This window comes from Pseudomonas sp. 2822-17, assembly GCF_002742485.1.
In the GTDB taxonomy this organism is placed as follows: domain Bacteria; phylum Pseudomonadota; class Gammaproteobacteria; order Pseudomonadales; family Pseudomonadaceae; genus Aquipseudomonas; species Aquipseudomonas cyclaminis.
Window position 1 is genome coordinate 57672 of sequence record NZ_LJRZ01000250.1, and the last position, 57671, is coordinate 115342.

Annotated in this window: 40 protein-coding genes (2 of these 40 cut by a window edge); 26 read left to right on the forward strand and 14 right to left on the reverse strand. The window is 60.7% G+C overall.

The window, feature by feature from the left end:
- The 9 genes in view from AOA60_RS03460 to AOA60_RS03500 are tightly spaced (at most 59 nt apart) and all read left to right on the forward strand, a layout consistent with a single transcriptional unit that may run on beyond the window.
- Positions 1 to 77 carry the 3' end of a sigma-54-dependent Fis family transcriptional regulator gene (locus tag AOA60_RS03460; RefSeq protein WP_099583215.1) on the forward strand. 1450 nt of this gene lie to the left of the window's left edge, so the window shows 77 of its 1527 coding nt (coding positions 1451-1527); its start codon lies beyond the left edge, outside the window; the stop codon is at positions 75 to 77.
- Positions 78 to 136: 59 nt separating this feature from the next.
- A complete protein-coding gene (locus tag AOA60_RS03465; RefSeq protein WP_099583216.1) occupies positions 137 to 268 on the forward strand; it encodes a type VI secretion protein in 132 nt (43 codons plus the stop codon).
- Between the two features lie 16 nt (positions 269 to 284).
- Positions 285 to 1469, forward strand: a complete 1185-nt coding sequence (tagH, locus tag AOA60_RS03470; RefSeq protein ID WP_099583251.1) for a type VI secretion system-associated FHA domain protein TagH — start codon at positions 285 to 287, stop codon at positions 1467 to 1469.
- A gap of 5 nt (positions 1470 to 1474) precedes the next feature.
- A complete protein-coding gene (gene tssJ, locus AOA60_RS03475) occupies positions 1475 to 1945 on the forward strand; it encodes a type VI secretion system lipoprotein TssJ (RefSeq protein ID WP_099583217.1) in 471 nt (156 codons plus the stop codon).
- Position 1946: 1 nt separating this feature from the next.
- Positions 1947 to 3275, forward strand: coding sequence for a type VI secretion system baseplate subunit TssK (tssK, locus tag AOA60_RS03480; protein ID WP_099583218.1), 1329 nt, complete (start codon positions 1947 to 1949; stop codon positions 3273 to 3275).
- 5 nt (positions 3276 to 3280) lie between these two features.
- Entirely contained in the window at positions 3281 to 4144 is an 864-nt protein-coding gene (gene icmH, locus AOA60_RS03485; RefSeq protein WP_256592797.1) for a type IVB secretion system protein IcmH/DotU, read from the forward strand.
- Between the two features lie 15 nt (positions 4145 to 4159).
- Positions 4160 to 7525 (forward strand): type VI secretion system membrane subunit TssM, encoded by a 3366-nt coding sequence (tssM, locus tag AOA60_RS03490; RefSeq protein WP_099583219.1) that lies wholly within the window; start codon positions 4160 to 4162, stop codon positions 7523 to 7525.
- Between the two features lie 5 nt (positions 7526 to 7530).
- Positions 7531 to 8244 carry a PP2C family serine/threonine-protein phosphatase gene (locus AOA60_RS03495; protein WP_099583253.1) on the forward strand — a complete coding sequence of 238 codons (714 nt, stop codon included), beginning with the start codon at positions 7531 to 7533 and terminating at the stop codon, positions 8242 to 8244.
- Complete coding sequence (locus AOA60_RS03500) at positions 8241 to 9083, forward strand: serine/threonine-protein kinase (protein ID WP_099583220.1); 843 nt, start codon at positions 8241 to 8243, stop codon at positions 9081 to 9083. The genes AOA60_RS03495 and AOA60_RS03500 overlap by 4 nt, the downstream gene beginning before the upstream one ends.
- 8 nt (positions 9084 to 9091) lie before the next feature.
- Here AOA60_RS03500 and AOA60_RS03505 read toward each other — a convergent pair whose 3' ends face one another.
- Positions 9092 to 9421, reverse strand: a complete 330-nt coding sequence (locus AOA60_RS03505; protein ID WP_099583254.1) for a DUF6388 family protein — start codon at positions 9419 to 9421, stop codon at positions 9092 to 9094.
- Between the two features lie 267 nt (positions 9422 to 9688).
- Between AOA60_RS03505 and AOA60_RS03510 the strand changes: the two genes are divergently transcribed.
- Positions 9689 to 11764: a PTS sugar transporter subunit IIC/EAL domain-containing protein gene (locus tag AOA60_RS03510; protein WP_099583221.1), complete on the forward strand. Its 2076-nt coding sequence runs from the start codon at positions 9689 to 9691 to the stop codon at positions 11762 to 11764.
- Here AOA60_RS03510 and AOA60_RS03515 read toward each other — a convergent pair.
- From AOA60_RS03515 to AOA60_RS03525, 3 genes are read right to left on the reverse strand one after another with little or no spacing between them, the layout of a single operon-like run.
- Positions 11761 to 12594: a metal-dependent hydrolase gene (locus tag AOA60_RS03515; RefSeq protein WP_099583222.1), complete on the reverse strand. Its 834-nt coding sequence runs from the start codon at positions 12592 to 12594 to the stop codon at positions 11761 to 11763. The genes AOA60_RS03510 and AOA60_RS03515 overlap by 4 nt on opposite strands.
- 15 nt (positions 12595 to 12609) lie before the next feature.
- A complete protein-coding gene (locus AOA60_RS03520) occupies positions 12610 to 13500 on the reverse strand; it encodes an SDR family oxidoreductase (RefSeq protein ID WP_099583223.1) in 891 nt (296 codons plus the stop codon).
- Complete coding sequence (locus AOA60_RS03525) at positions 13497 to 15035, reverse strand: NAD(P)/FAD-dependent oxidoreductase (RefSeq protein ID WP_099583224.1); 1539 nt, start codon at positions 15033 to 15035, stop codon at positions 13497 to 13499. Before AOA60_RS03525 ends, AOA60_RS03520 begins: the two co-directional genes overlap by 4 nt.
- Before the next feature lie 276 nt (positions 15036 to 15311).
- Here AOA60_RS03525 and AOA60_RS03530 point away from each other — a divergent pair, with 276 nt between their 5' ends.
- The 10 genes from AOA60_RS03530 (at position 15312) to AOA60_RS03575 (ending at position 28803) form a co-directional block, all read left to right on the forward strand.
- On the forward strand, positions 15312 to 16301 hold the full coding sequence (locus tag AOA60_RS03530; protein ID WP_177411548.1) for an alpha/beta fold hydrolase: 990 nt from the start codon (positions 15312 to 15314) through the stop codon (positions 16299 to 16301).
- Between the two features lie 294 nt (positions 16302 to 16595).
- Positions 16596 to 17876: an alkane 1-monooxygenase gene (locus AOA60_RS03535; protein ID WP_099583226.1), complete on the forward strand. Its 1281-nt coding sequence runs from the start codon at positions 16596 to 16598 to the stop codon at positions 17874 to 17876.
- A 113-nt stretch (positions 17877 to 17989) separates the two neighbouring features.
- Positions 17990 to 18484 carry an alkane oxidation protein activator PraA gene (praA, locus tag AOA60_RS03540; RefSeq protein ID WP_099583227.1) on the forward strand — a complete coding sequence of 165 codons (495 nt, stop codon included), beginning with the start codon at positions 17990 to 17992 and terminating at the stop codon, positions 18482 to 18484.
- Between the two features lie 122 nt (positions 18485 to 18606).
- Positions 18607 to 19101: an alkane oxidation protein activator PraB gene (praB, locus tag AOA60_RS03545; protein WP_099583228.1), complete on the forward strand. Its 495-nt coding sequence runs from the start codon at positions 18607 to 18609 to the stop codon at positions 19099 to 19101.
- Positions 19102 to 19234: 133 nt separating this feature from the next.
- A complete protein-coding gene (locus tag AOA60_RS03550) occupies positions 19235 to 20692 on the forward strand; it encodes an outer membrane protein transport protein (protein WP_099583229.1) in 1458 nt (485 codons plus the stop codon).
- A gap of 247 nt (positions 20693 to 20939) precedes the next feature.
- A complete protein-coding gene (locus tag AOA60_RS03555; RefSeq protein ID WP_099583230.1) occupies positions 20940 to 23465 on the forward strand; it encodes an acyl-CoA dehydrogenase in 2526 nt (841 codons plus the stop codon).
- 70 nt (positions 23466 to 23535) lie between these two features.
- Positions 23536 to 24879, forward strand: a complete 1344-nt coding sequence (locus AOA60_RS03560) for a 3-oxoacyl-ACP reductase (protein ID WP_099583231.1) — start codon at positions 23536 to 23538, stop codon at positions 24877 to 24879.
- 3 nt (positions 24880 to 24882) lie between these two features.
- Positions 24883 to 25773 carry a MaoC/PaaZ C-terminal domain-containing protein gene (locus AOA60_RS03565; protein WP_099583232.1) on the forward strand — a complete coding sequence of 297 codons (891 nt, stop codon included), beginning with the start codon at positions 24883 to 24885 and terminating at the stop codon, positions 25771 to 25773.
- Positions 25770 to 27068, forward strand: a complete 1299-nt coding sequence (locus AOA60_RS03570) for an acetyl-CoA C-acetyltransferase (protein WP_099583233.1) — start codon at positions 25770 to 25772, stop codon at positions 27066 to 27068. Before AOA60_RS03565 ends, AOA60_RS03570 begins: the two co-directional genes overlap by 4 nt.
- Before the next feature lie 31 nt (positions 27069 to 27099).
- Complete coding sequence (locus AOA60_RS03575; RefSeq protein ID WP_099583234.1) at positions 27100 to 28803, forward strand: AMP-binding protein; 1704 nt, start codon at positions 27100 to 27102, stop codon at positions 28801 to 28803.
- 111 nt (positions 28804 to 28914) lie between these two features.
- On the opposite strand, the gene AOA60_RS03580 is transcribed toward AOA60_RS03575, so the two are convergent.
- The 4 genes from AOA60_RS03580 to AOA60_RS03595 all read right to left on the reverse strand — a co-directional run bounded on the left by AOA60_RS03580 (position 28915) and on the right by AOA60_RS03595 (position 32670).
- Entirely contained in the window at positions 28915 to 30030 is a 1116-nt protein-coding gene (locus AOA60_RS03580) for a Gfo/Idh/MocA family protein (RefSeq protein WP_099583235.1), read from the reverse strand.
- Between the two features lie 323 nt (positions 30031 to 30353).
- On the reverse strand, positions 30354 to 30833 hold the full coding sequence (locus tag AOA60_RS03585; RefSeq protein ID WP_099583236.1) for a DUF6392 family protein: 480 nt from the start codon (positions 30831 to 30833) through the stop codon (positions 30354 to 30356).
- Positions 30833 to 32296 (reverse strand): S-type pyocin domain-containing protein, encoded by a 1464-nt coding sequence (locus AOA60_RS03590; RefSeq protein ID WP_099583237.1) that lies wholly within the window; start codon positions 32294 to 32296, stop codon positions 30833 to 30835. The genes AOA60_RS03585 and AOA60_RS03590 overlap by 1 nt, the downstream gene beginning before the upstream one ends.
- Positions 32293 to 32670 carry a PAAR domain-containing protein gene (locus AOA60_RS03595; RefSeq protein ID WP_099583238.1) on the reverse strand — a complete coding sequence of 126 codons (378 nt, stop codon included), beginning with the start codon at positions 32668 to 32670 and terminating at the stop codon, positions 32293 to 32295. Before AOA60_RS03595 ends, AOA60_RS03590 begins: the two co-directional genes overlap by 4 nt.
- Before the next feature lie 449 nt (positions 32671 to 33119).
- Here AOA60_RS03595 and AOA60_RS03600 point away from each other — a divergent pair, with 449 nt between their 5' ends.
- From AOA60_RS03600 to AOA60_RS03610, 3 genes are all read left to right on the forward strand, one after another.
- Positions 33120 to 33362 carry a DUF6124 family protein gene (locus AOA60_RS03600; protein WP_099583239.1) on the forward strand — a complete coding sequence of 81 codons (243 nt, stop codon included), beginning with the start codon at positions 33120 to 33122 and terminating at the stop codon, positions 33360 to 33362.
- A 273-nt stretch (positions 33363 to 33635) separates the two neighbouring features.
- Positions 33636 to 34676 carry a YCF48-related protein gene (locus AOA60_RS03605; protein WP_099583240.1) on the forward strand — a complete coding sequence of 347 codons (1041 nt, stop codon included), beginning with the start codon at positions 33636 to 33638 and terminating at the stop codon, positions 34674 to 34676.
- Positions 34677 to 34691: 15 nt separating this feature from the next.
- Positions 34692 to 37067, forward strand: a complete 2376-nt coding sequence (locus AOA60_RS03610; protein ID WP_099583241.1) for an RND family transporter — start codon at positions 34692 to 34694, stop codon at positions 37065 to 37067.
- 52 nt (positions 37068 to 37119) lie between these two features.
- Here AOA60_RS03610 and AOA60_RS03615 read toward each other — a convergent pair whose 3' ends face one another.
- Both AOA60_RS03615 and AOA60_RS03620 read right to left on the reverse strand, forming a co-directional pair.
- Complete coding sequence (locus tag AOA60_RS03615) at positions 37120 to 42033, reverse strand: hypothetical protein (RefSeq protein ID WP_099583242.1); 4914 nt, start codon at positions 42031 to 42033, stop codon at positions 37120 to 37122.
- 190 nt (positions 42034 to 42223) lie between these two features.
- Entirely contained in the window at positions 42224 to 46897 is a 4674-nt protein-coding gene (locus AOA60_RS03620; RefSeq protein ID WP_099583243.1) for a hypothetical protein, read from the reverse strand.
- 178 nt (positions 46898 to 47075) lie between these two features.
- Here AOA60_RS03620 and AOA60_RS03625 point away from each other — a divergent pair, with 178 nt between their 5' ends.
- The 3 genes from AOA60_RS03625 to AOA60_RS03635 all read left to right on the forward strand — a co-directional run bounded on the left by AOA60_RS03625 (position 47076) and on the right by AOA60_RS03635 (position 48864).
- Entirely contained in the window at positions 47076 to 47366 is a 291-nt protein-coding gene (locus AOA60_RS03625) for a DUF5629 family protein (RefSeq protein WP_099583256.1), read from the forward strand.
- Positions 47353 to 48528 carry a lactonase family protein gene (locus AOA60_RS03630; RefSeq protein WP_099583255.1) on the forward strand — a complete coding sequence of 392 codons (1176 nt, stop codon included), beginning with the start codon at positions 47353 to 47355 and terminating at the stop codon, positions 48526 to 48528. The genes AOA60_RS03625 and AOA60_RS03630 overlap by 14 nt, the downstream gene beginning before the upstream one ends.
- A 156-nt stretch (positions 48529 to 48684) precedes the next feature.
- Positions 48685 to 48864 carry a hypothetical protein gene (locus AOA60_RS03635; RefSeq protein WP_099583244.1) on the forward strand — a complete coding sequence of 60 codons (180 nt, stop codon included), beginning with the start codon at positions 48685 to 48687 and terminating at the stop codon, positions 48862 to 48864.
- 19 nt (positions 48865 to 48883) lie between these two features.
- Here the strand turns inward: AOA60_RS03635 and AOA60_RS03640 are convergent, their stop codons facing one another.
- From AOA60_RS03640 to AOA60_RS03655, 4 genes are all read right to left on the reverse strand, one after another.
- The gene (locus tag AOA60_RS03640) at positions 48884 to 49477 is read right to left on the reverse strand and encodes a glutathione S-transferase (protein WP_099583245.1); all 594 of its coding nucleotides are present in this window, start codon (positions 49475 to 49477) and stop codon (positions 48884 to 48886) included.
- Entirely contained in the window at positions 49474 to 53112 is a 3639-nt protein-coding gene (locus tag AOA60_RS03645) for an AAA family ATPase (RefSeq protein ID WP_099583246.1), read from the reverse strand. The genes AOA60_RS03640 and AOA60_RS03645 overlap by 4 nt, the downstream gene beginning before the upstream one ends.
- Positions 53109 to 54350, reverse strand: coding sequence for an exonuclease SbcCD subunit D C-terminal domain-containing protein (locus tag AOA60_RS03650; RefSeq protein ID WP_099583247.1), 1242 nt, complete (start codon positions 54348 to 54350; stop codon positions 53109 to 53111). The genes AOA60_RS03645 and AOA60_RS03650 overlap by 4 nt, the downstream gene beginning before the upstream one ends.
- Positions 54351 to 54585: 235 nt before the next feature.
- A protein-coding gene (locus tag AOA60_RS03655; protein WP_099583248.1) for an Ig-like domain-containing protein crosses the window boundary here: on the reverse strand, positions 54586 to 57671 show its 3' portion. The gene runs 805 nt beyond the window's last position; 3086 of the gene's 3891 nt are visible here — the last part of the coding sequence; its start codon lies off the right edge, out of view — the gene reads right to left on this strand; the stop codon is at positions 54586 to 54588.

Sequence of the window (57671 nt, forward strand, 5' to 3'; positions counted from 1 at the left end):
GGGTTGCACGTCGCACGCTGCTCTATCGCCTTGCACGCCTGAACATCCCCTGTGGCGCCGCCCAGGGAGAGTGCTGAATGCAGAATATGTGGGTTTTTTGCGCCGTCGCCGGCCTTACTTTTCGTGGAGATACCTGATGCCTGTTCGTCCATGGCAAGCCCTGGCGCTTGCACTGTGTTTACTGGGCGGCTGTAACGCCAATTACGTTTTTGATGATGCCGACTACCGTCCGCTGGGTGATCCCCATGCGCTCCGTCGCGGCCATTGAACTGGGGAACCCTGCCATGCAGTTAGTGTTAGAGGTGTGCAATACCACGGACGGTGAACCGCCTGCCGGCAAGGTTTTTGACGGCGTCGGTGGCGTGATCGGCCGTGGCTCGGGTTGTGACTGGGTCATCCCCGACCCCAGCCGTTTGCTCTCCAGTCAACATGGTTTGGTCAGTTACCGAGGCGGCCAGTACTTTCTCACCGATATCAGTAGCAACGGGATTGGTGTGTCGGGAAGTACCGAGCGTTTGCTGAAGGGCCAGGCTCGCCTGATCAGCGAAGGTGATGTCTATCAAGTCGGCTCGATGGATATTCGCGCAGGCTTGACGGGGCAGCTCTCGAAGCGGGACCGGCGAGCGTTTGCCAGCACTGACCCGATTCCTGACGATGCCTTCCTCGGGCTGGACCCGTTGCAGGTGTTGGAGCACGACCCCTCGAACAGCACGTCGTGCGAAGAACCAGACACCTGGCGATCTGCGGCGCAGGCGCCGGGCGGCACGTTTTCTCACGGCGCGGTAGAGCGCGATCATATGATCGTGCCGAGATGGGCCGAGCCCGGCACACGCGAGGCCTGTACTCAACCCGCTGCGGTGGCTGCGCCAGCAACGGAAGTCTTCTGGGCGCAATTCGGTGAAGCGCTGGGCATGGATATGGATGCGCTCGACACGGCGGGTCGCGAAGCCATGGCCATCAAGGTGGCGGGGCTGTGCAGGCAATCTATCGAAGGCTTGCAGCAGAGCCTGCGAACCCGCGATGAACTCAACAGTGAATTGAATCTGGATTGGGCCACGTCGCCGCTCAAAGGCCCCAATCCCCTGAAGGATTGCCCCGATATACAGGCCACCTTGGCGTCGCTTTTGAGCAGCGCCGAGGTAGGCCAGCGTTCGGCCGAATTGGCGGTTGCCGAGGTATGCCGGGAGATCCAAATCCATCAACTCGCCTTGGTTGTGGCCTGCCGCGCCGCCATGCGGGGTGCGCTGGCGGCGTTTGCACCCGACCATCTGCTGCTGTGCTTCGAACGCCAAGGTAAGCCGCGCAGGTTCTCTACCGACGGTGCTCATTGGCGGGCTTACCAACTTCATCATCGGCGGCTGAACGATGAGGCCGCCTCGGGCGAACATCTGTTGCGCAACGATTTTTCCAACGCCTACAAAGAGCAGGTGCGCCTTGTCTCCACGTTGCTTACGACTTGCTCAGGATGATGGTCATGTATCGAATCCCTTTTGTATCAATGCTTGTCGTTCTGGGGCTGTTGGCCGGTTGCGCCGGCGTCTCACCCATTTCCACCTTGACCAAGCTGGATCTGACGTTGGCAGCCAGCGAATCCGTCAACCCGGATCTGCACGGTCGTCCGTCGCCAGTGGTTGTGCACCTGATTGAGCTACGGCATCCGGTGGCGTTCGAAAATGCTGATTTCTTCAGTCTCTATAGTCGCGCCGAGCAGTCATTACCCAAGGACTGGGTCAATGGCGAAGAGCTGGAGCTGCGCCCTGGTGAACAGCTGGCGCTCAAGCTCAGTGTCGAACCACACAGTCGTTATATCGGCGTTTTGGCTGCCTATCGAAATCTGCCCCACGTGCAGTGGCGGTTTGTGCTTCCCGTGACCCGGCAACGGCTGACACGGGCGGACCTGATTCTTGACGAGTCGGGTATCCGAACCAGCAGGAGGGAAGATTGAAATGGAAATTCATAAAGTCATCTGGCAGGAAGGCATGCTGCTGCGTCCCCAGCATTTGCAGCACAACGACCGCTATTACCATCAGCAGCTCAACCGTACCCGCTTGCTCGGCAGTGATGGCTGGGGATTCCTGAGTCTGGAGGTCGACGTGCAGTACCTCAACATGGGCAAAGTGGTCGTGAATCAAGCCAGTGGTGTCTTCCCTGATGGCAGCCTGTTCGAGCTGAACGCAGCGATGGCGCCGCTGGTATTGCAGGTGCCCGCCAACACAGGCGGGCAACCGGTGTTCCTCGCGTTGCCGTTGGTCATCGGTAATCAGATAGAAGTGCGCAGGCAAGAGCAAAGCGAAGTGCTGGCACGTTACGTCAGTTGTGAGTCGGAGATCGGTGACTCCAACGCCGGAGTCGAGTCCCGTTGTCGGATCAACTGCGCACGGCCGGACCTGCGATTGCTCCTGGGAGAGCAATCCAGTGACCCGCTCCATGTGAAGCTTCAGGTTGCCCAGGTGCTGGACTCGACCCCTGAGGGCGGCGTGCGGCTGGACACGGATTTTGTACCGACATTCATCTATCTGCAGCAGTCAGGTTACGTATCGTCATGCATCAAGGAAGTACTCAGCCTGCTCGCGACCCGAGGGGATGCGATTGCCGAACGCATCCAGGGCAATGGTGGAGCATCGGGCGCTCAAGTCGGCGATTTTCTGATGCTGCAATTGATCAATCGCACGGAGCTGGTATTGCGGCACTACCTGGGTCAGACGCAGGTGCGTCCGGAAGCCTTGTATCGAGAGTTGCTGTCGGTTCTCGGCGAGTTGTCCACGTTTGCCACCGACAGCAAACGTGCGCAGTTGGAAGGGTATTACCGGCATTGTGACCAGGCCGCGAGCTTTCGCGGCCTGATGGCGGGCGTGCGCGGGGTGCTGTCGTCGGTGCTGGAGCAACATGCCATTGAGCTGGTGTTGCAACAGCGTCAGTACGGTGTGCTGGTGTGCCCGGTGAGTGACCTCAAATTGCTGGGCACGGCCACGTTCATTCTGGCGGCGACCGCTCAGTGTGATTCGGATGAATTGCGCCACCGCCTGCCTGCGCACCTCAAGATCGGACCGGTGGAGCGGATCCGCGAGCTGGTCAACCTGCACTTGGCCGGTATCAAGGTCAAGCCATTGCCGGTAGCGCCGCGACAGATCCCATTTCACGCCGGCAAGACCTATTTCATGCTCGAACTCGGCGCCCGTGACATCACGCAGTTGGAGCAATCCGGTGGTTTTGCCTTTCATGCCAGCGGCGAGTTTGCCGAACTTGAACTCAACTTCTGGGCCATTAGGAACTGAACGCCATGACTATGGACAGTGAATACCCGCAGGACGAAAAAACCGTGCTGCTTGACCGCGATGGCCGCGCCCCGGCGCACGTGGCGTTGACGGATTTCCCCACGCCCCCGCGCTTCGAACACCTGGAAGACCGGATGATCTATACCGCCGGCCAGCAAGGGGTACAAAGCTTCAATATAGGGCCCAACACTCTGGTGGCCGCCGCCTGGGAACTGCTGTCACAGGTGGTTCAGCTCAAAAGCGACGCCGGACGGGAAAGCCTGCAGAGCCTCAACGACCGGTTGTCCTCGGGAATTACCGCGTTTGAAACACGTGCCTTGTACCAGGGCGCAGAAAACAGTCAGGTCATGTCGGCGCGTTATGTGCTCTGCAGCGTGATTGACGAAGCCGTGGTGACGACCGCGTGGGGCAATCGCAGTGACTGGTCGAAGACCAGCCTGCTGAGCCGCTTTCACAATGAAACGTTCGGCGGGGAGAAATTCTTCCAACTGCTGGAGCGCCTGTCCCGTGATCCGGTCAAGCACCTGGCCATGCTGGAGCTGATGTACCTGTGCCTGTCATTGGGTTTTGAAGGTAAATACCGGGTCCTGGATCGTGGAGGGTCGCAGCTGGAAACCGTGCGCGATGGTTTATACCGACAGATCAGGCACGTGCGTGGTGATCGCCCATCGATGACGGCGCCAACGGCGACTGTCCCAGCGGCAGGTGCACGCTTGCGCATTATTTCCGTTACCCGGGTCGTGATCTTCACATGGGTCTGTTTGCTGGCGATGTACTCAGGTTTTGCCTGGGTCCTGGGCACTGAACGCATGACGGTGCTGCAATCCTTTCAACCTTTGGCGCCGGATCAGACACGGTCGTCCTTGTAACGCTGGGAGCAATGAATGAACGCATTCTTCAAGGGCGTGGGCACAGTGCTGCGCAAGAGTTGGGTCTGGAGCCTCCTTATCGTGTTGGCCAGTGCGCTGCTGGTGTGGTTTTTCGGGCCGTTGCTGGCGGTGGACGACCACCGGTTCTGGCAAGGTGCTACGTCTCGCCTGCTGAGCATCTGTGGCCTGTTGCTGCTGTGGGGATTGGCGATGGTCGTGGTGGGCGCACGTCGTACCGCACGGATCAACCAACCTGAACAGCAGGCACGCGATCAACGCCAGGGGTTGATTGACGATGAGCGCCGGCATGTACGCGGCCGTTTCAAGGAGGCGTTGCACGCGCTGAAAATCTCCCACCGTTATGGTGAGCGCAGTGAACGTTGGCGCAACGATTTACCCTGGTACCTGTTGATCGGCCAACAGGGCAGTGGCAAGTCCCAATTGCTGGCGGCCTGCGGCTCACCGTTCCCGCTGGATCGGGACGGGGCGATGGCGCCGGGCGCAACTCAGTATTTTGACTGGTATCTGGCTGACGCAGCCGTACTCGTCGAAAGTGCCGGGCGCTACCTGGCCCAGCCTGATAGCGCAGTCGATGGGGCCGGCTGGTCGACGTTCCTGGGCTTGCTCAAAGGGCGGTGCCGGGCGCGCCCGCTCAACGGCGTGGTGGTGACGCTGGCGGTAGAGACACTGCTAGGCAGCCACGAGCGCGACCTGGACCTGCATGCGCGCCACGTACACAGCCGCTTGCAGGATATCCAGCAGACGCTGCATGTGGACGTGCCGGTTTATCTGGTGCTGACCCAGGCAGACCGGTTGCCGGGTTTCGCCGAGTTCTTCGATGCATCCCACGGCGACAGCGTCGACACCTTGCTGGGGGAGCGGCTGACTACCAGCGCCGCCGGTACCGAAATGACCCAGGTGCGCGAAGCGTTCGAGGCGCTGTTGCAACGCCTTGCAGCGGAGCTGATCCCGCGTTTGCACCAGGAACGCGATGCCGGGCGTCGTGGCCAGATGCTTGATTTTCCTCGGCAGGCTGCGCAGATCGGTGAGCGTTTGTGTCTGTTTGTGGAGTCTGCGTTCTCCGCGCACCGCTTTCAGCGTATCAACGGATTGCGCGGGTTTTACCTGACGTGCGCGCAGACTGACGACAGGCGCTCCCACTTCGTCCAGGGCCTGTTCAACCGAGTGATTTTTGCCGAGGCCAATCTCGCGGGATTGCAGACACCGGAGCGCCGACGCATCCGTCAACGCCAAGGGTTGCTGGCGTTGACCGCCGTACTGGTCATCACCGGGGCAGGAGGCCTGTGGGCACACAGTTATGGGGTCAACCACCAGCGTTTGATGCAGCTGGCGGAACTGGTCAACTCGCCGCCACCGGGTCCGTCCGCCGCAGACCAAACCCTGACGTTGCTGCCCTTGCTGGACGGTCTGTTGGCCGCGACCCGTGTATTTCCGTCGGTGGGAGAGGCTCGCTGGACGGAGAGGGCCGGCTTGTATCAAGGCGAGGTGAGCCGTGCACCGTTGATCAGTGCCTATGAAGAGGCGCTGCACCAGCAGTTTCTACCGCAGGTGACCTCGTTGCTCGAAGAACAGGTGCGCACCAGTCTTGATGATCGCGAGAGGCTGCTGGACATGCTGCGGGCCTACCTGATGCTTAACCTGCGGGAGCGGCGCGATACCACTTGGTTGGCACAGCACATGGCCGGTCACTGGTCCACCCGGTATGCCGGGGAGGCTTCGACGCAGAGCCGCTTGAACGAACATCTCTCGCGGATGCTTGAACAACCCTTCCAGGCGCCCCTGAACACCGAGCTGGTGGCTCAGGCCCGGCAGGCGTTACGAGGTGAGTCGCTGGCGGATGTGGTCTATCGGGTGCTGCGAGACCAGGCCAGGAGCCTGGAGCCCCATCGTCTGCCAGAAGGGCTGGGCCTCACCGCTGTCGACCAGCCGATACCGGGCTTCTACACCAAACGGTACGTGCACTATTTTGAAAAACACGGTCCCCGTCTGGTCAACGCAATCGCCCAGGATAACTGGGTGCTTGGGGAGGCCGGCGATCTGAGCGCCATGGATTTGCGCCAGTTGATGCTGGAGTTGGAACAACGCTATTTCAGCGAGTACGCGGATGCCTGGAGCCAGGCCCTGGGGCGGATCAGCCTGCAGCGCAGCGACAGCCTCCGGCAGCATGCCGATGGGCTTGCCGGATTGGCGTCAGTGCAATCACCGCTGGTGCAACTGTTGCAGCAGGTGCGAGAGAACACCCGCTTGTCGGCGGCCAGCGATCGTCTTCAGGCAATGGGGGAGGCGGTTCAAGAGGCGGCGTCCAGTGTGCTGACCAGCCAGCTGTCGGTACCGGCGGCTTCTGATTCTGCGCGACGTGCTTTGCAGCGGCGATTCGAACCTTTGCATCAGTTGCTGGATGCCGAGCAGAACCCAGGCGCTGAACTAATGCAGGCGTTGCGACTGCTGGATGAATGGCAGCTGCAATTGGCGGCACTGAACCGCGAGGGCGCGCCGGAGCAGGCAGCGTTCAAGCTGGTCAAGCAACGCATGGAAGGGCAGCAGCCGCTGCTGGGCCGTGTGCGTGATGCTGCAGTGCGCCTGCCGCAACCTTTCAAGGGCTGGTTTGGCGACATTGCCGATGAGAGCTGGCGACTGCTGCTTGATGACGCCTATGTGCATGTCAATCAACGCTATCAAACTGAGGTGTATGGGTTTTACGCCAAGGCGATTCAGCGCCGCTACCCGTTCAGTGCCCACGCCGGCAGCGACGTTGCCTTGGGCGATTTCCAGGAGTTTTTCAAACCTCGTGGAGGCATGGCGCGCTTTTACGACAGCTACCTGCGGCCCTTTGTCGGTGCCGAGGGTGGCCGCTATCGCCTGCGTAACCTGGATGGCCGGAGCCTGCCGTTGTCGCGCTCGCTGTTGGAGCAACTGACAAAGGCCCAGATGATTCGACATGGTTTTTTTACTGAAGAACAGGGGGACTGGGCGGTCCGCTTCACGCTGGCGCCCTACAGTCTGGATCAGGCCGTCAGCCGCGCGATTCTGAGCATTGGTGGGCAACACCTTGAATACCGTCATGGCCCGATCGTGCCGATGGCGTTTCATTGGCCAAATGACGCAGACAATGGCCGCAGCAGCCTGGTGCTGGAGCGGGGCGCGGAGCGGCCGCTGGGCATTGAAAAAAATACCGGCCCCTGGTCGTTATTCCGGTTTTTCGACCTGATGCAAAGCGAGCCTGCAAGCGGCCGGGATGCACACCTGCTCAAGGCCGATCTGGCTGGCCTGCGCGCCAACTTCCTGCTCACCAGCCAACGCCACCCAGGCCCGTTTCAGTTGGCGACGTGGCGCACGTTCCGTCTGCCGGAGCAATTGTGAGGCAGCTGCATATCCAGAGGGACAGCGCCGGACGAACGCTGCGGGGTAACGCGCGTTCGCGCAATGAGGATGCGTTCCTCGACTGCCCCCAGCACGGTTTCTGGGCGGTAGCCGACGGGATGGGTGGCCATCGGGCCGGGGATAGGGCGAGCCAGTGGGTCATCAACAGCCTGGCTTCATTACCCGGCCAGGGCTGTCTTGATGAACGTGTCGAGGCCGTGCGGCGTTGCCTGCGATGGCTCGATACTCAGATGGGACGGGCGTTGCAACAAACCGCCGAGGGCATCATGGGCAGCACCGTGGTTGCGCTGTTGCTCGATGGGAATCGCGCCGCCTGTATTTGGGTGGGGGATAGCCGTTGCTACCTGTGGCGCGGTCAACGCTTGTACCAGTTGTCGCGGGACCATTCCCGGTTGCAGCAGTTGATGGACACGCAGCAACTGAGCCTGGAACAGGCTCAGGCTCATCCGCACGCCCGGGCCTTGACCCGTGCCATTGGCGGCCGGCAGCCCTTGAGCCTGGAAGTGCTGGAACTCGGCACCCAGCCGGGGGACGTATTTTTGTTGTGCAGCGATGGTTTGTATCAGGGGCTCAGTCATGGCGAATTGGGCAACGCCCTGAGTCTGGGGACGCCCCGACAGGCGGTGGATCGGTTGTTTGCCCAAGTGTTGCGCGGCGCGGCGCGGGATGACCTGACCGCTGTGGTGGTCCAGCCATGAGCGCGACCTTCGGCCCGCCGAACCTGCTTGCCGGGCGTTATCACCTTGAACGGGTATTGGGCTCCGGCGGTATGGGGGTTGTCTACCGTGCCCGCGACCTGCTGCACGAGGCGTTTGGCGAACCCAGCGCCTGGGTGGCATTGAAGCTGTTGAGCGATACGCTTGCCGGATCTTGCGATGGTCATGTCTTGCTGTACAGCGAGTTCGCCCTGACTCGAAGCCTGCGCCACGATCACGTGGTCAGGACCTTTGCCTTCGAGGTCGACAGCCTGCGTCAGGTTGCGTTCTTCACCATGGAATTGCTGCACGGTATGACGTTGGATCGACGGCTCCAGGCGTATCCGGATGGATTGCCGTGGCCTGAGTTGCAACCCATCGCGATGCAACTACTGGAAGCACTGGCATATACCCACCAGCAGGGCGTGCTGCATGGCGATGTGAAACCCGCCAATATCATGGTGGGCGAGCAGGGCGTGCGCTTGTTCGATTTTGGTTTGGGTCATGCGCAGGTGCAGCAGGCTGCGGGGCTGCCGGCCTTGAGCCGCAGCCGTTTGAACGCCTGGACACCCGCCTATGCGGCGCCGGAATTGGTGGCGGGTGGAAACCTCTCCGCCAGGGCCGACCTGTATGGCGCTGCCTGCGTGATCTATGAGTTGGCCCAGGGAAGCCGTCCCGATGGGGGGCAGTTGAAAAAGCCTGTGCCCAGGCCCCGACACTTGCCCAGGCATTGCTGGCCGGCGTTGCGTTCTGCGCTGGCGGCGGACCCTGAGCAGCGAACGATTTCGGTCGACGAACTGTGCGAAGCCATCAATGGGCGGCGGCGCTCGTGGTTTCTTTAGTGGGCGTATCAGCCAGCCAAGTCATGCAGTTGGCAGTATTCCACCCAGCTCAGTCCGGCCATCTGCGCCACTTCCTTGTGCACTTCCAGGCGCTGGGCCTCAAAGGCTTGCGGGGTGTCTGCGGTGAGTTTGAGTGTCAACTCCCAGGCAAACAAACCCTGGCGCTCCGCTTCCGCTTCGAAGGCTTCATGCAGCCGTTCGGCGCGGTACTGGGCTTGGGTTTCACCTTTGGCCTGGGCTGCCAGCGGGTTCAACGTGTTCAGTTCTGCGGCTATGTCGGGGTGCTCGTTCAAGAAACGGTCCAGCGCGAGCTGGTGATTATCGCCAGGTGTTGACAAGGGCATGCTCCAAATCAGTTGGGATCAGGCTTCGTTGTTCTGGCCCGATGCGAGTTTTGTGCGAATTGAGCACAGAGATAACGGGTATTGAAGCAGATTCCGGGCGTGGCCCAGGCCAGAAAATCCAACAATTGAAAACAGTGCTGAAATTTCACGCCGAGACATGGCAAAAGGCTTTCGCTCCCGGTGCCAGGACGTGTAGCGTTAGCCCCGGTATTTCGGGTCCTGCCCTCCAGGGGCAGACGGCGATGGGCTGAGGGACGGGTCATGGCGCAAACGCTGTTCAAACTTTTCTTTACCCAGCGCCTGGCCGCTTTGGCCAGCACCGAGTCGTTGCGCGCAATCCGCGAAGGGCTGCTGTGGATCCTGCCGTGCCTGCTGGTGTCGGCGAGTTTTCTGATCCTGTCCGAATGTGCGCGGGTGCTGGGGTTCGATCCGCAGGTGGTGGCCTTCTTCGCAGGGCTGCACAATCAGATCAGTTCCGTGATTCCGCTGCTGGTAGCGGCCTCCATCGGTTACATGCTCGCGATCCAATACCGCCTGCCACAGCTACCGGTGGCGTTCCTGTGCCTGGCCCAAGTGGTGATTGCGACTTTTATCCTGCGTGAATACCCCCGCGCTTGCGCCACGTTCGTTCTGTTTATCGCCATTGCCTCCCCGCTGCTGAATGTGCCGGCCATGGCCTGGCTGTGCCGCTATCGCTGGACCCGTCTGATCAATGAAGACCTGGTAGGGCACAACCTGCGGGGTACGATCAATATGGTCGTGCCGGGAGCGATCACCGCGCTGGCGCTGGTCGCGCTGCTCTCCCTATTGCTGCAGATTCCCTATGTGGCGCAGTTGCAGGGGCCGCAGGTGATTGAAGCCTTGGCGTCGCCCTACGGCAGCGGTTTGTTTGTCACCCTGATGAACTCGCTGTTGTGGTTTTTCGGGATTCACGGTGTGTACGCCATGCAGCCGCTGTTCGACGTCCTGGACCAGGCCGTGGTGCTCAACGGCACCGCGCTGGCCGCCGGTGAACCGATTAAATATGTGCTCAACAGCGGCCTGTTGGGCAGTTTTGCGTTTATCGGCGGCTCGGGCGGCGCGTTGTGTTTGCTGGTGGCCATCCTGCTGTTTTCCAAGAGCCAGTCCATGCGCCTGCTGGCTGTGGCGAGTCTGCCGCTCTCACTGTTCAACGTCAGTGAAGTCCTGCTGTTTGGGCTGCCGATCATCCTCAATCCACGTTTGTTCATTCCATTTCTGGTGGTGCCCGCGTTGAACGCAATGGTAGCGCTGACCGTGGTGGGGTGGGGGTGGGTATCCCCGGCGGTAGCCAGCGTGCCGTTCACCTCTCCGATATTGCTCAACGCCTACCTGAGTACCCACGGTGATCTGGCGGCAGTGGTGCTGCAAGTCGCGCTACTGGCCCTGGGCACCCTGGTGTACGCGCCTTACGTACGTGCAATCCATCGTCAGGCCGCCGAAGGGGGCACGGTTTACCTGAAATCCCTGGACATGACCTTCCGTGGCCTTGAAGAAAAAGGCCGGCTACGTGAATTGGACCCGGTGCTGGTGTCCCACAAGACCTTTGCGCGCCAGGCCAATGAGCTGAGCCATATCCAGCAGATCAGCGACTACGAGTTCTACCTCGAATTCCAGCCACAGGTCTCGACCCGCACCGGCCTGTGTACCGGCTGCGAAGCGCTGATGCGCGCCCGCGATGCCCAGGGCACGGTGCATTCGCCGTGGGAGTTCCTGCAATGGTTGGCCCAGGCGCGCTTGATGCCGGACGTGGATGTGTGGGTGGCGTCCCAGGCGGTTCGTCAGTACCAGAAGTGGCAAAAAGTCGGCTTTGCCCTGCCGATGACCATCAATATCTCCAGCGCCACCCTGACCGATGCCGCCTATGGCGAGCGCCTGGTGGAAATCCTCGCCCAGGCTCACGGGCAGGTATCGGTGGAGATCACCGAAGATGCGCTGATCAGCGATATCCCGGCCACGCGCCAGAACATCCGTAAATTGCAGGCCATCGGCGCCAAGGTTTATATCGACGACTTTGGCACCGGGTTTTCAGCCTTGAGTTACCTGCACCAGTTTCCGGTGGACTTCATCAAGATCGACCGCAGCTTTGTGGTGGCCCAGCACGACCCCAAAGGCGCCCAGGTACTGACCGGCATGCTGCGTTTCTGTGAAGCGCTGAACCTGGGCGTGGTAGTGGAGGGCGTGGAGACCGCCGAGCAGTTAGCCTTCCTGAACACCGGCCCCGAGTTGATTATCCAGGGCTGGTATTTCAGCAAGGCGCTGCCGGGCGATCAGTTGGAAGGCTTTGTGCGCGAGCGTGAAACCTTGGCGCAGGTCTAGTAACCCCGCTGGGTCTGTTCGATGTCCTCGATCAAATCGTCGATACCCGCCAGGCGCGCGCGGTTATCGTGGTCCCAAGGGTGAAAACCGGGTTTGAAGTAGTGCAACCACGGCCGCAGCATGCGTGGGAAAACGCCTTTGGGGCCATACAGAAATTTCAGCATGCGCCAGAAGCCTTTGAGGTGCCCACCGGCCTTGCGGTCGGCGATCAACAGGCGCACGTGGAAATCCAGCACCACCAGCCAGAAGAACACCGTGGTGGTCAGCATGGCGCCGGTGCGCAGCAGATAGCGCTTGGGCCCTGGCTTGATCACGGTGTTCCACACGTCAAACGCCACGGCCTTGTGTTCGGTTTCTTCCAGGGCGTGCCAGTACCACATCTGCTGGTATCCCTTGAGTGAATCGCCGAAGCGTGACGGGTCGCTGAGCAGGATTTCCGCCAGCATCGCTGTGTAGTGCTCAAGGGCTATGGTAATCGCCAGATTGAACGCCGGCGGGAAGTGTTTTTTCTGCAGGTCGAGGATGAATTTGAGGCGACCGTCCAGGGTGTGGGCCGGCAGCCCTGCCGCTTGCATCAGGTCGTTGTAGGCCACGTGTTCGCGGCTGTGCATGGCCTCCTGGCCGATAAACCCCTGGATCTCTTTTTTCAGCGCCGGGTCCTCTACGCGCTGGCGGTAGTGGCGCACGCTGTCCATGAAAAACAGCTCGCCCTGGGGAAACAGCAGCGACAGGGCATTGAAAAAATGCGTGATGAACGGGCCCTGTTCGTGCCAGTTGGTGATGCGCTCGGCGGGCAGGGCAAAACGGACGTCGCGGCGGATAGGCAACATAGTGCGTGCTCCTGTTCAGAGACGGGGTTCGTCGTTGGTTTCAAAGACCGGTCTGGGTTGCTTGGGCGCCATGCGCTTGCTGGCGAACACCACCAACGCTTGATAGGCCGCGGGCAGGCAACGGGCGAGCAGGTCGAGGAAGTACGCGTCGCGGCCGATCAGCACGCGGCGTTTGTTTTTGCGCACGCCTTGCAGGATGACTTTGGCGGCCTGGTCGGCATCGGTGATGAAGAGTTTTTCGAAATCGGCGCGGGCTTGCTGCTCGCTGTGGATCAGGAAGCCGGTCATGTTCGCGTCGATGCGGCTGCTGCGGCAGATGTCGGTGCGAATACCGCCGGGGTGCACGCAGGTGGCGGACACGCCGCAGCGTTGCAGGTCCAGCTCCTGGCGCAGCGCTTCGGTGAAACCACGCACGGCGAATTTAGTGGCGTTGTAGCCGCTCATCCCCGGTTGGGCGAACAGGCCGAACACGCTGGAGGTGTTGATCACATGGCCATCGCCGCTGGCCTTCAGGTAAGGCAGAAATGCCTTGGTGCCGTGGACCACACCCCAGAAGTTGATGCCGACAATCCACTCCAGGTCGGCATAGTCCACACCTTCCACTGTGCTGGAGAGCGCCACTCCGGCATTGTTGAACACCAGGTTGACCCGGCCGTGCTCCGCCACGCAGCGAGCCGCCCATTGTTCCATGGCCTGGCGATCAGACACGTCCAGCACCTGGGTCGTGATCGTGATCGGGGACAGGGTGGAGGTCTTGATCAGCGTCAGAGTTTGCTCCAGGCCCGAGGCGTTTTTGTCCGCCAGTGCCAGGTGGCAACCTTCCCGTGCCAGCGCCAGGGCCAATGAACGGCCCATGCCGGATGCCGCGCCGGTGATGGCCGCCACGCGACCGTTGAATGACTTCATGACAGGCTGCCTTCTGCGGTGGAATGGGGCGCCGTTGCCGGATGGGCGGGCGTATGGAGCGGTAACCGATCGACTACATAGTCCTTGAGCGCAAACTGTCGCGTGACTTGCTTGAAGCGCCATGTCGAGCCGGGCCACAGGGTGGTGTTCTTGCCGGTACGCGGGTCGATGTACCAGCTCTGGCAACCGCCGGTATTCCAGATGGTGCGCTTGAGCTGGTCTTGCAGTTGACGGTTGTAGGCCTGTTCCACCGCCGGCTTGACGTCCACCGTGGCGATGCGCTCGCGCTGCATCTGCCTGAGGGCGTCGAGGATGTAGGTCACCTGCGCCTCGATCATCAGGATCATCGAGTTGTGCCCCAGGCCGGTGTTGGGCCCGACGATCAAAAACAGGTTGGGATAACCCGGCACCGTAGTGCCCTTGTAGGCGTGGGCGCCGTCGTGCCAGGCGTCCATCAGGTCCAGCCCGTCGCGCCCGATGATGCAGTCCCGAGGCAGGGGATCGGTGGCCTGGAAGCCGGTGCCGAAGATCAGGCAATCGGCCGGGTGCTTGATGCCATCAGCGGTGATCACGCCGTCGGCTTCGACGCGCAGCACGGGCTCGGTGACCACCTCGACATTGCTGCGCGACAGCGCCGGGTAATAATCGTTGGAGATCAGCACGCGCTTGCAGCCGATGGTGTAGTCCGGCGTCAGGGTCTTGCGCAGGGAAGGGCGGGCGACTTGTTTGTGCAGATGGCGCAGGGCGATTTTCTGCACCATTTTCATCAGCCGTGGGTGCAGGGCAAAGCCCACCACGCGACCTTCCAGCGCCCAGTAAAAGGCGCTGCGCACCAGGCGCTGGGTGAAAGGAAGGTGCCTGAACAACCAGCGCTCGAAGGGCGATATCGTCCGGTCAGGCTTGGGCATGATCCACGGCGGCGTGCGTTGGAACAGGTCCAGGTGGGCCACCTGCGGCGCGATCTGCGGCACGAACTGGATGGCACTGGCGCCGGTGCCGATCACTGCCACGCGCTTGCCCTTCAAGGAATAGTCGTGGTCCCACTGCTGCGAGTGAAAGCTCTTGCCCTTGAAGCTGTCCAGGCCTGGAATCTGCGGCAACGCCGGGCGCGACAGGCCGCCCATGCCCGATACCAGCACCCGTGCACTCACGTGCCGGCCATTGCTGAAGCTCAATTGCCAGCGTTGCTGCTGTTCATCGAACACTGCGCGCTCAAGGCCGTTGTTGAAACGCAGGTAAGGCGCCAATTCGAAGCGCTTGGCGCATTGCTCCAGGTAGGCGCGGATTTCCGCCTGCGGCGCGAACTGCCGCGTCCAGTCCGGGTTGGGCGCAAAGGAAAACGAGTACACATGGGACTGCACGTCACAGGCGCAGCCTGGGTAGTGGTTGTCCCGCCAAGTGCCGCCGAGGGTGTCGGCCTGCTCGGCGATAAAGAAGTCGGTGAACCCGGCTTCCTTGAGTTTGATCGCCATGCACAGGCCGGCGAAGCCCGAGCCGATGATGGCGATGTCGATGGATTCACTGTGGGCATTCATAGGCTGTCCTTGATGGGCATCGGATGTGCTCCTGTTTTTGTTTTGTCTTTTAGATAAAACACCATTGCAAAGGAAAATTGAATTAATTATTTTAAAAAAGATTTTAAATAATCTACCTGAAAATATCGCCTACGCTAGGACCATGTTTGGTATGCACCCCTTGTCCGACGGACGAGCACGGCATGCATGAGGTTCAGGTCCAGGGTCTGGACGGTGGCTGAGGCCTTGACCAATTCCGGTCGGGTCGCCAGCAGCAGGGATGCAGAGGACCGAGCTATGGCTGTGGAGTGGGTTGCCGCTGCGGCGGGCGCAAGTGCGGTGTTATGGGGCTTCAGCGCCTGGATGACACGGCGCATCGAAGCCGCTGTCCCCATCAACGGGCGCTTTGTGGAGGTCGATGGCGAGCGCTTTCATTATGTAGAAGAGGGCAAGGGCCCACCGCTGGTGATGATTCACGGCTTGATGGGCAGCAGTCGCAACCTGACCTATGCCTTGTCCGGCCAGTTGCGTGAGCATTTTCGGGTGATCACCCTGGACCGTCCGGGGTCGGGTTATTCCACCCGTCATAAAGGCACGGCAGCAGACCTGCCGGCCCAGGCGCGGCAAATCGCGGCGTTTATCAATGTGCTGGGCCTGGATAAACCTTTGGTACTGGGGCATTCCTTGGGCGGGGCGATCTCCCTGGCCCTGGCCCTGGATCATCCCTCTGCAGTCTCGGGCCTGGTGCTGGTGGCGCCGCTGACCCATCCCCAACCCACTTTGCCGCTGGTGTTCTGGTCGCTGGCGGTGCGGCCGGCGTGGCTGCGACGCTGGGTCGCTCACACACTTACCGTGCCCATGGGCCTGTTGACCCGACGTTCGGTAGTCAAGGGTGTGTTCGCGCCGGACACCGCCCCCGAAGATTTCGCCACCCAGGGCGGCGGGCTGCTGGGCATGCGTCCGGACAACTTCTACGCCGCCTCCAGCGAGATTGCGCTGGTCAACGACTGCCTGCCGGACATGCTCAAGCGCTACCCGCAACTGACCCTGCCCATCGGCCTGATCTACGGTGCGCGGGACAAGGTGCTGGACTTCCGCAAGCACGGCCAGGCCCTTGCCGACAAAGTGCCAGGCCTCAAGCTGCAACTGGTGGAAGGATGCGGCCATATGCTGCCGATCACCGCCACGGCGCGGGTGGTTGAGGCGGTGTTGCAGGTGGCCAAGCGGGCGCGTCCGGCGCAAACGGCCACGGTCCTGCATCCGCCCTTTGCCCTGGCGAACAAATAATCGTGGCCCTGATTGCGGGTCTGGATGTCGCAAATGCCTGCCCTAGAGACCTGACCAAACAGCGAAAAAAGAGACTGTCCGGTCACGTCAAAAAGGCTTCGAAAAAGTAGTTGACGACCTAACGATTCCGCGTTATTTATTTAAAAAAATATTTCAATGTTTGTTTTGAAATGATTTTTGAAATGCCTAAGAGCGAATAAAAATGAAAAAAACGTCTTTTATCGCATGGTTGATTTCCCGGAGCCTTCAGCGCTCCCTGAACCTGTTTTCCACCTCCCTGCCAAGGAGGCTGCCATGAACCAGACTCTGGCAGCGCCAAGTGTGTGGACCGATGGCAAGCGCCACCTCTGGTGGTTGGGCATCATGCCGTTGGCCACGCCGCTGTTGTCCGGCTCTCTCGCCATTCTTACCGGTGTCCAGCAATTGTGGTGGGTCGGTGTTCTGGTGATCTTCGGCCTCATCCCGCTGATCGACGGCCTGCTCGGCGAAGACGTGAGCAACCCGCCCGAGTCTGCCGTCAGTCATCTGGAAACCCAACGCTACTACCGCTGGATCGTCTACACCGGCGTGCTGTTCGTCATCTCGTCGGTGATCATTACCGGCTGGCTGGCCGCTGGCGGTATCGAGTGGATCATCCAGGGTGGCCTGCTGCACGCCACCGCCAACCTCGACCCCGCCAACTGGCTGGTCCACGCCGCCAGTTACCTCACCGACCGCACGCAACTGCACGGCGCACCGAGTGGGTTTACCTACCTGGGCATGGCCATGTCGACCGGCGCCGCTACTGGCATCGCCATCAATACCGCCCATGAACTGGGGCACAAGCCCAACGCCCTGGAAGTGTTCCTGGCCAAGGTCACGTTGGCGCCGACCTTCTACGGGCACTTCTACACCGAACACAACCGTGGCCATCACGTGCGCGTCGCCACGCCGGAGGATCCGGCCAGCTCGCGCCTGGGCGAGAGCTTCTGGGCCTTCCTGCCGCGCTCGGTGTGGTTCAGCGCGCAGTCGGCGTGGAACCTGGAGCGCGAGCGCCTGCGCAAACTCGGCCTGCCGGCCTGGCACTGGAAGAACGGCGTACTCAGCGCCTGGATGTACAGCGTGGTGTTGTGGGGCGCGATGATTGCCTGGCTGGGAGTGGCGGTGATTCCGTTCCTGATTGTTCAGGGCATCTACGGGTTCTCGCTGCTGGAAGTGGTGAACTATGTCGAACACTACGGCCTTAAGCGCCAGAAGTTGCCCAATGGTCGATATGAACGCTGTTCGCCGCGTCACTCCTGGAACAGCAATCGGATTGTCACCAATATCTTTTTGTTCCAGTTGCAACGGCATTCCGATCACCATGCCAACCCCACGCGCAGTTATCAGTCATTGCGTCATTTTGATGAGTCGCCGCAACTGCCTTATGGTTACGCGAGCATGATTGTCTGGGCGTACGTGCCTTACTTGTGGCGCCGGCGCATGGATCATCGGGTGCTCAATCATTATGCCGGGGATATCACGCTGACCAATCTTCAGCCTTCACAACGCTTGAAGTATTTGGAGAAGTACAGCAACAGCGCCACGCCGTTCTGACATGCAGTAACCGTAAGTTGTGTACTCGGGGCCTTACATGCCGCGCAGGACGTTATCGCCCCGAGGAAGTGGTTTGACCCGAACAACAATAATTAAAGGGAAGGACGTACACCATGCAAACACCTGCCAAGTTCACCACCTATATTCTATTGGCTGCGCTGGGCCTGATCGCCTACCACCAGGCCCAGGCCGCCCGTATCGAACCGGCTGGCAGTGCCTTCACGGCCCAAGGCCCGATCAGCTTCTCCAAAGGTGCGCTGATCAGCGCCGATTGCACCATCAAGGTGGCCGGCAAGGTGGCGGCGGATGGTACTTCGGTGAATGTCGATAAAGTTGAATTCGACGGTGGCCTCAAGTGCAGCCGTGTCGAAGCCATCAACTTGCCGTGGGTATTGATCGCCAAGGACACCCGCAGCGGTTCCATGTCGAATATCAGCGTTGATGTTCACGCCTTCGGCCTGGGTGGCAAGTGCGGGCCTTCTACGGCGGATGGCACCTGGGATAACGCCACCGGCAAGTTGGAAGCCGCCAATGTACCGATTGGCGAAGACTGCAAGATCAAGACGGTGTCGATCAAGATGCCGCCGAACTTCAAAGTTGTTGAATAACGTGCAGCGGTAATTGAATTGAGATTTGGCTGGAAAGGGAAGTTCTGCAGTTTCACCGTGACCTCTCGTTCATGGCCATTACCCCCTGGCGAATGACTCGCCATTACATGTGAGGAAAAACAATGAAAAGCTTTAAAACTCTCGTGTCGTTGACTGCCCTGGCTGCTTGCATGGGTGCTGCTTCCATGGCGAACGCTTTCAGCATCTCTCCTGTGAGCACCAGCTTCACCGCGCCTGGCACGATCTCGGTGAAGTCGCCATCCTCTTTCCAGGCGACGGTTAACTGCGGCGCGACCTTTACCGGGAACGTCGATGCTACTGGCGTTGCGAAAATCACTGGCGTGTCGATCACCGGTGGCGGCCTCTGCGCGCTGCCTAAGATCACCGGCTTGCCTTGGACCCTGACCGCCACGGCGGCAGCGGCTGGCAACGTCACGAATGTGGGTTACACCATCGCCAGCACCTTCCTGTATCCAGCCTCCAATTGCGGGCCGTCCACCATTGCCGTGGGGTACTCGGGTGGCGTATTGACCGCCACCAACCAAACCTTGAGTGGCAGCTGCACCGTCGTCAGCCTGAGCGTTACTCCGAGCCCTGCGCTGACCATCGTGCCTTGATCCGAGGCTGAGAACGAAGGGCTGATCACCCGCTGAAAAACGGGCGCCTGAACCGGGCGCCCGTTCATGAATTGCCAGGCTGCAAGACGAACCGGTCATGCCGGCTCGCAGAGAGAATAATAAGGAGTGCCGCATGAATAATAAGAAACAACACGTGCAGGTTTTGCTGGGGCTGGCATTGATAGGCGGGGTGATGGTAACCGTGCCTGTCCAGGCTGGCGGCTTTTCAACACCCACCTTCGGCGCACCAGGATGGGGCCGTGCATTTGCGGGGGGTTCGCTGTTCAAGAACGACCCCAGTTCGGCCTTCAACAACCCTGCGGCCATGGCGTTTGTCGAGCACAACGTGGCGCAATTCACGGTCGACTACGCACGCATCAAAATCAAATACAAAGGCGAGGCCAACGATTACCTGGGTAACCCTACCTCCAATACGCCGATTGGGGCTGATGGTTTCCCGGACCTCTCTGCAACCACGGTGAATAACAATGACGGCGGCCAAGGGGGGTTCACTGCCTGGTTGCCGACGGGCTTCATGGTGATGCCGCTTGGGGATCGGTTTGCGTTCGGCTTGAGTCAAGTGGTGCCTCAAGGCATGCGTTCGACGTGGGACCAGGACTCCAAATTTCGCGATTTCGCCGTCGATACCAAGATTGAAACCGTGGGGTTGACCGGGTCGCTGTCCTTCAAGGTGAATGATCAGTTCTCTGTCGGCGGCGGCGTGATCGTTCAGCACACCAAGGGTTTCGTCAGCCAGAACATCGATCTGTTGGCGGCAGCGGCGGTTTCCCAGGATCCGATCCTCGGCAACCTCGACTTGCCGTCAGGCGTCGGTGATGCATTGATACGGGTCAAGGTCGACAATATTTCCACCGGCTGGTTTACCGGCCTGACGTGGAAGCCTACCGATAAAGACACGTTAGGCATCAACTATCACGCCAAGATCAAGAACAAGCTGACGGGCAAATACACCATTCGTGCAGACGCATTCTCGAATAACTTGATGACGGGCACGAATCCGTTCACTGGCAGCGGAACGCTGGTTGGCTCCGCCTATCCAGGGCTGGAACTGTTTCCCGACGGCGCCCATGCCAGCGTCCAACTGGACATTCCCGCCACTATCGGCCTGGACTGGGTGCACCAGTTCAATGACCGGTTCACCATGGGCGTGAGTGCGGTCCAGACCAAGTGGTCGTCGTTTAAAAACCTGACGCTTGAGTCGCGGGGCTCGGAGATTGTCTCTATTCCCTATAAATATCGTGACGTCTGGATGCTTTCCATTGGCGGTGATTACCGCGTGACCGACGAGTTGACGTTGCGCGCCGGTGTGGCCCTGGACCAGACACCTACCCGTAACTCGACCCGTGACCCGCGGATTCCAGACGGTGATCGGACCTTCCTGTCGTTGGGCGCCGGTTACGAGGTGAAAGCTATCAAGGGCCTGAGTCTTGACGCTGCGTATTCCCACCAGTTCGTAGAGGAGGTCAAGCTGAAGACCCAGAACGTCGATCGCCTGGGGGGCGCAAGCCTCAATGGTAAAGCCGAGTCGTCAGGTGATGTGGTGAGCCTATCGGCGACCTACGCTTTCTGACGTTTCACGAAGGGCGATGGAAGAGGGCACCAAGCGCATCTTGTTGCCTTCACCCAGTCGTTCGTCCTCGGTTGTTGATTGATCAGGCTGACCCGTTCAGCCGCTATTTTTTTGTCCAAGCATTAAATAAAAATTTCAAAACAAAATTTGAATTTGCTTTTCCAAGTTTGTAGTGTGGCTTTACGTGTCAGCCCATTCACGAGCTGGCGCGTCGTAGCCGTACCCTGAATCGAGTAGAGGTATCCCCATGGTTATCTGGTTATTGGTGGGTGTCGCAGCAGCGATTGCCCTGGCGTATCGACAAGCTGCCGCCGCGTTGTGGCTGGGTGTAGGCCTGGTCTGGCTGGCGATGGGTTATCTGCTCAATGTGGTTGCTGCGTTCGGCCTTACCGTCGCGGCGCTGCTGGTGATAGCACCTGCGCTGTTGATGACGATCAAACCCCTGCGCCGTACCCTGCTCACCAGCAAGGCCCTTGGCCTGTTTCGCACGATCATGCCGGCCATGTCCGACACCGAGCGTGCGGCTATCGAGTCCGGCACCGTGTGGTGGGACGCCGAGCTGTTCAGCGGCAAACCCGACTGGCAGCGCCTGCTGCAAGCCGCGCCGGCGAGCCTGAGCGCCGAGGAGCAAGCCTTCCTCGACAACGAAGTGGAAACCCTTTGTGACATCGCCAACGACTGGGAAACCACCCAGGTCTGGCAGGACATGTCCCCCGAAGGCTGGCAGTACACCAAGGACGCCGGTTTCCTCGGCATGATCATTCCCAAGCAGTACGGCGGCAAAGGCTTCTCCCACTATGCGCATTCGCAAGTGGTGATGAAGCTGTCGACGCGCTGCTCGGCGGCGGCGATTTCGGTGATGGTGCCCAACTCCCTTGGCCCAGCCGAACTCCTGCTGCATTACGGCACCGATGCCCAGCGCAATTACTACCTGCCGCGCCTGGCCCGTGGCGAAGACATCCCGTGTTTTGCGCTCACCAGCCCGTATGCCGGCTCGGATGCCGGGGCCATTCCCGATTTGGGCATCGTCTGCAAAGGCGTGCATGAGGGTGAGGAAGTGCTGGGCTTCAAAGTGACCTGGGACAAGCGCTACATCACCCTCGGCCCGATTGCCACGGTGCTGGGCCTGGCGTTTCGTGCCGAAGATCCGGACGGCTTGCTGGGCGCGAAAGGTTCGCTGGGCATCACCTGCGCGCTGATCCCGACGTCCCATCCCGGCGTGAACAGCGGTCGTCGTCACTGGCCGCTTAACGCCGTGTTCCAGAACGGCCCGACCACCGGCAAGGACGTATTCATCCCACTGGAATGGGTGATCGGCGGCCGCGAGCAAGTCGGCAATGGCTGGCGCATGCTGATGGAATGTCTGGCCGCTGGCCGCGCCATTTCGTTGCCGTCGGCCAACGTCGGCCTGGGCAAGGTTGCGGTGCGTGGTACCACGGCGTATGCCGCGATGCGCAAGCAGTTCGGCCTGCCCATCGGCAAGTTCGAAGGGGTGCAGGCACCGCTGGCGCGCATGGCTGGGCATTTGTATGCCTGCGATGCGGTGCGCAAGGTGTCGGTGGCCTCCCTGGATGCCGGCGAGAAACCGTCGGTGATTTCGGCCATCGCCAAATACCACGTCACCGAGCGCGCACGCATCATCGTCAATGACGGCATGGACATCGTCGCCGGCAAGGGCATCTGCATGGGGCCCAACAACTTCCTGGCCCGCGCCTATCAGCAAAGCCCCATCGCCATTACGGTGGAAGGCGCGAACATCATGACCCGCTGCCTGATCATCTTTGGCCAGGGCCTGATCCGTTGCCATCCCTATGTGTTCCGCGAAATGGAAGCGGCGCGCAACCCGGACCGGCGCAAGGCGCTGGAAGACTTCGACACGGCGATGTTCGGCCACGTGAGTTTCGTGCTGGCCAACACCGTACGTGCGGTGGTGCATTCGCTGACTGGCGGGCGACTGATTTCCGCACCGGCCAAGACCGAGCCCGCGCTGGCGACCTACTACCGCCAGGCCAATCGTCTGTCGGTGGTGTTGGCGTTGATCTCGGACATTTCCATGGGCGTGCTGGGGGGCGCCCTCAAGCGCAAGGAAAGTATCACTGGGCGTCTGGGGGATATTCTGTCGCAGCTGTACATCTTGTCCTGCGTGCTCAAGCGCTTCGAGGATGATGGCCGGCCTCAGGAAGACCTGCCGCTGGTGCATTGGTCGGCCCAGGACGCGCTGTTGCGTGCCCATGAAGCCCTCGCTGAAGTGCTGGCTAACTACCCTTCGAAAGCCGCCGCCGCCGTGGTGCGTGGTCTGACATTCCCGTTCGGCATCCCGCTGCGCAAGCCTTCGGATCGCCTGCTGGCCCAGGTGGCCGATGTGGTGCAGACACCGGGTGAAACCCGCGATCGGTTGCTGGCCAATTCCTACATTCCACGGCCGGAAATCGACAAGCTGGCGTACGGCGAGTTGGGCTTCCGTCTGCTGCCACAAGTGGAGCTGATCGAGGCCCGACTCAAGCCTGCGATCAAGCAGGGCGTGCTCGAACCGATGCCGATCTCTGCCACAGCCTTCACCTCCTGGCGCGTCAAGGCCAGGGCGCTGGATTTGATCAGCGACGACGAAGACGCCTTGCTCGGCCGTTATGTGGAATACGCCGACCACGGTATCCAGGTGGATGACTTCCCTCAGGACTTCGGTTTGCTGGAGGCGTTGCAGCAGCGCAAGCAGGCGCTGGAGCCGGCCCCCAAACGTCGCACCAGCCAAGGCGAAAACGCCTCGGTCAACTAGAAAAATCGCGGTCCGCGTGGGCGGGGCAAGCTCCCTCCCACTGCGGCCCGTGTTGTGAGTGGATCTATCTATGAGTGACAGCTACCTATCGTTCGTCAATTCCCCTTGGGGCCGGCGCCTGGCCCAGGCGGTCGGCTTGCCGCAACCGCTGCCGCTTCAGCGCCATCGCAGCGATCAACCAGGCTTGGCCAACCCGGTGATTATCGCCGGGGCAGGGCGCCTGACGGCTCAGGTGCAACGCTTCTTCAGCAGCACCGATACCGTCGCCGCCACCCCGGCGACGCTCAAGGCGCCCTCGACAGGCAAGGTGCAGGGCGCGGTGTTTGATGCCAGCGCTGTGGTCGACCTGAAACAGCTGGATGAGCTTTACGAATTTTTCCACGCCAATGCCAAACGCCTCGGCCAACACGGCCGCGTGGTGGTGCTCGGCACCGCGCCGGAACATTGCCAGGACTTGCCCCAGGCCATCGCCCAGCGTGCCCTCGAAGGCCTGGTGCGTTCGCTGGCCAAGGAGCTGCGCCGGGCGATCACCGTGCAACTGCTGTATGTGGCGCCGGGCGCCGAAGATGCGCTGGACAGCAGCCTGGGTTTCTTCCTGTCGCGCCGTTCGGCCTATGTGTCGGGGCAAGTGGTACGGCTGGACAAACCGGTGGACGGCAACCCGGGCGTCAACGGGGAGAAGCCCTTCGCTGGCCGACGTGCCCTGGTCACCGGCGCGTCCCGTGGCATAGGTCTGGCCATCGCCCAGGTCCTCGCGCGTGATGGCGCCCATGTGGTGTGCGTGGACGTGCCCCAGGCTCAGCAATCGTTGGAACAGGCCGCCGCCAGCGTCGGTGGTTCTGCGTTGCCGTTGGACATCACTGCGCCTGAGGCCGCCTCGTCTTTGCTTGCGCATGTCAGCCAGTACGGCGCGTTCGATGTGGTGGTGCACAACGCTGGCATCACCCGTGACAAGACCATCGCCAAGATGCCCGAAGCGGCGTGGCGCAGCGTGCTGGCGGTCAACCTCGACGCGCCGGTGCACCTGAGCAACGCCTTGCTGGACAACCAGGGCCTTAACCCCGGTGGTCGCATCGTGTGCGTGTCATCGATTTCCGGCATTGCCGGCAACCTCGGCCAAAGCAACTACGCCACCTCCAAGGCCGGCGTGATCGGCCTGGTGCAAGGCCTCGCGCCCCGCGCGGCCAGGCAGCAGGTGACGGTGAATGCGGTGGCGCCGGGGTTTATCGAGACCCAGATGACCGCAAAGATCCCGTTGATGATTCGCGAAGCAGGGCGGCGCATGAATTCCATGAGCCAGGGCGGGCAGCCCATCGATGTGGCCGAGACCATCGCCTGGCTGGCGCACCCGGCTTCGGGCGGCGTCAACGGCCAAGTCGTACGCGTGTGCGGCCAAAGTCTGCTGGGAGCCTGAGCCATGGACTACCTGACCCAGATTGTCGACCCGCCGCCCTCGCGCACGCAGCTGCTGTTGGACGGCGTGCGTGCCCTGCGCAAGCCCAAGCTCGACGGCGAACCGCTACTGCCCAAGGAGCGCCTGGTGCGTTCGGCGGTGGAGTTGTCCGCCGTCGGCATCGCCGCCTATGGCCGCGCCTGCGGTTTTCGTCGCGAGCAGGGCGTGCCGCTGTCCTATCCCCACGTGCTGGCGTTCCCCTTGCACCTGATGCTGCTGACCCGACCAAGCTTCCCGTACCCGGCCAGCGGCATGGTGCACCTGGCCAATCGCATCCGTCAGCACCAACGCCTGCACGAAGGCCAGGCCTTGCGCCTGGAGGTGTATGCCGAGCGTTGGGTCGCCCACCCCAAGGGCCAGGCGCTGAGCATCGCCACCCGCGCCTACAGCGCCGGCACCCTGGCTTGGGAAAGCGACAGCCTGTACCTGCGCCGCGACGTCAAGGACCCGGTCGGCGAACCATGGGACGACGCGTTGCCGTTGCAGGAGCACGGCCTGTTGCGCACCCAACGCTGGGTGTTGCCCGCCGACCTGGGCCGGCGCTTCGCCAAGGTCTCGGGGGACTTCAACCCGATTCACACCTCGGTGATCGGCGCGAAGCTCTTCGGCTTTCGCCGCGCCATCGCCCACGGCATGTGGACCTTGGGCCGCGCCCTGGCCGCCCAGCAACCGCCTGGTGGCCTGGCTCAGGCCGAAGCCCATTGCGACTTCAAATTGCCGATTTTCCTGCCCGGCCAGGTCGCCCTGTGGAACCACCCCGCAAGCGGCCCGCGCCGTGAGTTCGAAGTGCGTGATTTCGCCGGCGACAAACCCCATATGCGCGGGCTATTTGTCTGGAATGAGAGCCCTACATGAGTGACTACAGTTTCAATCCGGCCCCGACCCGCCGTGTGGCGATCATCGGCGGCAACCGCATCCCGTTTGCCCGTTCCAACACGGTGTACGCCCACGACAGCAACCAGGATCTGCTGGTCGCGGCGCTGCAAGGCCTGATCGACCGTTACAACCTGCACGGCCAGCGCCTGGGCGAGTTTGCTGCCGGGGCCGTGATCAAGCATTCGCGGGATTTCAACCTGGCGCGTGAATCGCTGCTGTCCACCACTTTGTCTCCAGACACGCCGGCCTACGATGTGCAACAAGCCTGTGGCACCGGCCTGGAAGCGGCCTTGCTGGTGGCGAATAAAATCGCCCTGGGCCAGATCGAAGTAGGCATTGCCGGCGGCGCCGATACCACCTCCGACGCGCCCATCGGCATCAACGAATCCCTGCGCCACACCTTGCTCGCGGCCAACCGTGCCAAGGGCCTGGGCGACAAGCTCAAGACACTGTTGAAAGTGCGGCCGTCGATGTTCTTCAAACCGCTGCTGCCCCGCAACGGCGAGCCGCGTACCGGTTTGTCCATGGGCGAGCACTGCGAAGAAATGGCCAAGCGTTGGCAGATCAAGCGCCTGGCCCAGGATGAACTGACCCTCACCAGCCACCAGCGCCTGGACGCGGCCTACACACGTGGTTTCTTCGACGACCTGATCAGCCCCCATCGCGGCCTGGCCCGGGACAACAACCTGCGGGCCGACGCCAGCCTGGAAAAACTCGCCGGTCTGGCCCCCGCCTATGACCGCCAGAATGGCACCCTCACCGCGGGCAATTCCACGCCCCTGACCGATGGCGCCTCGGTGGTGCTGCTGGCCAGCGAGGAATGGGCGGCTGCCAACGGCTGGCCGGTGCTGGCCTACTTGCGCACCGGCGAAACGGCCGCGGTGAATTTTGTCGATGGCACCGAAGGCCTGCTGATGGCCCCGGCCTATGCGGTGCCGCGCATGCTCAAGCGCGAAGGCTTGAGCTTTGCCGACTTCGATTTCTTCGAAATCCACGAAGCCTTCGCTGCCCAGGTGCTGTGCACCCTCAAGGCCTGGGAAGACGCGGACTATTGCCGGGAACGGCTGGGGCTGGACGCGCCGTTGGGCCCCATCGACCGCGCGAAAATGAACGTCAACGGCGGCTCACTCGGCTGCGGCCATCCGTTTGCTGCCACTGGTGGCCGGCAATTGGCGGCGCTGGCCAAGGCCATCCATGAGCGCGGCGGCGGGCGTGGGTTGATCTCGATCTGTGCGGCGGGCGGGCTGGGCATTACCGCCATTGTGGAAAAGTAGCGCTACCCAAAATAACAACAAGGAGACTGCCATGAACGCTATCAGCCAGGAACACACCGAACGGGTGTGGTTGAACGCCTACCTGCCCGGCGTCCCGGCAGACATCGATGCCGCCATTGAGGATTACCCGTCGCTGCGGGAAGTCTTCCTGGAGCACCTGGAAAAATTCCGTGAGCGTGTAGCCTACGTCAGCATCGGTACCGAAATGACCTACGCCGACTGGAAGGTCCAAGGCGTTGCATTCGCCGCTTGGCTCCAGGGCCAGGGCGTGCAGCCGGGCGACCGTGTGGCGCTGATGATGCCCAATTGCTTGCAGTACCCGATCTGCCTGCTGGGCACCCTCCTGGCCGGTGCGGTGGTGGTCAACGTCAACCCGCTGTACACCGCCCATGAGCTCAAGCACCTGCTCAAGGACAGCGGCGCCGAGACCGTGGTGATCTTCGAGAATTTCGCCCACACCCTGGAGAAAGTGGTGGCCGGCAGCAGCGTCAAGCGCGTGGTGATCGCGGCTATCGGCGATCTGCTCGGCACCTTCAAGGGCGCGGCGATGAACTTCATCCTGCGCCGTGTGCAAAAGCAGGTGCCGGCGTTCACGTTGCCGGGTGCGGTGCGCTTCAATCAAGTGTTGAAACAGGGGCGGGCGCTCAACCACTTCCCGGTGAGCATGGTCCTGGATGACCTGGCCTTCCTGCAATACACCGGCGGCACCACGGGCGACGCCAAGGGCGTGATGCTCAGCCACCGCAATATCATCGCCAACCTGTTGCAGGCCAAGGCGTGGGTCGGTGATCAACTGGACCAGGACAAGCAGGAAACCAACGTCACGTTGCTGCCGCTGTACCACATCTTTTCCCTGACGGTGAATTGCCTGATGTTCATGTGCCTGGGCGGGCGCAACATCCTTATCGCCAACCCGCGGGACGTGAAGCGGGTGCAGATGATCCTGCGCAAGGAACGCTTCAACGGCATTGCCGGGGTCAACACTCTGTTTAACGGTTTGTTGGAAAACAAGGAATTCTGCGCGCGGGATTTTTCCGACCTGCGCATGGTGATCGCTGGCGGCATGGCCACCCATACCGCAGTGGCCAAGCGATGGAAGGAAGTTACCGGGCTGCCGATCATCGAGGGGTATGGCCTGACCGAATGTTCGCCGGTGGTGAGCATCAGCCCCATCGATATTGCCCGCATGCGCGAAATGGAATTCACCGGCAGCATCGGCGTGCCGTTGCCGTCGACCTGGGTGCGTTTCGTGCGTGAAGACGGCGAGCTGGCCGACATCGGCGAACAGGGCGAACTGCAGGTGCGCGGCCCGCAGGTGATGCAGGGCTACTGGAAACGCCCGGAGGCGACTGCTGAAGTGCTGGATGCGCAGGGCTGGTTGTCCACCGGCGACATCGGCGTGATGGACCCGCGCGGGTATATCCGCCTGGTGGACCGCAAGAAGGACATGATCCTGGTCTCGGGTTTCAACGTTTACCCCAATGAAATCGAAGACGTGGTCGCGATGCACCCTGGCGTGGGCGAAGTCGCGGCGATTGGGGTGGAGGATGGGGTGACGGGCGAGAAGGTGAAGATCATCGTGGTGCGCAAAGATCCGCAGCTGACTCAGGAACAGATCCTCGCCCACTGCCGGGAGTACCTGACGGGGTACAAGGTGCCCAAGTATGTGGAGTTCCGCACCACTGAATTACCCAAGACCACGGTGGGCAAAGTGCTTCGAAGGGCCCTGCGCTGAGTTGAAGATTTTGGTTATCCAAGTGTGGGAGCTGGCTTGCCTGCGATAGCGGTGTATCAGTCACATCGCCATCGCAGGCAAGCCAGCTCCCACAGGGTTCGGTGGCGTGGTTTAGAGTGCGTTCACTGTTACCCAGCGTTCTTCGAGGGCCGCCACACGAATCGCCGTCGCCAGCCGCTCAACCTCCCATGCCGCTTCAAAGTCAGTGCCATCCGCACCTTCGCCAGCCACAGCCATGATCAACTCCTGCACTTCGAGGGTCTTCAACTCGTTGTACCCCAACTGGTGTCCCGCCGCCGGGCTGAACGCTGCATAACCGGGCAGGGCCGGGCCGGCCAGCAGACGCTGGAAGCCGTCCTGGCCGACGCGGCACAGGCGCAGTTCATTCAAACGTTCCTGGTCGAACGCCAAGGTGCCTTGGGTCCCGCTGATCTCGAAACTCAAGTGGTTCTTGTAGCCATGCTTGAGCCAACTGCTGCTCACCGTCCCGCGCGCGCCATTGGCGAAACGCAGCAGGGCGTGTACCTGGTCATCCACGGCAATAGGTTTGAGTGCGTTGCTGCCTTTGACCGCCGGGCGTTGGGCGTGGACGGTCTGGGTGTCGGCGCACACGCTGAGCACATCGCCGACCAGGTAGCGCGCCATCGACAGCAAGTGGCTGCCCAAGTCGGCGAGGGCGCCGCCGGCATGTTCCACTTCGCAGCGCCAGGACCATGGCGATGCTGGATCAGCCATGAAGTCTTCGCTGAACTCGCCCTGGAAACTGATGAGTTCACCCAACTCGCCGCTGGCAATCAGTTGCCGCGCCAGGGTGATCATCGGGTTGTGCTGGTAGTTGTAGCCCACCCGCGTGACCACCCCGGCGGCACTCGCGGCGCGGCGCATGGCGTCGGCCTGTTCCAGGCTGACCGCCAGGGGTTTTTCGCAGTACACCGCTTTGCCGGCAGCCATCGCGGCCATCGCCATGGGGTAGTGCAAATGGTTGGGCGTGGTGATGGCGACGACATCGACCTTGGGGTCGTTGATCAACGCTTGCCAGTCGCCATGGGCCTGTGCAAATCCCCAGGCGGTGGCACAGCGCTGGGCGCGTTCGGTGTCGGCATCGGCCAGGGCGGCCAGCTTCAGGGTGACTGGCAGTTCGAATACCGCCCGGGCATTGTTGAACGCCAAGGCGTGGGCGCGGCCCATGAAGCCTGTGCCGATCAAGCCGATTCCGAGTTCACGCATCGTCGTGGTCCTTTGGATTATTGTTTTTCAGGAGGGCTATTAATGGAATAAAAATTCGTAAAACTCAAGTCTTGGAAAAATAATTCATTTTTGGCGATGATCGTTCCCCGTAACTGCCCGTGCAGGAAGGAGGACGCGAATCCTCCTTCGATTTTCCCCGGACACTAGTGACGCTCTGCATGGCAACGCCGCCAGGGACGCCCCGCGTCCCGCTGTTCAAACGCATGCCCACTGGCGAAACTGAAAACGGTGAGTAAGGGGACGCACTCATTTATTAGTTGATAACTGCGCTTCTTCTTTTCGACGTTTCTTCCGGCGCTGGCTTAGCCATGACTTGTATTGATCAGAGAGAAGCCCATACTGCAGACCCTATCGTCGTTACGATATTGAAACCCGAGAAGAATATTTGGGTAGCCGAAATTGCCCATACGATAAGTATCGCTGCCACCGTATCCCCGGGAGCGTAGAATTTTAATTGGCTCCTTCGACTCGAAAGGAGTCCCAAACATTGCTCGAACACCGATTCGGCTCATACTAAGTGTGAGCGGAGAAGGTAACTCGCCGGTGTAAAGGGCGGCGCCATCAAACATGCTAATCAGAGAAAAAAGAATTTTTGCGAGCACTTCAGTTTCTGTTTGAAACCATAACTCAACACCCTGCTCTGGTTTCTGTATCAGATACTCATTGTCACGACTTTCTATTGAGGGTGTTAAAGGTGTGTTCGTAATCGCACCCTCAGCGAAAAGTTTGGCATGAGTAGAGCCAAGCCCCGCCATCAAGTGGTTGATAGTCACGACATCCATTAATACCATCCTTGTTCTTGATTAATTTTATGCATTTTGACTCGGGCCTCTTCCAGGCTGCTTTCAGTGAAGCCGTCCTTAATCATATAAGGTCTAATTACATCAAAATTGCGGTCTACAGCCGCTCGAAGATTGTCGGCATCTAAGAATTGCTTAACTTTATTGTTGCGCCCGCCGTACGTCTCGCTGTATTTTTTATGGATATGGGCAGGAATAGCAACGCTGGCAACTTGCATTAGCAGTTCACTGATTTCGTAATCCATAAGCACTATAGAGGCGTCCTCTAGATATCGTCTGATAGCTGCCTGCGAAGGCATATGGTCAACATGCAATCCGTTGCGCGGTCTGCCACTGAATGCACCATAGACGTCTACTTCTAACGGCTTCACAGCCGGCTTGGCAAACACTAAATACAACGGCGGCAAACCCGAGTCCGCAGGAAACGAAATAATTGTATCCTGCCAGGTAACGTCCTCAGCTTCCCGACCTGGGTAGTGACTGATTACCGAATCTTGCCCCACTGCAACCGGATGAACGAATAAATTATCCAGGCGTTCCGGTGTACCCGGATACGGGCTCGGCGCACTGACCACCGGCCCATGGTTCGGCGTCCACGTGATGCTGATGCCATCGAGCACCGCCACCATCGCACTGTTGTCCGCATTCCACCGGGCGTGCGCAACGGGCACACGATCAGCGCCACTCTCAGGCTTGGTATGTATGCCATAAACACGCAGTTCACCTGACTCATCCTGGCGAAACTGAAAACGCACTCGCGTACTGGCCAAGCGCAAATTCGCCAACTGCTCCGGGGTATACAGCGTTGAATCACCCATATCCCGTGGCCAAAAAGCCAGCAACACGACATTGAGTGCTGAACTGGCTCCGGCAAGCCCGCGTACGGCCCAGGCACCCAGGTCGCTGCCAAGTGTTCCAGCGACCCTGCCGACAGTGCCCGTTGTACCGGTCGAAGCCATGACGGCCGTGGTACCAAAGTTTTTAGCGTGTTCAGGGCTTGTTCCCACAGCCGTGGAACCGACCGGCACCGAAACGCATGACTTGGCGAACACACACGCCTCAGCGGCACGATTCGCCGCGCCGGGTGCGGAGAAGTTGGTAGCGGGCGGGTTAGGTGTGTTTAGCCCTGTCCAAGTGAAGGTGTCACGTTGAGGTTGTGTTTCGAACACTTGAGACTTGAAGCGCTGGCAGGCGATGAGCTCCGGTGGCGGATCGCATTTGCATATACACAAATCACCCTCAAGCGCAGCTTGTTTGCCGCCCCACTCTTCGTGCAGATGAGGGCCAGCGAGTGCAATGAAGCCTTCGGTGCCGCATGCCGGGCAAGCAACCCGGTCACCCTCCCTGGCGATCATTTGGCCGTTGAAGCTGGTTCGCTCCATGCCGCTGATCACTTCGCCGCCTACGGTTGTCTTCGCGCCCGTCATGATGTTGTAGCGCCTCACATCTCGCTCTCCACGCGATATCCAGGCTGTAGAAGGCCAGGGATGCCATCGTCCGCGTACTCCACCACCTGAGCCAGGTTTTGCAGGCTGCCCGTCACGGTGTCGCCGTTGTCGGTAGCACTGCCGACAATTGCGATTGGCAGGCCTTTGTAGGTCGCCGCGAAACCCGCTCCTGAGATAATTTCGCTCTCTTTGCCATCGGGATACCGCACCCGGTCGCCGACGCAAGCGACCCGCAAGTCATGAATTTCGAGGCTGGTGCTTGCAGTAATGACTTCGCCGCCCATGCGTGTTTTGGAACCGAGTGTTACGTAGTCATAGGTGGCTTTGACTGGGCGAGTTGATTGTTGGATTTCAGTATCGGTGTCCTTCATGTCCTTTCCTTTTTTAGGGCGCGCGCGGGCTCAAACACCGTCATGGTGTTGAGTCGTGCAAAGGGGTGGGGGCGCCGCAAAGGCGCCAGGCAGATGCTGCGTAATGATGGAAAACCAAACAACTGACCGTTCGGTTAGGTATTGGTAAAAACAGAAACCTCCGACAAGGTTTTGAGGTTGTCCCTAGGACACTCAATCTCTAGTCTCCGTACACCGCTGCAAACGCAGCGGTCGGGCGTCGCGGCCCGGTTTACTACGGAGCAAAAGCACCATCTCCCCTTTCAGTAAGCGTTTTTTTATCGTCTACTGTGCGGCGCTATGGCGGCTGTGCGCGGGATACCTTCGGGTATGCCGGGTTGCTCCTAGACCGGTCCGCGAACCTGCGCACAGCTGCCACCTTCCATCGCGTCGCGGCGATCAGTGGCGGCTCCACTTTTAGGAGCTTCACAATGATTAAACCAAGCCCCAATCCCCCCATCCGTCTGTTCACCGTAGCCGACGGATTCAGTACCGAAGACCTGCTGGTCAACCTCAGCGAAACACTCGCCTCGGCCAATGCGCTGAGTTGCGATTTGGCCTTTGACATGGAAGGTTCGAAACGTGAGGAGTCGCTCGGCGTTGCGCAGTTAATCGAACTGGCACAGTTATTGGCTGATCGAGTACTCACGGTGTCAGGACAGGTAAGCCCGTGAGCTGACGGCCCGTTCCCACGCAAAGTGAACGCGGAGGGTGGGAACGATCAAATTTGCCCGCTGACAATCACCCCGGCGAATGCAGCTATATTCACCACGTGGCCAAAAGCCGCCAGTTAACAAAAGATAACGTAGCGCCGATTGTCAGACGATTCCAAAGCCCGATAGGATGGCCCCTGCTTCCTTCAGGCGCTCTAGATTGCAGGTTTCAGAGCCCGGGAAGGCAAGACCTAACAATAATAAATGGGAGAAAGGTCTATGAGTGAGCCTGTCATGGGTTGGGTTGTTTGCCGCCCACGCGCCGCACGCAGGGTTGCGTTGCTGGCCACAGCGCTCTCGTTGCTGGCCGGTGTCGCGTTGACGACACCGGTGCTGGCAGCCGGCGATACCCCCGCAGCGCCTGCGTTTGCGATTGAGTCCCCCAAGGCCGCCAAAGGCCTGATGATCGACGTCGTCCATGCCGGCAAGCGCCTGGTGGCGGTCGGTGATCGCGGGCACATCCTCTATTCCGATGACCAGGGCAGCACCTGGACGCAAGGCAAGGTCCCCACCCGGCAATTGCTCACGGCGGTGTTTTTCGTTGACGACAAACAAGGCTGGGCAGTCGGCCATGATGCGCAAATCCTCGCCAGTTCCGACGGTGGCGCCACCTGGACCCAGCAATACCAGGACCTCAAGCGCGAAGCGCCGCTGCTCGACGTGTGGTTCAACGACGCCAGCCACGGCCTGGCCGTTGGCGCCTACGGTGCGCTGATCGAAACCACTGACGGCGGCAAGACCTGGAACGACGTCAGCGACCGCCTCGACAACGAAGACCAATACCACCTCAACGCCGTCGCCCACATCAAGGACGCCGGCCTGTTTATCGTCGGCGAGCAGGGCAGCATGTTCCGCTCCAGCGACGACGGCCAGACCTGGGAAAAACTCGAAGGCCCCTACGAGGGCTCGCTGTTTGGCGTGATCAGCACCGCCCAACCGCAAACCCTCTTGGCGTACGGCCTGCGCGGCAATCTCTACCGTTCCACCGACTTCGGCAGTACCTGGGAGCAGGTTGAGTTGTACGCCACCCGTGGCGCCCTGGAGTTCGGTTTGTCGGGCGCGACCTTGCTGGAGGACGGCTCAATCGTGGTGGTCGGCAACGGCGGCAGCGTGGTGGTCAGCCACGACGATGGCCAGACCTTCAGCGTGTTCAACCGCCCGGACCGCATTTCGTTGTCGGCCGTCACGGCGGCAGGCAATGGCAACTTGATTCTGGCCGGGCAGGGTGGCGTTCGTGTATCGACGCCGACTGGCGCTGAGCTCGTAAAACAATAAAAAGGCGGGGACAGAATGAGCAGTCATCACAACGATAAAGCGACCTTTCTTGAGCGCCTGATCTTCAACAACCGCCCGGCAGTGATCGTGATCTGCCTGTTGGTAAGCGTGTTCCTGTTCTGGCAGGCGACCCTGATTCGCCCGTCTACCAGCTTTGAAAAGATGATCCCCCTCAAGCATCCCTTCATCGAAAAGATGATGGAACACCGCAACGACCTGGCCAACCTGGGCAACACGGTGCGCATCTCGGTGGAGGCCAAGGACGGTGACATCTTCACGAAGGAGTACATGGAGACCCTGAGGCAGATCAACGACGAGGTGTTCTACATCTCCGGCGTTGACCGTTCGGGCCTCAAGTCGCTGTGGAGCCCCAGCGTACGCTGGACCGAAGTCACCGAAGAAGGCTTTGCCGGCGGTGAAGTGATCCCGCAGAGCTACAACGGCTCGGCGCAAAGCCTCGATCAACTGCGCAACAACGTGCTCAAATCCGGCCAGGTCGGGCGCCTGGTGGCCAACGACTTCAAGTCGAGCATCGTCGACATCCCGCTGCTGGAGTCCTACCCGGACCCGCAGGACCAGGGCAAGTTGCTGGCCCTGGATTACCGCAAGTTCTCCCATGAACTCGAAGACAAGATCCGCGACAAGTTCGAAGCGCAGAACCCTAACGTCAAGATCCACATCGTCGGCTTTGCCAAGAAGGTCGGCGACCTGATCGACGGGCTGGTGATGGTGGTGCTGTTCTTCGGCGTTGCGTTCGTCATCACCCTGGTTCTATTGCTGTGGTTCACCAACTGCCTGCGCAGCACCATTGCGGTGTTGAGCACCACGCTGGTGGCGGTGGTCTGGCAACTCGGCCTGATGCACTTCTTCGGCTTCGGGCTGGACCCGTATTCGATGCTGGTGCCGTTCCTGATCTTTGCCATCGGGATTTCCCATGGCGTGCAGAAGATCAACGGTATCGCCCTGCAATCCAGCGAGGCAGACAACGCGCTGACCGCCGCGCGGCGGACTTTCCGGCAACTGTTCCTGCCGGGGATGATCGCGATTCTCGCCGACGCCGTGGGCTTTATCACGTTGCTGATCATCGACATCGGCGTGATCCGCGAACTGGCCATCGGCGCATCCATCGGCGTGGCGGTGATCGTGTTCACCAACCTGATCCTGCTGCCGGTGGCGATTTCCTATGTCGGCATCAGCAAGCGCGCCATCGCCAAGAGCAAAAAGGACGCAAACCGCGAACATCCGTTCTGGCGCCTGCTGTCCACATTCGCCAGCGCCAAAGTCGCGCCGGTCTCGGTGTTGCTGGCGTTGGTCGCCTTCGGTGGCGGCCTCTGGTACAGCCAGAACCTGAAGATCGGCGACCTGGACCAAGGCGCACCGGAACTGCGCCCGGACTCGCGCTACAACAAAGACAACAATTTCATCATCAGCAACTACTCCACCAGTTCCGACGTGCTGGTGGTGATGGTCAAGACCAAGGCCGAAGGCTGCTCGCGCTATGAGGCCATGGCGCCTATCGACCAGTTGATGTGGAAGATGCAGAACACCGAGGGCGTGCAGTCGGCGATCTCGCTGGTGACCGTGTCCAAACAGATGATCAAGGGCATGAACGAGGGCAACCTGAAATGGGAAACCCTGTCGCGCAACCCCGATGTGCTGAACAACTCCATCGCCCGTGCCGATGGCCTGTACAACAACAATTGCTCGCTGGCGCCGGTGCTGGTGTTCCTCAACGACCACAAGGCCGAAACCCTCGACCGCGCCGTGCATGCGGTGCAGGACTTCGCCAAGGACAACAACAAGGATGGCCTGGAATTCATCCTCGCCGCCGGTAACGCCGGGATCGAAGCGGCCACCAACGAGGTGATCAAAGAGTCGGAACTGACCATCCTGATCCTGGTGTACCTGTGCGTGGCGACCATGTGCATGATCACCTTCCGCTCGTGGGCGGCGACCCTGTGCATCGTGCTGCCGCTGGTGCTGACTTCGGTGCTGGGCAACGCGCTGATGGCGTTCATGGGCATCGGCGTCAAGGTCGCGACCTTGCCGGTGGTGGCCCTGGGCGTGGGGATCGGCGTGGACTACGGCATCTACATCTACAGCCGCCTGGAAAGCTTCCTGCGTGCCGGTTTGCCGTTACAGGAAGCCTATTACCAGACACTCAAGTCCACCGGTAAAGCCGTGCTGTTCACGGGCCTGTGCCTGGCGATCGGCGTGTGCACCTGGATCTTCTCGGCCATCAAGTTCCAGGCCGACATGGGCTTGATGCTGACCTTCATGCTCTTGTGGAACATGTTCGGTGCACTGTGGCTGCTGCCGGCACTGGCGCGTTTTCTGATCAAGCCCGAGAAACTGGCGGGGCAGAAAGGCAATTCGTTGTTTGCGCACTGATTCCGTCAGCTGCGCACAGACGCCCGATGTCAGCATCATCGGGCGTTGATGATCAGGTGGCTGAGGGCGCGATGGCTAAAAACAGTTGATCCTGAGGCGGCATGATCAACACATACAGGATTTTCTCGATAGGTTCGGCCCCAGGCGACTGTTGGCTGCGTAACCGTGCCTGAACATGCTCTTTGAGCAGGTCCTTTTGCGTGTATTTACGCTGGCTGGCGAGTTTCAGATGGGCCCGGGTGTAGCGGGCTGGCGGTGCATCGGCGGTGGCGTAGTGAAAGTGCGCGTACCAGAGCACCGTCGGCGGCCTTTGTGCTTTGTCATACACGGCGTATTCGGTGAAGAAATCGCCACCCAGGGTGGGCCGCTGCGGATCTGCCCGGCTGGTGAGGTTGATATCGATTTGTTTTTGCCGCCATAGGTATTCGAGGCTTTCCAGGCTTGGCCACTGGCGTTTATAGGCCTCACTGCACACCCGCTGCGCCATGCGCTCCATATCCCTGGCGTGTGCCCGATAGGTGTCGATCAGGTCCTGCGATGAAGGTTGGTTGCGGTGAGCGTGCGCGACTTCATCGGCGAGGTCCGTGAGCTTTTTCGCTTGCCCGGTGAGTAACTCGTCCCAGTCCGCGGGGTTGATGTCTTGCCGGGTGATGGCAGATTCCAGCTTCTGTTGTTGTGCGGTGATTACCCGTTCGATCTCTGTGCGTTGCCGGATCAGTTTCTCGCCCTGACTCTTGAGCGTTGCCAGGGGGCGCATACTTGCGGCGGACGCTGGTGTGGCCAAGGGTTCCTGGACGGTTTCTACCCAGCTGTCAGCATCATAGGGCTCGAACGAGGCCACGGTTTCACCGGTAAAGGTGTTGCTGATGATGAGACGTTCCTGAGGGTGTTGGCTGTCAGCAGGCTTCAGGTCACCGACCAGGTAGTTTCTTTGGCGGGTTTTGAAGATGCGTTTTGTCGGCGCTTTCGGCCTGCGCAAGCTTGACGATAACGCTTCGACCTCCAGTGCCTCCTGGCTGCGCGCCACGCTCTCCAGCTCGTTTTCGGCCAGCCTCCTGGCCTGCCTGAGCCCATTCATGAGGCGTTCGGCGACAGGGTGGAGGCGTTCCGGATTGATAAACGTGAGGGCCTCAATGGCGCGCTCGTAGCTGCGGTATGTACCGAGGAGCGTGTCGTATAGCATGCGTTGTTGATCGAGAGGGTAGCCGGTGCTGCTGCGTAGTTCTGTGTGCGAAAGCAAGGCTTGGCTCAGGTTCGAATCGGCAAGATGTTTGATGTACAGGGCCTCCAGTGGCAGCGGCTCAACTGCTGATAATTTGACCACTGCCCACGACAGCGGGCCCAGCGCGTGGAGCTCCAGGTTCTCTGAAAAAAAGTTTTGGAGTGAGCCAATTTCTGAAAGCAACTCTTCACGTATCGCACGCCCTGCCACAGAGTCCTGTTCCAATAACTCAAGGGTGGTTTCCATTTCGCGGGAGCGAGCGGCCATACGCTGGATGACGTCTGCCAGTTCAATCGCTCGGGTCACATATTCGTTGTACGTCCAAGGACGCCCGCTCTGCATCTCAGGCAACATCCGTTGACTCATTTGGCTCATGGGCTCGCCACGATCGGTGAATAGAAAGGTTTCTGCCCATTTTTGCAGATGGATATGCAGGCGCAGTTGCTCCTCCCACAGTGTTTTCAGGGTAGCTGCGCGGTCCTGCACGTGGCCACGAGCGCCTGCGTACTTTTCCAGATCCTGTCCCGCCTTGAACAGTTCAATACGCTTGGGTAGTAACAGTGCGTACTGTTGCTCCACCTTTTCCAGAGCAATTTCATAGCGCGTGCGCACCGTTGAATAGCTTGATATCTCTTGCTCGTGTCGAGCTTCAAGGGCCGGTTTTTGCGTGTCGGTGGCTTTATCCAGAAGGTTCCACACCAGTTGCAACGTGCTGATGTGTTGAAGCAGGGTTTTGCGCTCGCTTTTCATCCCATCGAGCAATGCCCTGTACGCGGGCATCGAGTGGGTGAGCTCCACACTGAGCTCTTGAATGCGGCCCAGCAGTTGCTCCCTTTGGAGCCGATTGGCTTCACGTAAAGCCGCCACGCGCTTGGGGCCACCGCCGGTCAGTTTCAGCCCGCGGTCCAGGCTCCAGTGACCGGAACCATCGGTTCGCAGCTTTATCCCAGGGTGGTCGGGTTTATCGGGGTCAATAATGAACACCTCGTTAAAGCCCGGGACGATGCTGACGCGAAACAGCAGGCCACCCACCGACGCATGCCAGCGTTTGTCGAGCCTGAACAGCCCGCGTAGAGGGCCGAGCGCGACGGGTTCCGGGGCCGGTTCAGGCCAGGGAATATTGAACCCCAACAGTTTTTTCAGCAGGCGCGCCGAAGCACTGTCGCCGGCCAGTGAGCGGTCAATGTCCAACAGCGTGCGGCCACCACCGGGGGGCTCGGAGGGCAAGCCGACGATGCCCCGCTTAACCACGGCAGAGGCCGGGGGCGCTTGAGTGGATGGGCGGCTCAATGGCCATTGTTCCAGGGCCGGTGGAGCCGGCTCAGCGACGGCGGCGGGCTTTTTTGCCGCCTGGATGGGCAAGCCGAAGTGGATCAACACCATGCTGGTATTGAGCAGCAGGTCGACCCAGGCAAGTTCCCTGGCAGTCGGGTCGTCGCTCTCCAGTGCCGGCACGTCTTGCTTGAGGCTTTGTGCCAGTTGCATGAACCAGCCCACGGCCGCCAACGGTCCGCGTACCAGCATCAACAACGTATTGAAGCCCAGTTGCATGCCTTCGAGGATCAACGCCCAACGGCTTTCAGCGTTGGAGGTTGAATCGCGGTCGGCCTGGTCCAGCAACTGACGCGCTTCGCACTCAAACAGGTACTCCATCAGTTGGTTGCCATTGAGCGCTTGCAGAATCCGATCGTTGCTTTCATCTCCAGGCAGGGCAAGGGTGGCGGGAGGTGGAATCCTGGGCAAGGGATCGAACTCTGAACCGATCCCGCTGACACGCACGTAATGGGGCTCCTTGAACCCACCGTTGCTGTAGATAGACCGGGCGTCATCTTTCAACCAGGCCAGTACGCTGTCCTGGACCGCGCCAGGTTCGATGATGGCCGCCAGCAGGCTCTCCCGGTCGACGAATTCCAGCAGCGACTCGCGGTACGCGGGGCGATACAGCAGACGCGGTCCCGGCTGCCCGTTGCGGGGCTCGATGATGAACATGTTCTGTACCATATCCGCCCTGGCGCCGGGCTTGCGCTGAAACGCCAGCACGCGCATCACGATTTCATCGGCACCCGCCCAGCGCTCCGAACTGTGGGTGCCAAGCACTGCGTTGACATAGCGCAAACCGCCCGGCGTCAGCCCGGCTTCACCCTTTATCTTGTGCTCCATGGCCAGGCTTTTCAGGTCGATGGGGCGTTGCTGGCAGAACAGGCGCTTGCGTTGTTGCGCCTCTGCTTCATCACTGAGCAGGCCCTGTTGGATGTAAGCCGGGTAATTGCGGCCGACATCAACGCGCTGCACCAGTTGGAGCAGGTATTGCGGGGTCAGCCAGGGTTCGATTGGCAGCCCTGCCGTGTGCCGCACTGTCATGCGCCCGGCGGGTGTACCGCTGAGGTTCTTCAGGGCCAGGTCGACCAGGCTCATCGGGACGTTCTCGATATAGCCACTTTGCAGCGTGCCCACGGGCACATGGAAGGTCAGGTGCAGGGTGTCGGCCGTGTAAGGCGAGTGGGCAGTGTCCGTGCAGGTGCGCTCGCCATGCAGGGCGGTATTTCGATCCAGGCACAGTTGATGGTTCAGGTGCCGGGTGGCGTAGGTGCGGATATCGTCCAGCCCGTCGAGGTAGCCTTTGCCGTGTGTCAGGCGTCTGAGGTTGGCTTGTTCGAGCAGGCGTTGATGAAAGGCAAAGCGGTCGGCCGGCGAGGCGGCGCGTAGCCAGTCGGGAAGGGCGGCCTGGATCGGCAGCAGTGTTTGGCCGGGCATACTCGGCGCGTGGCTGAACAGCTCGGCCGGATCAGTCAGGGTGTCAAACTGCGTCTCCAGCCTATGGACGGTGCTGTTGGCGGGCAGGTGTATGCGAGCCAGCGCGTCCAGTTGTTGATTCAAGATCAGGGCGGCTTGCACCTCGAAAATATCGCCGTCGGGTTCGTACTGCCGCCAGGTGATCGTATCGGCGATCCATTGCGCTTGCATGTGCTTGCCCCAGGCTTCACCGAAAGCATCCAGGCTGGCATAGGACAGGATCTGGCCTGACAAGGCACACCAGAACACGCGGCTGCCACTGACCACCAGGATATCGCTGGCCTGCAGTGTCAGCGTGGTGTTCCCGCGCACCAGCTGGGTTTCCAGGGTGTACGCGTGAATCGCGTTATCGGGCCACAACCGTTCGGACCTGGCTTCTCGGCTGGGACAGTCGGCCAGGGTGCTGAGTATTTGCAGTTGCTGGGCATCATCAGCGGATTGGCGCACGGCCGAGGTGCTCAGCCGGCCTCGCAGCACACTTGCCAACCATTGCCAGCGGCTGCCGCCAGCATCGCTGTTCTGCTCCCAGTAGGTGGCCAGCGCCTCTTGCGCGCCGACAAACAGAATCAGGGGCAGCTCGCGTATTGCGTCTTCAAAGACATGCCGGTCATAGCTGCGCTCGCCATTGGCTTGGAAGGTGAGCCGGGTACCGGTTTTGTCGCTCAGGTAAGCGTCCAGTCCGTAGCGAAACGACAGATCGGGAAAACTGCCGTCGGCAAGATGTTGGAGCGCCACGTCCAGTAGCGGACGCAGGCCTCGGCCGCCACCTTCGCGGGGTAGCGCCAGGCAAAGACCTGAGAGGGGAATGGATAACAGCGGCGGATATTTCTCTTCCAGGGTGCTGGCCAGCATTTGAGCGACGACTGAGCGCAGTGAGGGCCGCGTGGAAAATTGCGCGGCTACGACTTTTTTCAGCAGGTTTTCGGCCGGACTTGGCGGGATGACAGGCATGGACATCTTCCTTTACGTGGATAAGTGAATGCCTTCGTAAAGTAAGATCAACCGCACGCCCGATGTGGTAGCCCGATATGATCGGAAGGCTTTACGGCAACGCGCGCGAGGCTGATCAACCCCGCGCGCGTAGTAACGACCAGACACGCCAGTGCTTATGCGCGCGTGCTGTTAGTGGGATGTTCTGGCCTCAGGGTTCGAGCGACAAAAACCAGCGCTCGGCCAACGCCTTGCCGATCAGCCCACGGTGTACATCCACCACCGTCTGCGGGCTCTGAGCCTGGGCCAGTAACGAGTAGTAGCTCTGCGTTCGTTGCGCAGCGGTTTTCAAGTGGGCGGCGGTGTAGCCGGCCTTGGGTGTATTGGCGGCCGGGTAATGAAAGTGCGCGAACCACAGCGGTTTGCCTTGCTGGTCATTCACCGCGTATTCCTGGATGAAGTCCCGACGCTCGCCTTTTAATTGAAACCGTACATTCCACCTGGACACGCTGACCTGTTTTTCGCCGATCAGGTATTCAAGGTTGCCGTGAGTCGGCGGCAGTTCCAGGCTCAATTGAATACGCAGGGCCTTGCCGCGAGCGCTCAGGCATCGTCCGGCTTCACGCAGGTCGGCCACCAGCGTCTGGTCCGCGGCGGTGCGGGCGCTTTCGGCCTGGGCCTGAATCAGCCGGTCCAGCTCCGTGGCCAGCTTGTCGTAGCGGACCGCTTCGTACTGCAGGATCTCCTCGACCTCTTGCGGATGCTTGCAGATTTTCCTGTAGTCGTCGCCCCGACGCAGGTGCTCTTCAACCATCGCCAGCAGCTTGCGCGCATTGCCTTTGACCAGGCCGAACTCGCGCGGGGCAGCGGGCGGCTGGGCAGGTGTTGCTTCGACGAACTCGACCCAGTCGTCACCGTCCTGCGAGTACATTCCCAGCAGTTGGTCGTTGGCTTCGTCTCGCACCTCGACGATTTCCACGTTACCAACGGGTTTTACCTCGCCGATAAGCGTGGCCTTTTTTCGGGTCCGAATGACCTTTTTTGCGGGTCTTCCCGTGACTGCGGCAGGGCGCCGGGGTGGCCGTCGGCTGGTTTGCGCAGGAGGTTTGACTTCGCTGGCCAAGCGTCGCGTGACGTCCTGGTAGAGCTCATCGAGCAAGGTGAACAGTTTGCTGTTGTAGGTCGGGTCCAGCACGCCGGCGTCAACGATACCCAAGCCCTGCAACGAATCCAGGGCGCGACCATAATGCTCCACCAGGCTCTCCAGCACACTCAGGCGATCACTGGCCGACAGTTCCAGCCTGTTGAGTTCACTGTGGGTGCGCAGATGCTGTTGCAGCGGCTCGACAATGGTGTCAAACGCAATGAAAAGCGGATGCTGGATGTCTTTGACGACCAGCAGTTTCAGGCAGCGGATTTGCAGATCCTTGATGGCCAGGGCGCTGTTCTCGTTCGGTCGGTCCGAAGTCAAGCGTTTGAACGCGTCGGCACCGGAGGAGCCGAGATTGAATAACTGCTCCAGATGACGATCCTCGGACTCAAGCCCGCGCATACTGCGTTCATTGATGTCCAGCATTTGATGGAGGAACTGTCGATAAACCATCGGTTCGCTGAGCACCGCCCGGTACAGGGCGGCGCTATCACGGGTGAACGAAGGATGGGCGCGGTAGAGTGCTTGCCTGTCTGTTTCTGCGACCACCACATGTTTGCGGGCGTTATTGATGGTGTTCTCCAAAAGCGCCAGGGTGCTCTTGAGCGGCAGTGGAATGTTCAGTTCGTTGCGTTCCTGGGCGCTGTTGAGGATCTTCAGGTAATCGCGGGTCTGGGTTTTGAGGGCATCGTCGAAGTGCTTGCGCGCGTTGGCCCGCTGCACCTCGCTGAATCGGGCATTCTGTTCGGCGTTTTCCATCGCGACCTGGGCCGCGTCCACTGTGCGTTGCCGTTCCTGTTGGTTTGCCAGCATCTGCTCATACTCACCTTGCAACTCACTGATACGCAGTGCCTTGCGCTGGCGTTCGGCGGCAATCCGTTTTGGCGGCATGCCCCCGTGTAGCCGCAGCCGGGTATCGACGGACCAGACACCCTGTGCGTTGGTACGCAGGTAGGGGCCGCGCCGCTTGCTGTCGGCATGGTCGACGATCACCACGCTGCCATCGTCGTCCAGAACGACCCGGAACAGGTCCCCCTCAACCTGGGCGTGCCAGTGGTTTTCGATCAGGTACAAGCCTCTGCGTGGGCCGTTCAACACGGGCTGGGGCAAGGTGGGTGGCGTGGCGACTTTAAATGCCGCAAGGCGCATACGCTGGCTTGGTGTGAGGCGCTGGCTTGCCTGGGCGAAACTGAAATCCAGGGCCGTACGGTTGTCGCGCGGCAGTTTTCCGGCCAGGGCCACGGTGCCTTGGCGCCGCTGCGGGGAAGGCAGGGGCGGCCAGCGCGAGGCATCACGGCGAGGTACGGGTGCGTGCAAAGCCCGTTGCCGGATGGCCGGGGCCAACGGTGGTGGTCGTGTCTGCACCGATGGGAAGTCCAGCAACGCCATCGCGAGGTTGAGCAACAAGTCGATGGCGCCCTGTTCCCCGTCGAGGGGGAACTGGCTGTTGAGGGCCTGGATATCCCGGGTAACGCTGGCGAACAGGGTCAGTAACCATCCGGTAAGCATCGCCGGGCCACGCAGTACCGGCACCAGCAGGCTGCCGAACAGCAAGCTTGCGCCTTCCATCAACACTTGCCAGCGGCTTTCGTTGTTGGACACCGACGCGCGTTCGGCCTGATCCACCAGGGCCCGGGCGTGGTCGCTGAACAGGTAGCGCATCAATTGCCCGGTCACCAGGCATTGTTGCAGTTCATCGTTGAGGCCATTGCCGGCGAGGGTCGCCGGCGGCGGCGTGTGCAGTGGCGCGAATTCGTCGCCTTGGCCAAAGCGCACGTAATGGGGTTGGCGAAAGCCGCCCTGGTCGTAGATCGGCCGCACGTTGTCGGGCAGCCAGGTCAGCACGCTGGTTTGTAACGCTCCGGGCTCGGCGATGGCCTCGAACAGCGCAGCACGGTTGGCGAACTCGCGCAGCGGTTCGGCATACAGCGGTCGATACAGGAGGTGCGGGCCACTCTCAAGATTCTGGTACTCAATGAGGTACATGGCGCTGACCGTATCCGCTGGGGCGCCTGGGGCACGCGAGAATGCCAGGTGACGAATCGCCACGGGATGGTTGTTGACGTGCTGGTCTGCACTCTCAGGCTGCATCAACGCGTCGACCATGTTGACGCCTTGGGGCGTCACGCCGGCCGCGCCCTGGAGGCTCAGCTCCAAGGCCAGCAACGGCAGCTGCACTCGCTGTTGATCGGTAAACAGGACTTCGCGGCGCTGTGCGTCAGGTGTGTCGCTCAGCAGGGCTTGTTTAAGCTGCAGGGGGTAGTGTTTGCCGATGTCGACTTGTTCGATCAAGCCATCAGTGCCCGTGAGGTACTCCGCCGTCAACCAGTCCGGCAGTGGGGTGCCGTGGCGATGGGCAATCGACAGTTGGCCGCTGGGACGGGCGGACAGGTTATTGATGGCCAGTTCGGTGAGGCTCATGTTCACGTGTTCGACGATACCGGCGCCGCCGGGGTAACCGGCGGCCACCACGAACGTCAACATCACATCATCGGGGTTCAATGCGGCCTGGGGCGCGGGGGCTGCGGCCCTGGCGGCCTCGCGCTGCAACGCTTGCTGCAGGGCGCGGACCGTGTAGGTGTGGATGTCGTCAATGTCACTGAGGAAGGTGCGTCCTTGCGCCCGCTGCTTTGCGCTGGCCAGGGCCAGGCTGTATTGCCGGTAACGGGAACGATCGGCGGGGAGCGCATCGCGCAACGCGTCGGGCATGAGCGCCCGCACGGTCCTGAGGTGCGGCAGGCGGTCTGGCGGGGCATCGATAAAGTATCGCCCTGGGTCGGTGAATTCGCGGTACAACGCTTGCAGTGTCGCCGGGCTTTGATCCAGTGGCAGGTTCAAGTCGGCAAGATTTTCCAGTTGCTGGTTGAGGATGATCGCTGCCTGGTGGTCGAAGATCGAGCCTTCGGGTTCGTAGCGGTTGCAGGTGATTGTCTGGGCTTGATACTGCGCGCTGATGCGCTGTTCCCAGGCGGTGGTGAAGTCATCCAGGGAGGTAAAATGTTCAAACCGGCCACTGGGTGTACACAGCAGCACCGGCGCTTGGCCGTTGATGACGCGGGTCAGCAGCAGGTGCTCGGAAAGCAGGCGAGCACTGCGGCCCTTGTTATGAAGTGTGGTCTCGATACCGTAGGCCATCACGGCATGCTCACCGTAGCGTGCCATGCGCTGGGCGCGGTCTGGGGTGGTGGTGAGCTGGTCGAGGGTTTGGCGGGCTGTCTCCTCCAGCGTCGGCTGGCCGAGAGCTGCGGCCTGCAAGGTGCTCCTGAGCATATCGCTGAGCCAGCGCCAGCGGCTGACACCGTTGTCCGCGTCCTCATTCCAGAAACGGATCAACACGTCCTGCAGGGCAATCGGCAGGGTGGCGGGCAATTCCCGGATCACGTCTTCGATGACCTTCATGTCCAGCTTTTCTGTAGTGGTACCCGGCAGCTTCAGGGGCTTGGGCGGAGCGTCTGACAGGTAATAGGCGGTGTCATTGACGTCACTGAAGTCCAGCGGGCCATTGCTGCCCAGGTACTGGTAGACGACGTCTATCAAGGGGTGGAGTTTCCAGCCACCGGAGGGCTGTGGAATGGCCAGTCGGGTAAGGGACAGGTCGATCGCCAATGAGGGGTAGCGTTCATTGATGGCACGCAGGAGCAGAGGGCGGATGATTGTTTCCAGGGCTGCGAGGCCAGCAAATTGCTGGCTCACCACCTGGGCCGTCAGGTCTTCAGGGAGGGCAGGAGAGGGCATGGGCGTAAAAGTCCTTTTCTAGGGCGCGCCGCCTGGATCAGGCGAGGTCATTTCAGCCAAGCATGGTGTCTGTGGGCGGGCCGCAGGCGGTAGCCGGCTATGGCCGGGCAACGCGAAGGAAGAAAGGCGTGAAGGATTGGCCTATCATCAGTGTCTTTCTTGCTGATGAATGACCCTGATGACTGCTAATACCTTGCTGGCTGAACTTGCCACCAGCGCCATGCTTGAAATCGATGGCCTGCATGCCTTTGAGTTTCACCTCGATGCCCAGAAATTGCTGATCACCGCCATGGACGGCCGTGCGGAAAAACGCTGGGAGTTCAGCACGGCTCAGGTGCAGGCGGCTACTTTCGACACCACCTTGCAAAGCTGGCTCCTTACCGGTGATTCGGGCGAGCACCGCCTGATCTGCATGAGCGGCTTCACCGGCAACAATAACGACGAGGATGAAGCCGATGATGATGCGTAAATTCTGGCCCCTGTTGATGGCCGGCAGTGTCGGTGCGATGTCGGTGCAAGCCGCCCCGGCCGACACCTATGAACTGTTGGTCGGCAGCTACACCGCCGGCAGCAGTGAGGGTATCTACCGCCTGCAATTCGACAGCCGTACCGGCCAGCTCCAGGGCCCGCCGGTACTGGCGGCCAAGGCAGCCAACCCGTCATGGCTGACCGTCTCCAAAGACCAGAAGCACCTGTTTGTGGTCAACGAAAACGGCCCTGGCCAGACGGACGCGGTAGGTCGGGTCAGCAGCTACAGCATTGATCCGAAGAGTCATCAGCTCACCCTGATCAACCAGGTGCAGAGCCTGGGTAACGAGCCGACGCACTCCAGCGTCGCCGGGGACGGACGTTACCTGTTTGTCGCCAACTATTCGGTGCTGGAAGATCCGGGCGGCAGCCTGGCGATCCTGCCGGTGGACGCCACCGGCAAACTGTCGGCGCCGGTGCAGTTGAGCGGGCACCCGGCCAGTCGCGTGAACCCCGAGCGCCAGGCGTCCAACCATGTGCACTCGGTGGTGTCGTCGCCAGATGGCAAGTATGTGTTCGTGCAGGACCTGGGGGCGGACAAACTGTTTGCCTACCGCTACGATCCCAAGGCCAATCACGAATTGCCACTGACCCCGGCCAATCCGGCCTCGGTGCAATTACCGCCCGGCAGCGGTCCGCGTCACTTGCTGTTCAGCGCCGATGGCAAACACGCCTGGCTGACCACCGAGATGAGCGCGCAGGTCGCGGTGTTCGATTATCACGACGGCAAACTCACGCAGACACAGCTGGTGGAGTTCGCGGCCGGGCAACCGGTATCCGACAAGGCGGGCGCCGCGCTGCACGCCTCCAGTGATGGCAAGTTCCTGTATGTGAGCAACCGTGGCACCGCCAACCAGCTGCTGGTGTTCAGCATCGACCCGGCGACCGCGCACCTCAAGGAAGTCCAGCGCCGCTCCGTGGAAGGTGACCACCCGCGTGAGTTCAGCCTGGACCCGAGCGGCAAGTTCCTGCTGATCGCCAACCAGAAGAGCAATGAAATCGTGGTGGTCGAACGTGACCCCAAGACCGGCCTGCTGGGTAAAACCGTGCAGAAATTACCGATTGATGCCCCTAGCGACCTCAAGTTCCTGCTGCGTCAATAAGCCACAGGCCCCGCACTGCGGGGCCTGAGCCTTTCTATTAATTGTGTTGATAGCGGCTAGTGTTTCAAAGCATTTCTAAGGTTCAACCCTCGGGCGTAAGTTGGGTTCCAAGGCCTTCACCGGCCACCCAACCAAACGCACACAAGGGTTACCGACATGAACTTCAATCTCTTCTCGATCATCGCCGCCTCTGCTGTTTCCGCCACCGTGGCCTTGCCCGCGTCCGCCAGCGTGGACGTCAGCGGCAAGCAATCGAGCACCAGCGCCTACACCCAGAAATACCTGCAACAAAGCGCCAACTTCTATGCGGCCCTGGATCACAAGACTCAGCACTGAACGCCAGGGTGTGCGGGGCTTAAGCTTTTGCCATCACCGTGAGAAACAGCGGCGAGTCCAGAAAACGTTGTAGCCAAACCGCTAGCCGCTGATACGGTGCCCCTGCAAACCACTCCCGATCCACATGAGCAAACTGGCGCACAAACGGCGCCAGTGCCACATCGGCCAGGCTCAAATGGTCGGCCAGCAAGTAGTCGGTCCCCGCCAGCAAGTCCTCAAGCTTCTGCAAAAATACCGCGCCCTCGGCCCGATAATGCTCCATTGGCTGCTCGGGGTAGCGTTCGGCATATTTGTATCGATTCAAATGATGCTTGAACGCTGAATCGTTCTCGGCAATCAACTCCAACACCCTGGCATCGCCCTGCAGCAACCAATCGTCAGGGTCGTTCTGCGCCAGCGCCCATTGCATGATCGCCAGGCTCTCGTCGATGACCTGACCGTCCACACTCAACACCGGCACCGTGCCCTTGGGCGACAGCGCCAGCATCTCTGCCGGCTTGGCTTTCAGGCTCACCTCGATGATCTGCACCGGCACGCCCGAATACCGCAAGGCCAGGCGTGCGCGCATGGCGTACGGGCACCGGCGAAACGAATACAGCAGCGCCTCACTCACTTGACCTCCAGGGTGCTCAGGCCATTGCCCTGGCGCTTGACCTGGATCTGCACGGGGATGCGCTCATGCATTTCCTGCACGTGGGAAATCACCGCGACTTTGCGGCCCTGGGCCTGCAAGCCGTCCAGGGCATCCATCGCCAATTGCAGGGACTCCGGGTCGAGGCTGCCGAAGCCTTCGTCGATAAACAGCGACTCGATCTTCAGCGTGCTGGACGCCATCGACGCCAGGCCCAAGGCCAGCGCCAGCGACACCAGGAACGTCTCGCCGCCGGACAAGGAATGCACCGAGCGCAGTTCGTCGCCCATTTCCGTGTCCATCACCAGCAACCCGAGCATGCTGCCACCGCGCTTGAGGCGGTAGCGGCGCACCAGTTGGCGCAGTTGCACGTTGGCGTGATGCACCAGCAGGTCAAGGTTGTAGGCCTGGGCGATCTTGCGGAACGTATCGCCGGTGGCCGAGCCGATCAACGCATTCAAGCGCGCCCAGCGTTGCCACTCTTCATAGGCCTGGGTGATGCGCTCGGCCAGGGCATGGTTGGCATCCTGGCGGCGCTGGTCCTCGGACTGACGCGCACGCAGTTCAGCCACCTGTTTTTCGCCTTCAGCCAATTGTTGATTGAGGCTGGCCAGGGCGCTGTCCAATTGCTCGGCGTCCAGGTTACCGTTGTGCGAAGCCTGATGTTCGGCGAGGCGTTGCTCGCGCTCTTGCAGCAGGACCTTGGCTTGTTCGACGGCCTTTTCGCTGGCCTGCAGCTGTTGGCGCAGTGCGCTGACCTGGGCGTCGTCGAACGCCAGAAGCCGTGTCAGGCCAGTGTCATCCAACTCAGGGTGCAGGGCGCGCCACTGTGCGAGGCGTGTTTCGAGTTCCTGCCGTTCAGCGTCCAGGGTGTGCTGACGTTCCTGGCGGGATTTGAGATCAGCGGCGAGTTGGATCAGCTCGTTGTGGATGACCTGCAACTGTTGGTTGGCGTCGGTTTCGCTCTGGCGCGACTGCACCACGGCCTGCTCCAGTTGTTGCTGCCACTGTTCAGCGCTCGCGTGCTCGCCCAGCAGTGTACGGAGCGTGTCCTGGGCCACCTGTTGCCGGGCCGCCAGCTCGGTGAATTGCTGGTTCAGCGCATCGAGTTGCTGCTGGCGATGCTGCTGGTGGGTGTGTTCTTTCTCGATGGCCTGCTGGCGCTCCTGTTGCTCGGTCAGTTCATCGTGCTGATGACCCAGTTGCTCAAGGCGCTGGCTCACCTGCTGGTCGAGCAACATAAAGGTCGCGGCCGGTTCGTTGCGCAAGCCTTCGAGGGTGTCGGCCGGCAGCAGGCTGGCGAAGGCCTGGAGTTCTTCATCAAGACGCTCGCGGTCGTTGGACAGCTCGCGCTGCTGGTCCAGCATCAATTGGCGGGCCTGCTGGCTTGCCTCCTGGGCCAGTTGCAGTTGCTGCTGCAGGCGCCCGGCGTTCTGTTGCAGGTTGAGCAGGGCGCCCTGGCGTTGTTCGTCCTGGGCAATGCTCTGCGTCAGTTGGCTTAGTTGCTGGGTCAACCAGTCGCTGCGTTTGGCCGCGTCCTGGTTGAGCAGCGAGGCGGACAACGGGTGAGCTTCAAGGCTCGGCGCAAGGCCCTGTTGCTGGATTGCCAACTGCTCTTGCTGTTGCAGGAATTCCTTTTGCTGGGCAATCAAGCCGCCCACTTCAGCGCGCAATTCGGTGAGTTTTTCCTTGAGGGTGTCGACGGCTTTCTGCGCCGTGGCCTCCTCGTTTTCATCGTGGCGGCCGAGGCTGTGCAGCAACGCTTCGGGTTGGTGATAGGGGTGCTCATGGCTGCCGCAGACTGGGCAGGGCTGATCATCTTGCAACTGTTCGCGCAGCTCTTCGACGCTGGCACTGCGCGCCAGGCGCTGGCGTTCCAGCAATTGCCGGGTGACCGTCAATGTCTGCTCGGCGACCGCCAGTTCGGCCTTGGTGTGCAGGCCGGCCTGGTTCAGTTGGTCCCGTTGCTGCGCGGCGTCGGCGAGCTTTTGCGTGAGGGCAGCGGCCTGCTGGTCCAGCTGTCGCTGGCTGTCCCACAGGCGCGTCAGGTCTTCGAAGGCGCGCTGTTGCTTGCGATTGTCTTGCAGCAGGCTGGCCAGCAGTTGCACCTGTTCGGCCACGGCGTGGGGTTCGGCGCCGGCTTCTTGATAGAGCAGGTCGAGGGCTTCGCGTTGCTGGGCAAACGTGTCGGCCGAGGTGGTGGCGCGTTCTTGCAGTTGAGGCAGTTCTGCCTGGCCTTTGTTCAGGCGGTTGCCGATCAGCATCAGCTGTTGCAGGCGGTCGCGGTAGGCGTTCCAGGCTTCGCTCAGGGGGGCGAGGCTGGCACTGCGCTCAAGCTCGGCAGACAAACGTTGCAGGCGCTCGGCAACCTGGGTGTGTTTGTCTTGCAGGCCCTTGAGCAGGGCGTGGCCCTCGGTGCAGGCGGTTTCCTGCTGCTGTTTTTCCTCCGTGCGCTTGGCCAGGTCACGGGTCAAGTGGGCGAGGGTGCTTTGCGCTTCGAAGGCCTGGCGCAATAGCGGCGCCGCGTCTGCTTGGTTGCTCAGCGCTTGAGCCAAGGCACTTTGTGCCGTCGCTTGTTGCAGCTGCGCGTGTTGCTGACGGGCGTGTAGGGCGTTTTGCTGCTCGATGTGCTGCTGAATCTGCGCTGCCAGCGGGGTCAGCAACGTGCCGAGTTCAGCCTGTCGTGCAAAGTGATGGCGTTGCGGCGCCAATTGCTCCAGCCGGCTCAGGTCCTGGCGTTGCGGGCCCTGGCTATCCCAGTCGCGTTGGGCGCGATGCAACTGTTCGGTGGCACTGAGTTGGCGTTCCTGCCATTCGCGCAGTTCCTTGAGCCAGGTGTGCTGCAATTCCAACTGCTTTAGCTGGGCCTGCTGAGACTTGAAGTGCTGCTGTGCGTCGGCCAGTTGCTGATCCAGCTCGGCGCGGGCCTCGGCGGCCAGGGGCACCACGCCAGTGGCCTGATCCTGCAGCTGCTTGTGCGTGTCCTTGGCGTCCTTGGCCTTGTCGAATGCGCGGCGCCCCAGTTGGGTATAGAGCGCGGTATCGGTGAGCTTTTCCAGCAGTTCGCTGCGCTCGTTGTCGTTGGCCTTGAGGAAGGCGCTGAACTCACTCTGGGCCAGCAGTACGGCGCGGGTGAATTGCTCGAAGTTCAGACCCAGGGCCAGTTCCAACTGGGTCTTGTATTCGGTCTTCTGGCTGGCCAGCAGTTGGTCGCTGTCCAGGTCCATCAGGCTTTGCCGGCTGTTCTGCAGCTTGCCGCTGGCTTTGTCGCGGGCGCGATTGGCTTCCCAGCGCGCACGGTAGCGGCGGCCACTGACGCCGACAAAATCCACCTCGGCATAGCCGCCACCGGTGCCACGACGGATCAGGGTGCGTGGATCGCCGATGGAAATATCGGTGTCGGCATCGGGCATCTTGGCCTGGCCGGTATCGCCCAGGCGCGGCACGGCGCCAAACAGCGCCAGGCACAGTGCATCGAGCAACGTGCTTTTACCGGCGCCGGTCGGCCCGGTAATCGCGAACAACCCGGCGCTGGCCAGGGGCTCGGCGGTAAAGTCGATCTCGAACGGGCCCGCCAGGGAGGCGAGGTTTTTCAGGCGGATGGCGAGGATCTTCATGGCTGTTCCTCCTGCTGTTGCACTTCCTGGAGCAGCACGGCGAAGTCCTTCAAGGTCTGTTCATCCACTTCACTGCCGTAGCTGTCCTGCCAGGCGCGGCTGAACAGCTCTTGGGGCGTGAGTTGGTCGAGTTCGATCAAGCGCTCTTCGTCAGTGGCATCGCTGCCGCGTTTGCCGGCGTACTCGGCGGCGATGCGCACCAGGCGCACGGCCTTGCCTTGCAGGGCGGTTTCGATTTGCTGGCGCAGGTCCGGTTGCGGTTCGTCGAGGCGTACACGCACTTCCAGCCACGGGTGGCGCTGGGTTTCGGCGAGCAGGTCGATGTCGGGCAGCTCTGCCAACTGCTTGAGGATATCCGCCAGGGGCGCGGCTTCGAGGCGTTGCAGGTCGACCGAGCGGGGAATCAGCAGCGGTTCGACACTCACCAGGCATTGGCCCTGGAAGGTCACATCGAGAATCTGGTGCTTGTAGCCGATTTCGGAGAACGACAAGGGTATCGGCGAGCCGCTGTAGCGAATGCGCTCCTCGCCATTGACCTTTTGCGGCTTGTGCAAATGGCCGAGGGCAACGTAGGCGACACTTTTGTCGAACAGTTTGGCGGGCAGTGCCTCGGCATTGCCGATGATCAGGCTGCGTTCGGAGTCTTCCGACACCGAACCACCGGCCATGTGCGCATGGCTAATGGCAATCAGCGCCTGGCCTTTTTTGCGTTTGGCGTTGGCGGCGGCGATCAGCCATTCATGTACCTGGCCGATTCCACGCAGGTAATCGTCACCCAGCTGGGCGCCGGTGACTTCCGCTGGCCGCAGGAAGGGCAGGGCCAGGCACCAGGCGGTGATCTTGCCTTTGGCGTCCGGCAGCGGGATCAGCAGCCGGTCGGCATCCAACTGCCCGTCATCCAGCCACAGCACGCGGCCCAGAGCATGGGTGCGCAGGCGCCGCATCAACGGCGCGGGCAACTCGATGCGCGAGCCGGAATCGTGGTTGCCGGCGATCATCACGATGGTCAGGTTGGGGTTTTGTTCATGGGCGCTGATGATGAAGTCATACAGCCGCTCCTGGGCCTTGAGCGGCGGGTTGACCGTGTCGAAGATATCGCCGGCGATCAACAGCACATCGGGGCGATGGGTATTGAGTTGGCCCAGCAGCCATTCAAGGAAACAGGCGTGTTCGAAGTCGCGTTCCTGGCCGTGCAGGTTTTGGCCAAGGTGCCAGTCGGAGGTGTGGAACAGACGCAAGGCGAACTCCGTGGGAAGAGGGAAAGGAGGGGAGTTTACCTGTTATGTGAGTGCGGCGCTTTGGACGACACAGGTCAAATGTGGGAGGGGGCGATAGGTGGATCGGGGGCGATTCGAACGTCCGGTCCGGACCGAGTGCGGGAGGGAACAAGCTCCCTCCCGCAGGTTCGTTAAATAAAACTGTCCCGGTTACTCGGTTATTAGCCTTGGTTATTATTTGCACTTGTTAGAGTGCTCACGTCGGAATAATTGCCATCGCCCTTGATGCGGGACTCTCATTGTATAAGAAGTTGGCGCCAGTTATGGGACCGCTGGAAGTATATACGAAAAAACCAAGTATGTGTCCGGGGTGCGTAGTGTTGTGAGCGATGTAACGAGGGTACCCATAGCCCGTTATATTGCCGAATAAGACAGCTATGGGATTAACCAACCTGTTTAGAGTGCTGTGATGGATTGTTAGGTCGTTGGGACTTGAAGAACCTCCTACGCTGGTAATCCATTGGCGCGCTTGTATGGGGCTCATATAGCTATTGTTGATCAAGATTCGATAAATGTTCGTTACGCTAACAGGGTAAGATACTTGGCGGTTGAGGCTGTCGGTGGCGGTAATGGTCGCGGTGCCGTTACTAATGCCGATAACTTGTCCGTCAGATTCGGTGACCTGAGCGACTCCGGTATTGCTGGAACTATACTTATAGGGCGGCGATCCACCTGCGGCAAGCCGGGTAATTGGAGGGTAGGGTCTGACGGCCCAACCATAGCTTTGTATCGCTTGAATAGTGCTTAACTGCATGATCGTCGTGTCTATTGTCAGTGCTTGTTGCACCGCGTAAGTAGCCGCTGGGAAGGTAATACGTTCAGCTTCACTACCCGTGAATGATACATGACAAACAATATTGAACTGCTGGCGGTTTGGAATGCTAGCTAGCCAACTGCGCAATACCTCCTTGTTTGCTAACCCCTGCGCCGCTTCCGTCTCATTAATCGGATAAGCCGTCAACACGCTAAGATCTGCCACACCTTGGCTGCTGCAGGTCAACCACACTCGTTGCTCGGGGGCGCTCAGTGGCCATTTCTTCACGGCTGCGGTGGCATGACCTGCAAAGGTGCTCAGGTCTAGCGTACCGCCAGGCGCGATGCCGTTGATGAGTGGCTGTGGCAAGTTCGCCGTGGGAATCGCATTCACCCTGACTGTCTGCACCTCGGACGGAATCGGGTCATTCACGCCCACCCGCACCACCGAATACCTCAACATCACCGTACTGTTCACACTGCGATGCAGGACTTTATCGTCCGTGAGGATGAACACAAGCGTACCGCTGTCCAGGCCATTCTTGGTTTCGGTATGGGAGGTACAATCGGCAAAAATCCATTCAAACGTAATACGGTCGGTACCTCGCATGCCGCCGAACGCCACGGTCACCGTGGTGTTGTGTTCAATCGTCAGCGGCTCGACGGTCACATTTGGTCCCACCCCCGAAGCGCCGCCGATAAAGGGGTGCGGCAATACGCCAGGCAGTGCTTGGATAATGTACTCACGTACACCAAACAGCACGGCCGTATTCTTGTCGAGGCTTTCCGCCAGGCTGACCCAAAAACTGATCTTCAGCGTCGAGCCGTCCTTGAGCAGTGTGAGCTTGTCGACGGGCGTGGGCGGGTTGATGCCATTGTTCACGCCGTCTACGGTTACTAGGTTCGCGGTATAGGTGTTTTCGATAAAGGGGGTGTCGTCCTGTTTGATGCCTTCATACGTCATCCACATTCTTTGGTTTTCATGAATGAAATGCCACACCGGTACACGTGTACGCGCTGTCGGGTTGAGCCGCGACAGGTCAAGAATCGGCCCGGGGATACCGTCGATCGTGGGTGTCGGCAAACCGGTCAGCGGCAACAGCCGCAAGGCTACGATTTCTGATGCGAACGGGAACAGCCCTCGGTTGAAGTGATACTGCACGTTGATCGTGTTGCCGCCTTCGCGAATCCCCTGGGCGATGATGCGCGGATCGAACGACACGCTGACCTCATTCGTCGCCGGGTTGCCATTGACCTGTTGGTTATCACTGCCGATGCCGTCGACACTGAACCAGTCCACGTATATCTGATCGGTCGCCAGCATGGGTCGGTATTTCACAATCACCTTGGCGCCGCCCAAGACGGCCAGCGGGTTGAGCTCATCGGGGAAGGTCGAGGCGCCGTCGATGATCGGCCGGTCCAACTGCACGCCCTTGCCGACGGTGAAGGCTGCCACCTGCGAACGCAGCACCAACGGAGGAGGGCCTTTGCGTTCCAGGCTGTAGGAAATCCGCAGGCTGCCATTGAGGTTGTTATCTAGAATTCGACGCGAGACCGGGTAGGGCAATTCCTTGCCTGCGGTCGCTGCATTGATGCGGAAACTGCCGCTGGCGGAACCGTTCACGCCGGAGCCGATGCACGACCAATAGAGGATGTCGTCGGCCTGGGTGCCGAGGTAGGTAAAGGTCACCAGCACTTCGTCGCCCGGTTCCGCTGCAGGGTCGACGTTATTGCCAATGGCACCTTGTAACCTCGGTTCAGGCATGTCGGCCGTTCGGTCACCGATCTGGGCGACCAGCATGTTCGACCTGCGAACCCCCAGTGCGCTACCTCCCAGGACATGGGCTTCACCGTCATCGGTTTCGTAGTAGATGTTGATATTGCCCCGCCGAGTGAAGGGCTCCAGCTCGGCCGCGGTGACGGTGCGTGTGCCGCCCTGGCCTCCGGCCAGTTGTGGTTGCCTGAAGGTGATAGCACCGCCGCCTCCCGGGGGTACATATTCAATCACTAGGGTTTCCAGCCAACTGGTGCTGTGCGGCTCGTAATAAGGAATGGTGACGGTGATGTCCTCGCCCGGTGGGATTAATCCCAGTTCTATAGGGCTGACTTGGGGCGCCGGCATTGCAACCTGGGTTCCGACCACCGTGATCGTCACGCTGCCCGACTGGCCGAGAGGCACGCCGCCTGCGGTTTGCCAGAGGAAGGACACGCGGAATGAGCCACCGACCAGTTGGGCGATGATGGCGGCGTCGATGGAGATAAACGTGAAGCCCAGATTATTGTCGGTCACAGGCGCCAGTACGAAGGACTTAGTGGTGCCGTCGGCCAGTATGCCAAGCAGGGTCACGACGATCTGATGCCTCGGGCTGGGGCTTGGAAGTTGGCGAGGCGTAGAGGCGATCACCTCGAAGGTCGCCTCGCTCTGAGTGTCAAAGTCGATCTGCCGGGATTCAAGCTCATTGCCATCCACCAGAACAATAGGGGCCGGCAGCAGGCTCGGATCCAGTTCCGCTTCCAGGAAATACGGTT

Bases quoted from the DNA above. Each gene is read 5' to 3' on its own strand.
- tssM (WP_099583219.1), top strand. From the start codon at position 4,160: ATGAACGCATTCTTCAAGGGCGTGGGCACAGTGCTGCGCAAGAGTTGG.
- AOA60_RS03570 (WP_099583233.1), top strand. From the start codon at position 25,770: ATGAGTGACTACAGTTTCAATCCGGCCCCGACCCGCCGTGTGGCGATC.
- AOA60_RS03560 (WP_099583231.1), top strand. From the start codon at position 23,536: ATGAGTGACAGCTACCTATCGTTCGTCAATTCCCCTTGGGGCCGGCGC.
- AOA60_RS03555 (WP_099583230.1), top strand. From the start codon at position 20,940: ATGGTTATCTGGTTATTGGTGGGTGTCGCAGCAGCGATTGCCCTGGCG.
- AOA60_RS03550 (WP_099583229.1), top strand. From the start codon at position 19,235: ATGAATAATAAGAAACAACACGTGCAGGTTTTGCTGGGGCTGGCATTG.
- AOA60_RS03625 (WP_099583256.1), top strand. From the start codon at position 47,076: ATGACTGCTAATACCTTGCTGGCTGAACTTGCCACCAGCGCCATGCTT.
- praA (WP_099583227.1), top strand. From the start codon at position 17,990: ATGCAAACACCTGCCAAGTTCACCACCTATATTCTATTGGCTGCGCTG.
- AOA60_RS03630 (WP_099583255.1), top strand. From the start codon at position 47,353: ATGATGATGCGTAAATTCTGGCCCCTGTTGATGGCCGGCAGTGTCGGT.
- praB (WP_099583228.1), top strand. From the start codon at position 18,607: ATGAAAAGCTTTAAAACTCTCGTGTCGTTGACTGCCCTGGCTGCTTGC.
- AOA60_RS03620 (WP_099583243.1), bottom strand. From the start codon at position 46,897: ATGCCCTCTCCTGCCCTCCCTGAAGACCTGACGGCCCAGGTGGTGAGC.
- AOA60_RS03605 (WP_099583240.1), top strand. From the start codon at position 33,636: ATGGGTTGGGTTGTTTGCCGCCCACGCGCCGCACGCAGGGTTGCGTTG.
- tssK (WP_099583218.1), top strand. From the start codon at position 1,947: ATGGAAATTCATAAAGTCATCTGGCAGGAAGGCATGCTGCTGCGTCCC.
- AOA60_RS03525 (WP_099583224.1), bottom strand. From the start codon at position 15,035: ATGAATGCCCACAGTGAATCCATCGACATCGCCATCATCGGCTCGGGC.
- AOA60_RS03530 (WP_177411548.1), top strand. From the start codon at position 15,312: ATGGCTGTGGAGTGGGTTGCCGCTGCGGCGGGCGCAAGTGCGGTGTTA.
- AOA60_RS03585 (WP_099583236.1), bottom strand. From the start codon at position 30,833: ATGGATGTCGTGACTATCAACCACTTGATGGCGGGGCTTGGCTCTACT.
- AOA60_RS03580 (WP_099583235.1), bottom strand. From the start codon at position 30,030: ATGCGTGAACTCGGAATCGGCTTGATCGGCACAGGCTTCATGGGCCGC.
- AOA60_RS03575 (WP_099583234.1), top strand. From the start codon at position 27,100: ATGAACGCTATCAGCCAGGAACACACCGAACGGGTGTGGTTGAACGCC.
- AOA60_RS03500 (WP_099583220.1), top strand. From the start codon at position 8,241: ATGAGCGCGACCTTCGGCCCGCCGAACCTGCTTGCCGGGCGTTATCAC.
- AOA60_RS03465 (WP_099583216.1), top strand. From the start codon at position 137: ATGCCTGTTCGTCCATGGCAAGCCCTGGCGCTTGCACTGTGTTTACTG.
- AOA60_RS03635 (WP_099583244.1), top strand. From the start codon at position 48,685: ATGAACTTCAATCTCTTCTCGATCATCGCCGCCTCTGCTGTTTCCGCC.
- tssJ (WP_099583217.1), top strand. From the start codon at position 1,475: ATGTATCGAATCCCTTTTGTATCAATGCTTGTCGTTCTGGGGCTGTTG.
- AOA60_RS03610 (WP_099583241.1), top strand. From the start codon at position 34,692: ATGAGCAGTCATCACAACGATAAAGCGACCTTTCTTGAGCGCCTGATC.
- AOA60_RS03510 (WP_099583221.1), top strand. From the start codon at position 9,689: ATGGCGCAAACGCTGTTCAAACTTTTCTTTACCCAGCGCCTGGCCGCT.
- AOA60_RS03520 (WP_099583223.1), bottom strand. From the start codon at position 13,500: ATGAAGTCATTCAACGGTCGCGTGGCGGCCATCACCGGCGCGGCATCC.
- AOA60_RS03595 (WP_099583238.1), bottom strand. From the start codon at position 32,670: ATGAAGGACACCGATACTGAAATCCAACAATCAACTCGCCCAGTCAAA.
- AOA60_RS03600 (WP_099583239.1), top strand. From the start codon at position 33,120: ATGATTAAACCAAGCCCCAATCCCCCCATCCGTCTGTTCACCGTAGCC.
- AOA60_RS03535 (WP_099583226.1), top strand. From the start codon at position 16,596: ATGAACCAGACTCTGGCAGCGCCAAGTGTGTGGACCGATGGCAAGCGC.
- AOA60_RS03565 (WP_099583232.1), top strand. From the start codon at position 24,883: ATGGACTACCTGACCCAGATTGTCGACCCGCCGCCCTCGCGCACGCAG.
- tagH (WP_099583251.1), top strand. From the start codon at position 285: ATGCAGTTAGTGTTAGAGGTGTGCAATACCACGGACGGTGAACCGCCT.
- icmH (WP_256592797.1), top strand. From the start codon at position 3,281: ATGACTATGGACAGTGAATACCCGCAGGACGAAAAAACCGTGCTGCTT.
- AOA60_RS03615 (WP_099583242.1), bottom strand. From the start codon at position 42,033: ATGCCTGTCATCCCGCCAAGTCCGGCCGAAAACCTGCTGAAAAAAGTC.
- AOA60_RS03645 (WP_099583246.1), bottom strand. From the start codon at position 53,112: ATGAAGATCCTCGCCATCCGCCTGAAAAACCTCGCCTCCCTGGCGGGC.
- AOA60_RS03515 (WP_099583222.1), bottom strand. From the start codon at position 12,594: ATGTTGCCTATCCGCCGCGACGTCCGTTTTGCCCTGCCCGCCGAGCGC.